Source organism: Niallia sp. 01092 (assembly GCF_052318935.1).
Lineage (GTDB): Bacteria > Bacillota > Bacilli > Bacillales > Cytobacillaceae > Niallia.
Genome location: NZ_JBQRKO010000028.1, coordinates 1 through 53,807 on the forward strand (window position 1 = coordinate 1; position 53,807 = coordinate 53,807).

At 37.3% G+C, this 53,807-nt stretch carries 50 protein-coding genes, 1 tRNA gene, 1 other RNA gene and 4 pseudogenes; 8 read left to right on the forward strand and 48 right to left on the reverse strand.

Annotated features, from left to right (window positions below; all coding sequences use genetic code 11):
- Window positions 1-387 precede the first annotated feature (387 nt).
- The 3 genes from ACTXGU_RS19775 to ACTXGU_RS19785 are packed head-to-tail and all read left to right on the forward strand — an operon-like array spanning window position 388 to window position 3,117.
- Window positions 388-1,434: an ABC transporter substrate-binding protein gene (locus ACTXGU_RS19775; protein ID WP_443483248.1), complete on the forward strand. Its 1,047-nt coding sequence runs from the start codon at window positions 388-390 to the stop codon at window positions 1,432-1,434.
- Window positions 1,435-1,448: 14 nt separating this feature from the next.
- Window positions 1,449-2,294, forward strand: coding sequence for an ABC transporter ATP-binding protein (locus tag ACTXGU_RS19780; protein WP_443483249.1), 846 nt, complete (start codon window positions 1,449-1,451; stop codon window positions 2,292-2,294).
- The gene (locus ACTXGU_RS19785; protein WP_443483250.1) at window positions 2,287-3,117 is read left to right on the forward strand and encodes an ABC transporter permease; all 831 of its coding nucleotides are present in this window, start codon (window positions 2,287-2,289) and stop codon (window positions 3,115-3,117) included. The genes ACTXGU_RS19780 and ACTXGU_RS19785 overlap by 8 nt, the downstream gene beginning before the upstream one ends.
- Before the next feature lie 79 nt (window positions 3,118-3,196).
- On the opposite strand, the gene ACTXGU_RS19790 is transcribed toward ACTXGU_RS19785, so the two are convergent.
- From ACTXGU_RS19790 to fabF, 7 genes and pseudogenes are all read right to left on the reverse strand, one after another.
- Complete coding sequence (locus ACTXGU_RS19790; protein WP_443483251.1) at window positions 3,197-4,132, reverse strand: aldo/keto reductase; 936 nt, start codon at window positions 4,130-4,132, stop codon at window positions 3,197-3,199.
- A 246-nt stretch (window positions 4,133-4,378) separates the two neighbouring features.
- Window positions 4,379-5,733, reverse strand: a pseudogene (locus ACTXGU_RS19795) (transposase).
- Window positions 5,734-5,737: 4 nt separating this feature from the next.
- The gene (locus ACTXGU_RS19800) at window positions 5,738-6,340 is read right to left on the reverse strand and encodes a hypothetical protein (protein WP_443483252.1); all 603 of its coding nucleotides are present in this window, start codon (window positions 6,338-6,340) and stop codon (window positions 5,738-5,740) included.
- A complete protein-coding gene (locus tag ACTXGU_RS19805; RefSeq protein ID WP_443483253.1) occupies window positions 6,321-6,584 on the reverse strand; it encodes a hypothetical protein in 264 nt (87 codons plus the stop codon). The genes ACTXGU_RS19800 and ACTXGU_RS19805 overlap by 20 nt, the downstream gene beginning before the upstream one ends.
- A 24-nt stretch (window positions 6,585-6,608) precedes the next feature.
- Window positions 6,609-7,349, reverse strand: coding sequence for a DUF4158 domain-containing protein (locus ACTXGU_RS19810; RefSeq protein WP_443483254.1), 741 nt, complete (start codon window positions 7,347-7,349; stop codon window positions 6,609-6,611).
- A 41-nt stretch (window positions 7,350-7,390) separates the two neighbouring features.
- A complete protein-coding gene (locus tag ACTXGU_RS19815; RefSeq protein WP_443483255.1) occupies window positions 7,391-7,945 on the reverse strand; it encodes a recombinase family protein in 555 nt (184 codons plus the stop codon).
- A gap of 390 nt (window positions 7,946-8,335) precedes the next feature.
- Entirely contained in the window at window positions 8,336-9,571 is a 1,236-nt protein-coding gene (gene fabF / locus ACTXGU_RS19820) for a beta-ketoacyl-ACP synthase II (RefSeq protein ID WP_443483256.1), read from the reverse strand.
- A gap of 249 nt (window positions 9,572-9,820) precedes the next feature.
- Between fabF and ACTXGU_RS19825 the strand changes: the two are divergent.
- Window positions 9,821-9,966 (forward strand): annotated as a pseudogene (locus ACTXGU_RS19825) (transposase); the annotation flags it as partial.
- Between the two features lie 180 nt (window positions 9,967-10,146).
- On the opposite strand, the gene ACTXGU_RS19830 reads toward ACTXGU_RS19825, so the two are convergent.
- The 10 genes and pseudogenes from ACTXGU_RS19830 to ACTXGU_RS19875 form a co-directional block, all read right to left on the reverse strand.
- Window positions 10,147-10,392 carry a PaaI family thioesterase gene (locus tag ACTXGU_RS19830; protein WP_443483257.1) on the reverse strand — a complete coding sequence of 82 codons (246 nt, stop codon included), beginning with the start codon at window positions 10,390-10,392 and terminating at the stop codon, window positions 10,147-10,149.
- 15 nt (window positions 10,393-10,407) lie between these two features.
- A complete protein-coding gene (locus ACTXGU_RS19835; RefSeq protein WP_443483258.1) occupies window positions 10,408-10,533 on the reverse strand; it encodes a hypothetical protein in 126 nt (41 codons plus the stop codon).
- 29 nt (window positions 10,534-10,562) lie between these two features.
- A complete protein-coding gene (locus ACTXGU_RS19840; protein ID WP_443483259.1) occupies window positions 10,563-11,786 on the reverse strand; it encodes an MFS transporter in 1,224 nt (407 codons plus the stop codon).
- Window positions 11,787-11,826: 40 nt separating this feature from the next.
- Window positions 11,827-12,195 carry a hypothetical protein gene (locus ACTXGU_RS19845; RefSeq protein WP_443483260.1) on the reverse strand — a complete coding sequence of 123 codons (369 nt, stop codon included), beginning with the start codon at window positions 12,193-12,195 and terminating at the stop codon, window positions 11,827-11,829.
- A 131-nt stretch (window positions 12,196-12,326) separates the two neighbouring features.
- Window positions 12,327-13,109: an SDR family oxidoreductase gene (locus ACTXGU_RS19850; RefSeq protein WP_443483261.1), complete on the reverse strand. Its 783-nt coding sequence runs from the start codon at window positions 13,107-13,109 to the stop codon at window positions 12,327-12,329.
- Between the two features lie 399 nt (window positions 13,110-13,508).
- The gene (locus ACTXGU_RS19855) at window positions 13,509-14,564 is read right to left on the reverse strand and encodes an Mrp/NBP35 family ATP-binding protein (protein ID WP_443483262.1); all 1,056 of its coding nucleotides are present in this window, start codon (window positions 14,562-14,564) and stop codon (window positions 13,509-13,511) included.
- 45 nt (window positions 14,565-14,609) lie between these two features.
- Window positions 14,610-15,602: pseudogene (locus tag ACTXGU_RS19860) on the reverse strand (NAD(P)/FAD-dependent oxidoreductase).
- A gap of 68 nt (window positions 15,603-15,670) precedes the next feature.
- Window positions 15,671-15,919, reverse strand: coding sequence for a ferredoxin (locus ACTXGU_RS19865; protein ID WP_443483263.1), 249 nt, complete (start codon window positions 15,917-15,919; stop codon window positions 15,671-15,673).
- Between the two features lie 212 nt (window positions 15,920-16,131).
- Complete coding sequence (locus ACTXGU_RS19870) at window positions 16,132-17,487, reverse strand: SCP2 sterol-binding domain-containing protein (RefSeq protein WP_443483264.1); 1,356 nt, start codon at window positions 17,485-17,487, stop codon at window positions 16,132-16,134.
- A 34-nt stretch (window positions 17,488-17,521) separates the two neighbouring features.
- Entirely contained in the window at window positions 17,522-17,986 is a 465-nt protein-coding gene (locus ACTXGU_RS19875) for a MarR family winged helix-turn-helix transcriptional regulator (RefSeq protein ID WP_443483265.1), read from the reverse strand.
- Between the two features lie 212 nt (window positions 17,987-18,198).
- Here ACTXGU_RS19875 and ACTXGU_RS19880 point away from each other — a divergent pair.
- Window positions 18,199-18,447: pseudogene (locus ACTXGU_RS19880) on the forward strand (winged helix-turn-helix transcriptional regulator); the annotation flags it as partial.
- A gap of 159 nt (window positions 18,448-18,606) precedes the next feature.
- Window positions 18,607-18,948, forward strand: coding sequence for a MarR family winged helix-turn-helix transcriptional regulator (locus ACTXGU_RS19885; RefSeq protein WP_443483266.1), 342 nt, complete (start codon window positions 18,607-18,609; stop codon window positions 18,946-18,948).
- Between the two features lie 965 nt (window positions 18,949-19,913).
- Here ACTXGU_RS19885 and ssrA read toward each other — a convergent pair.
- From ssrA to ACTXGU_RS19945, 12 genes are all read right to left on the reverse strand, one after another.
- Window positions 19,914-20,249: a transfer-messenger RNA gene (ssrA, locus tag ACTXGU_RS19890) on the reverse strand.
- 161 nt (window positions 20,250-20,410) lie between these two features.
- Window positions 20,411-20,878, reverse strand: a complete 468-nt coding sequence (gene smpB / locus ACTXGU_RS19895; RefSeq protein WP_443483267.1) for an SsrA-binding protein SmpB — start codon at window positions 20,876-20,878, stop codon at window positions 20,411-20,413.
- A 107-nt stretch (window positions 20,879-20,985) separates the two neighbouring features.
- Window positions 20,986-23,322: a ribonuclease R gene (rnr, locus tag ACTXGU_RS19900; RefSeq protein WP_443483268.1), complete on the reverse strand. Its 2,337-nt coding sequence runs from the start codon at window positions 23,320-23,322 to the stop codon at window positions 20,986-20,988.
- 22 nt (window positions 23,323-23,344) lie between these two features.
- Entirely contained in the window at window positions 23,345-24,088 is a 744-nt protein-coding gene (locus ACTXGU_RS19905; protein ID WP_443483269.1) for an alpha/beta hydrolase, read from the reverse strand.
- A 302-nt stretch (window positions 24,089-24,390) separates the two neighbouring features.
- Complete coding sequence (gene secG / locus ACTXGU_RS19910) at window positions 24,391-24,624, reverse strand: preprotein translocase subunit SecG (RefSeq protein WP_443483297.1); 234 nt, start codon at window positions 24,622-24,624, stop codon at window positions 24,391-24,393.
- A gap of 97 nt (window positions 24,625-24,721) precedes the next feature.
- Window positions 24,722-25,249, reverse strand: a complete 528-nt coding sequence (locus tag ACTXGU_RS19915; RefSeq protein ID WP_443483270.1) for an SRPBCC family protein — start codon at window positions 25,247-25,249, stop codon at window positions 24,722-24,724.
- A 539-nt stretch (window positions 25,250-25,788) separates the two neighbouring features.
- On the reverse strand, window positions 25,789-27,084 hold the full coding sequence (gene eno / locus ACTXGU_RS19920; RefSeq protein WP_443483271.1) for a phosphopyruvate hydratase: 1,296 nt from the start codon (window positions 27,082-27,084) through the stop codon (window positions 25,789-25,791).
- Window positions 27,085-27,111: 27 nt separating this feature from the next.
- Entirely contained in the window at window positions 27,112-28,647 is a 1,536-nt protein-coding gene (gpmI, locus tag ACTXGU_RS19925) for a 2,3-bisphosphoglycerate-independent phosphoglycerate mutase (protein WP_443483272.1), read from the reverse strand.
- Entirely contained in the window at window positions 28,644-29,402 is a 759-nt protein-coding gene (gene tpiA, locus ACTXGU_RS19930; protein ID WP_443483273.1) for a triose-phosphate isomerase, read from the reverse strand. The genes gpmI and tpiA overlap by 4 nt, the downstream gene beginning before the upstream one ends.
- Window positions 29,403-29,433: 31 nt before the next feature.
- Window positions 29,434-30,618 carry a phosphoglycerate kinase gene (locus tag ACTXGU_RS19935; RefSeq protein ID WP_443483274.1) on the reverse strand — a complete coding sequence of 395 codons (1,185 nt, stop codon included), beginning with the start codon at window positions 30,616-30,618 and terminating at the stop codon, window positions 29,434-29,436.
- Window positions 30,619-30,720: 102 nt separating this feature from the next.
- Window positions 30,721-31,728 (reverse strand): type I glyceraldehyde-3-phosphate dehydrogenase, encoded by a 1,008-nt coding sequence (gene gap, locus ACTXGU_RS19940; RefSeq protein ID WP_443483275.1) that lies wholly within the window; start codon window positions 31,726-31,728, stop codon window positions 30,721-30,723.
- A gap of 53 nt (window positions 31,729-31,781) precedes the next feature.
- Window positions 31,782-32,798, reverse strand: a complete 1,017-nt coding sequence (locus ACTXGU_RS19945) for a sugar-binding transcriptional regulator (RefSeq protein WP_443483276.1) — start codon at window positions 32,796-32,798, stop codon at window positions 31,782-31,784.
- Window positions 32,799-33,264: 466 nt separating this feature from the next.
- Between ACTXGU_RS19945 and ACTXGU_RS19950 the strand changes: the two genes are divergently transcribed.
- Window positions 33,265-33,882, forward strand: a complete 618-nt coding sequence (locus ACTXGU_RS19950) for a LysE family translocator (protein ID WP_443483277.1) — start codon at window positions 33,265-33,267, stop codon at window positions 33,880-33,882.
- A gap of 287 nt (window positions 33,883-34,169) precedes the next feature.
- On the opposite strand, the gene ACTXGU_RS19955 is transcribed toward ACTXGU_RS19950, so the two are convergent.
- A tRNA-Arg gene (locus ACTXGU_RS19955) sits at window positions 34,170-34,241 on the reverse strand.
- 326 nt (window positions 34,242-34,567) lie between these two features.
- Between ACTXGU_RS19955 and clpP the strand changes: the two genes are divergently transcribed.
- Window positions 34,568-35,170, forward strand: coding sequence for an ATP-dependent Clp endopeptidase proteolytic subunit ClpP (gene clpP, locus ACTXGU_RS19960; protein ID WP_443483278.1), 603 nt, complete (start codon window positions 34,568-34,570; stop codon window positions 35,168-35,170).
- Between the two features lie 292 nt (window positions 35,171-35,462).
- Here clpP and whiA read toward each other — a convergent pair whose 3' ends face one another.
- The 18 genes from whiA to hprK all read right to left on the reverse strand — a co-directional run bounded on the left by whiA (window position 35,463) and on the right by hprK (window position 53,274).
- Window positions 35,463-36,407 (reverse strand): DNA-binding protein WhiA, encoded by a 945-nt coding sequence (whiA, locus tag ACTXGU_RS19965; protein ID WP_443483279.1) that lies wholly within the window; start codon window positions 36,405-36,407, stop codon window positions 35,463-35,465.
- A gap of 394 nt (window positions 36,408-36,801) precedes the next feature.
- Window positions 36,802-37,767 carry a gluconeogenesis factor YvcK family protein gene (locus ACTXGU_RS19970; protein WP_443483280.1) on the reverse strand — a complete coding sequence of 322 codons (966 nt, stop codon included), beginning with the start codon at window positions 37,765-37,767 and terminating at the stop codon, window positions 36,802-36,804.
- Between the two features lie 2 nt (window positions 37,768-37,769).
- Entirely contained in the window at window positions 37,770-38,654 is an 885-nt protein-coding gene (gene rapZ, locus ACTXGU_RS19975; protein ID WP_443483281.1) for an RNase adapter RapZ, read from the reverse strand.
- A 14-nt stretch (window positions 38,655-38,668) separates the two neighbouring features.
- Complete coding sequence (locus ACTXGU_RS19980) at window positions 38,669-39,127, reverse strand: NUDIX hydrolase (RefSeq protein ID WP_443483282.1); 459 nt, start codon at window positions 39,125-39,127, stop codon at window positions 38,669-38,671.
- Window positions 39,128-39,633: 506 nt separating this feature from the next.
- A complete protein-coding gene (trxB, locus tag ACTXGU_RS19985; RefSeq protein ID WP_443483283.1) occupies window positions 39,634-40,584 on the reverse strand; it encodes a thioredoxin-disulfide reductase in 951 nt (316 codons plus the stop codon).
- Window positions 40,585-40,991: 407 nt separating this feature from the next.
- A complete protein-coding gene (locus ACTXGU_RS19990; protein ID WP_443483284.1) occupies window positions 40,992-42,497 on the reverse strand; it encodes a tetratricopeptide repeat protein in 1,506 nt (501 codons plus the stop codon).
- A 396-nt stretch (window positions 42,498-42,893) separates the two neighbouring features.
- The gene (hisIE, locus tag ACTXGU_RS19995) at window positions 42,894-43,529 is read right to left on the reverse strand and encodes a bifunctional phosphoribosyl-AMP cyclohydrolase/phosphoribosyl-ATP diphosphatase HisIE (protein WP_443483285.1); all 636 of its coding nucleotides are present in this window, start codon (window positions 43,527-43,529) and stop codon (window positions 42,894-42,896) included.
- The gene (gene hisF / locus ACTXGU_RS20000; protein WP_443483286.1) at window positions 43,526-44,284 is read right to left on the reverse strand and encodes an imidazole glycerol phosphate synthase subunit HisF; all 759 of its coding nucleotides are present in this window, start codon (window positions 44,282-44,284) and stop codon (window positions 43,526-43,528) included. The genes hisIE and hisF overlap by 4 nt, the downstream gene beginning before the upstream one ends.
- A complete protein-coding gene (hisA, locus tag ACTXGU_RS20005; RefSeq protein ID WP_443483287.1) occupies window positions 44,278-45,012 on the reverse strand; it encodes a 1-(5-phosphoribosyl)-5-[(5-phosphoribosylamino)methylideneamino]imidazole-4-carboxamide isomerase in 735 nt (244 codons plus the stop codon). Before hisA ends, hisF begins: the two co-directional genes overlap by 7 nt.
- A 5-nt stretch (window positions 45,013-45,017) precedes the next feature.
- A complete protein-coding gene (gene hisH / locus ACTXGU_RS20010) occupies window positions 45,018-45,641 on the reverse strand; it encodes an imidazole glycerol phosphate synthase subunit HisH (protein ID WP_443483288.1) in 624 nt (207 codons plus the stop codon).
- 1 nt (window position 45,642) lies between these two features.
- On the reverse strand, window positions 45,643-46,230 hold the full coding sequence (gene hisB / locus ACTXGU_RS20015; RefSeq protein ID WP_443483289.1) for an imidazoleglycerol-phosphate dehydratase HisB: 588 nt from the start codon (window positions 46,228-46,230) through the stop codon (window positions 45,643-45,645).
- 103 nt (window positions 46,231-46,333) lie between these two features.
- On the reverse strand, window positions 46,334-47,602 hold the full coding sequence (hisD, locus tag ACTXGU_RS20020; RefSeq protein WP_443483290.1) for a histidinol dehydrogenase: 1,269 nt from the start codon (window positions 47,600-47,602) through the stop codon (window positions 46,334-46,336).
- Window positions 47,603-47,631: 29 nt separating this feature from the next.
- Entirely contained in the window at window positions 47,632-48,276 is a 645-nt protein-coding gene (gene hisG / locus ACTXGU_RS20025; protein WP_443483291.1) for an ATP phosphoribosyltransferase, read from the reverse strand.
- Complete coding sequence (locus ACTXGU_RS20030; RefSeq protein ID WP_443483292.1) at window positions 48,273-49,457, reverse strand: ATP phosphoribosyltransferase regulatory subunit; 1,185 nt, start codon at window positions 49,455-49,457, stop codon at window positions 48,273-48,275. The genes hisG and ACTXGU_RS20030 overlap by 4 nt, the downstream gene beginning before the upstream one ends.
- 544 nt (window positions 49,458-50,001) lie before the next feature.
- Complete coding sequence (locus ACTXGU_RS20035) at window positions 50,002-50,535, reverse strand: acyltransferase (RefSeq protein ID WP_443483293.1); 534 nt, start codon at window positions 50,533-50,535, stop codon at window positions 50,002-50,004.
- The gene (gene ppaX, locus ACTXGU_RS20040) at window positions 50,532-51,185 is read right to left on the reverse strand and encodes a pyrophosphatase PpaX (protein ID WP_443483294.1); all 654 of its coding nucleotides are present in this window, start codon (window positions 51,183-51,185) and stop codon (window positions 50,532-50,534) included. Before ppaX ends, ACTXGU_RS20035 begins: the two co-directional genes overlap by 4 nt.
- Before the next feature lie 294 nt (window positions 51,186-51,479).
- The gene (gene lgt / locus ACTXGU_RS20045) at window positions 51,480-52,292 is read right to left on the reverse strand and encodes a prolipoprotein diacylglyceryl transferase (RefSeq protein ID WP_443483295.1); all 813 of its coding nucleotides are present in this window, start codon (window positions 52,290-52,292) and stop codon (window positions 51,480-51,482) included.
- A gap of 58 nt (window positions 52,293-52,350) precedes the next feature.
- Window positions 52,351-53,274 (reverse strand): HPr(Ser) kinase/phosphatase, encoded by a 924-nt coding sequence (gene hprK, locus ACTXGU_RS20050; protein ID WP_443483296.1) that lies wholly within the window; start codon window positions 53,272-53,274, stop codon window positions 52,351-52,353.
- Between the last annotated feature and the right edge of the window lie 533 nt (window positions 53,275-53,807).

Sequence of the window (53,807 nt, forward strand, 5' to 3'; positions counted from 1 at the left end):
CATTCATCTTTCTCTTCTCCTCTTCATTAAAATAAATCAATAGACTTTACTTTACAAAAAAATACTTTGGGTAAATTTGCAACTATTTAAAATCAATCACATTATTACATTATTCCGATTGGTAAGCAAGGTTTTATTTTTATATCATTTAAATTTTTTCACTTTAATAACGGGACAATAGTTGAAATAATAGGGATTAAGCAACAAACAAAAAATTTTCAAAAAATAAAACCTTGTATTTTAATCGGAATAATGCAATTATATAAAAATACATAAGATCTGATTGGACAACCAAAGGATCCTTTGCCTTACTTATGCATTTCAGTATAAATAAACGAAGGATGCTCTTTTTATTTTAGAAATTTGTTAATTAACGGAGGAACAAAAATGAATGTGGAAAAAAGAAAGTTGCTAAATACTTTCTATGTATTCTTAACTTTAGTCATGTTTACATCGATTTTTCTAACTGGATGCGAACAACAAAAGGCGAGTAAATCAGCGGATGGAAAATATGAAACAACAGAGCTGCGATACTATAGCAGCCCTGGAGCTGTAAGCTTCCCTGAACTAGCGGAGGATTTAGGCTATTTAGGACCTATCAAACTGAAAAATGTCGGCATCCCGCCAAGTGGCGGTCCGCAGGAAATACAAAATGTGGTGACTGACGATGTAGATTTCGGCAGTGCTTTTAACGGCGCCATTATTAAGTTAATTGCAGCGAAGGCTCCAATTAAATCAGTTATTGGGACTTACGGTATCGATAAAGATTCATGGGTGGGTCTGATGGTGTTAGACAATAGCCCTGTTAAAAATGCAAAAGATCTTATTGGAAAAAAAGTTGCATTAAATACGCTTGGCGCCCATGGAGAATACATGTTAAAAGAATACTTGCAACGAAATGGTTTAACGAAAAAAGAAATCAGCACCATCACTTTAGTTCCTGTCCCACTCGGAAATATCGAGATGGCTTTACGACACAAGCAAGTGGATGCTGCTCTATTCGGAGGAATATTCCGAGATAAAGCAATACAGCGCGGCGGCATCCATCCTTTAGTTACTGACTATGATATATTCGGCAACTTTACTGCTGGCAGCTACGTAATGAATAAGAAGTTTTTAAAAGAACATCCAAACACCGCAAAAAAATTCATTGAAGGAACAGCTAAAGCGATTGAATGGGCGCAAACAACGCCACGCGACCAAGTGATTAATCGATTCACAAAAATTGTAAAAGAGCGTGATGGAGTGAATGTAGATACTTCAGGTCTACAATTGTGGAAAAGTACGGGAATAGCAGGTAAAGGCGGTCTTCTTCATGATGAAGAATTTAGTATTTGGATCAACCAGCTTGTCAAATCGGGAAAATTAAAAGAAGGGCAGTTTACTCCGGAAGATATATATACAAATGATTATAATCCTTACAAAAATCAGTAAAAGGAGAACATATAATGACAGCAAAAATCAAATTCCAGAATGTTTTTAAAGAATTTAACGTGAAACAAAAAAATACAGTAACAAAATTTACTGCTCTTCATGACATCAATTTTGAAGTGAAAACCGGAGAGTTTATGGTGATTGTCGGGCCAAGTGGATGCGGTAAATCTACATTTCTTGATTTAGTCGGTGGACTGTCAAAACCAACGTCTGGTCAAATTTTGTTAGACGGGAAACCAATAAAAGGTCCTAGCCTTGACCGCGGCATTGTTTTTCAACAATATGCCTTATTCCCTTGGAAAACTGCACAGGGGAATATTGAATTCGGTTTAGAAGCAAAAGGCATTGCAAAAAAAGAGCGTACAGAGCAAGCGAGATATTATCTTTCACTTGTTGGTTTATCTGGGTTTGAAAATCGATATCCCCACGAGTTGTCTGGGGGAATGAAGCAGCGAGTAGCGATTGCTCGCAGCCTTGCTTATAACCCTGATGTATTATTAATGGATGAACCTTTTGCTGCATTAGATGCACAAACGAGAGAAACGTTGCAAGAAGAGCTGCTTCGAATTTGGGAACAAACAAAAAAAACAATTATCTTTATTACACACGGTATTGATGAAGCCGTTTATTTAGGGCAAAGAGTTGCTGTGATGACCTCTACTCCTGGTACTATAAAGAAAATTATTGATATTCCATTAATAGAAAGAACAGGTGAACAAGATTTACGTGCCAATCCGGAATTCACAAAGATTCGCCACAATATTTGGGAACTTTTACATGAAGAGGTTGCTAGAGCTCAGCAATTAGAAAGAGAAAAACAATTAGGAAGCATAGAAAGAAAGGAAGTTAAACATGGCTAGTTTAGAAGAAACAACAACATTAAGACAAAAAAACACGGAAAAGAAGCATATATTTCCAATAGTATTTTTTAAAATAGTTTTAAAAAGATCGTTGGCTATCTTATTATTGCTAGCTATTTGGGAACTAATACCTCGGATTGGTTTAGTAGAAATTGCATTTTTCCCACCTTTCTCAGAAGTCGTACGTGCATGGTTCCAATTACTGCTATCGGGTGAATTATTAAATCATGTAGGGTCAAGTTTATTTCGATCGTTTATCGGTTTTTCTTTCGCATTAATTGTAGCGATTCCACTTGGTTTATTAGTTGGCTGGTATAAACCTGTAGCTGAAACATTAACACCAGTATTAGAATTATTTCGAAACACTGCCGCATTAGCAATTTTACCAGTTTTTATTCTCATTTTAGGCATTGGTGAATCATCTAAAATTTCCATTGTTATGTATGCATGTTCATGGCCTATTTTATTAAATACAGTTAGTGCTGTAAAAGAAGTAGATCCCTTGCTTATTAAATCTGCAAAATCAATGGGACTTTCCTCATTTCGATTATTTCAAAAAGTAGTATTGCCTGCTTCAGTACCAACAATTTTCACTGGGATTCGTCTTGCAGGAGCAAGTTCTATTTTAGTATTAATTGCTGCTGAAATGGTAGGAGCTACCTCTGGATTAGGCTACTTAATTAATTATTCACAACTAAACTTTGAAATCCCAAATATGTATGCAGGAATTATCACTATCTCATTAGTAGGTTTAGGATTCAACTGGATATTAACATCGTTAGAACGCTATTTTTCTGCTTGGAAACATTCTCAAAAGGCCTAAAACCTTGATAGTAAATAATTAAAAATCTGAAAAAAACACTGAAACAATAAAAAATCGCTTCAGTGTTTTTTTATATTCATTAAGGCACCATATTACCTGCTGCTTTATAAATTTGGTACCATTCTTCTCTTGTTAATTTAATATTTGCCCCTTTGCATGCATCCTTCATTCTTTGCGGATTTGTCGTTCCAAGTACTACTTGAATATTGGCCGGATGAGTGGTAATCCAAGCAATCGCAATGGCTGTGTTTGTAACACCGTACTTATTTGCAATGTTGTCAACCACTTCGTTTAATTGTGGAAAACGTTCTAAATCACCTAAAAATGGCCCGTCGAAAAATCCTGTTTGGAAAGGAGACCATGCCTGCATCGTAATATCATGCAAACGACAATATTCTAAGACACTGCTATCACGATTAACTGATTGATCAATATTCATATTTAAAGAAATACCAGAATCAATAACAGGTGTATGTGCGATACTGAATTGAATTTGGTTGATTACTAGTTTTTGTGGTATGTATTTTTGCAATAATTCTATTTGGCCAGGATTATGATTTGATACACCAAAGTATCTTACCTTTCCACTTTGGTGAAGGACTTCAAACGCCTCTGCTACTTCTTCAGGTTCCATTAACGGATCAGGACGATGAAGCAATAGTGTATCTAAATATTCTGTTTTTAAACGTTTTAATATTCCATCTACAGATTCTAAGATATGTTCTTTTGAAAAATCATAATACCCTTCTTTCGGACGAATGCCGCATTTACTCTGTAAAATCATCTTTTCACGAATCGTAGCATTCATGTTAATCGCATCTGCAAAAAATGATTCACATTGACCAATATAATCAGGACCATAAATATCTGCATGGTCAAAGAAATTAATTCCTTCATCTATTGCAGTACGAATGATCTTTTCTGCTTCAGATAAAGAAAGCTGAGCTAAACGCATATTTCCCATAATAATATTAGAAACTTCTAAATTAGTGTGTTTAATTGTATTATATTTCACGTTTAATCCCCTTTCACACTCTTAATATTTACCCTTTTTACAATTTTTGTTCGCTTTAACTCTCTACCTAAAAACCTCATCAGTATATCATATCTTAAGAAATGTTTGAATACAATTTTTGATATGATGGAATTTTTTACCCATAAAGAAAAAGACCAGAAGTATACACGGGGTAAGTCCGAGATAAGTGCAAAAACGGCATGATAGATAGGAAAAAAATGTAAAAAGGGATCAAAGGCCCTTCATTTAAGCTGTTTTAAGTTCTAACCCCAACTTTCCATCTAAAGGTTGAGGTGGTTCTTCTAAATCAATGACGTAATCGCCAAATCGTTTGATATGTTCCATAAGATAGGGACTTAGTACACTTAGATCGTCTGGGTCTACGTAATGCCCTTCTTTCCTTAATTGACGAATTGCAGTGGTCATATCCACAACGTTTTGAAAAATAACTGCGTTTGCAACCAGGTCTCCATACTTAATGGACTTTTCCTGTTGCTCAGGATCATTGTCAGCAATAACGCCATGTCCACCAAAGAACAGCCATTTGGAAAATCCGTTGTAAGCCTCTACTTTGTTAGTGGTAGCAGTGATTGTCCTGCGCAAATCAATATCAGAAATGTACTGGAGTAAGAAAACCGTGCGCACGACATGTCCCAGCTCTCTGAATGCCTGATAGAGCTTGTTTTTTGACTGTAATTCCCCAGCTTTCTCAGCAACATAGCAGAAGAGATTTTCCCATGCTTAATGGATAAAACCACTCGTAAAAGATCCTTCCAATGTAATTCGATTATATCCCAGTCGATCGTATCACTAAAAAGAGAATCGATGTGATTATATTTCATGTCAGGGCTAGGTCGAAAGAAAGTGAGCTGCTTGAAATTCCGAATTCTAGGCATCAGTTTGATACCCAGCAGATGAGATAAGCCAAATACAGTCGTAGATTGACCTTGTGTGTCGGCATGAATAGTGTCTGGTTGCACATCCGACTCATTTTTCAGCAAACCATCAAGGATATAAACAGCTTCCCATACCCCGCAGGGGATGAAATGGCTGAAAAGAGCAATGTAGTTGTCAGATACATGATGGTACGCAATCCCACCATAACCTCCATATCGAATATGGTATTCGGCCAATAGATTTTCCTCATAAATATCGTATTTGGTTCCATCTGCTGCGGCAGATTCACCTTTTCCCCAAAGCTTAGGTAAATCAAACTCATAATGATAATGGTTTATGATATCCTTCAAAGCTTGGTCAATCTTTCTCGCCGTAATATGCCTTTGATTTGTATAGGATAGGACACTCCCGGTCACATTTGCTCGCATATGCCGAGCTGCCTGAACAGGTCCTAAATTGCAGCCATAAGCAAAAGTAGTCAAAATGTATCGCTCACGTGGATTCTTTAGCTTTGGATCGGACCCGGAAGATGGCCCGAAATGACGTGTCCAATTGATCCAGTGTTCCACATTGCACAAGATATCAATCAAATTTCTTTCGGGGAGACGCTCTTTAATCAACTCCTCTAATTCTTTCAATGACTTTTTGTATTCACGTTTCTTCACTTTTTTTAAAATTGGCTCACCGGCTTCGTTGATGCTCACATGCTCATTCAGGGAAGTTCCGGTCAATTTGTTTCGAGGCCTCAATCATCCATGATTTCAATCCTTTTACAAAGTCTACCTCATTCTCAGGGAAACCTAATTCACGACAGTATTCCGGTATTAAATGTTCACACTTTTCCCAAGGTAGCAATTGTTTTCGATAGTCAGCATACGACTCGGAACCCGGGACACAAATATCGCCAGATTTTAGTTCTGTTGCAATACAAGAGAAGACACAAGCTTCTAAGTGCCGGCGATGAATGAGCCAACCTCCAACCCTTTGTTTTACGCGAACCATTCTGCGCCATTGATCAGAGGCAAACGAGAGATCCACTTCGTCAGGTAGCCAATCCGTGCGCTTGTTCCTGTTTTCCATCACAAATTCAAGAGCATGCATTAAGGATTGATCTTGAGAGGTAGTTGTAAACTGTAACAGATCAGCAAGCCTGAAAAGAATAGACCGACTATTTTTATAATGTTTCTGAATGAAAGGGTAATAGTTATTTCCATTAGTTGAAGCCACTGCTTCACATTTATACAACAATGTCTGGACACTTCCATAAGAGGCGATGGTTTCTTTCACTTTTTCATGGAATAACTGCATCATTATTCTCACTAGCCATGATAAGCAAAACCTCGTTAAAGATTGAAATCAAATTCTCTAGTTCGTTTTGCTTCTGTTCCTTCATATCCTTGTGATCTTCTTTACTCGAGTTGTGTATGGTTCCAATCCGTTTTTGATACATTTCAGCCAAGTGATCTTTGGTTTTTACTTGGGCCTGATGAAGCAAACAAATGAGAAGAGTGATCCTCTTCGGTTCGGAATAATCTTTTAATTCGGCTGCATCCAATGATTTGGCTTCAGCTGCATAATATTAAATCTTAGATGGAGCAATTCCCTCCAAAAACGGTGTCATATCACCATAAGACTGAAGCCAAATAAAATAGTCGATATGATCTCTTAGATTTTTCAAAGTTGGCTTTTTTGGAAGAGTTTTAAACCGATTGTAGTCACTGTAATGCTGGTTTGTGCTTCTTATGAGTAATTCATTGAAAGAATGTATTTGTTCGCTGGACAGCCTACTGAATACCAGTTGGAACAGCTCTTCATTTACAGCCCTACGAATTTGCCCGGTTAACTCATCTAGGACACGAAAACTTGGTAGCTCGCATCGACTTTTAACGAGTTCTTCAATAGCGATATTAATTAGATCAGAGGGATGATCTTTCACCTTAGCTGCTTCGGTTAAGATGTTTATCATGATAGGACGTGTCTCTTTTCCGTTCGGTATGACATGAAAATACTCTCGGATCTTTTGTTGATATTTACGGGTAACTCGAGACGTTTGGATATCTAATGGAGTATCTAGAGATAAGCTTAACCAATCTCGAATATGTTCAATGATCCCTTTCGGGATGGAGTCACTCTTTGGAAAGTATCCTAATTTCTGAAATGTTTTCAGCAGCACCATGGCTTTCAGCAAAAATTCTGATCCCCGTGCAAAGGAATGAACAAATTGGGTTTCTTCTAATGTTGGAGTATAGATTTGATGTAGTTCTTTTTTTGTCAAGTTACGTTTAAATCGAGGATACGCTGTTCTCTCAATCGATGCCATAGCACAAACTCCCTTTATTTTTTCTAAGATGTTTGGAACGCTTACTTTTGTAAATAGCGATAGAGAGTGGCTCTGCTAATTCCAGTCATTTCAACAATTTCTTTTACACTATATTGCTCGGTATGATATAGATTGATTGCTTTTGTAATCTCTCTTGAATTAACTTTTGGTCGTCCTCCTTGCCTTCCACGTGCTCTGGCGCTTTTTAATCCCTCTTTGGTCCGTTCTACAATTAAGTCACGTTCAAATTGGCTAAACGCTTGAAACACTGTCATCATTAATCTTCCTTGTGGTGTTGACGTGTCAAAGTTTTCTTTTAAACTGATTAATTTAACATCGTGTTCTTCAAAATAATTGACTAAATCAATTAGATCTTTCGTACTTCTACCTAAACGCGAAAAACTCTCAACTACTACAGTATCACCCGGTCTTAATTTATCCTTCAGTCGATTTAATTCAGGGCGATTAGCCTTTATTCCTGTCATTTTTTCAGTTAGTATTTCATTGCAATTATAATTTTTCAATAAATCAAGTTGTCGAGCTAATTCTTGTTGTAGGGTGCTTACTCGAGCATAACCATAAACATATGAACTCATTTAAAATTTTCACCTCTAAGTAAAATTGTATCATAAACGGTAGTTATAGATATATAGATTTTAAGCAATGATTTGAAACATTAATAAAGTTATAAAATCGTTCAAAATTAGTTAAAAATAAAAAATCTCAAAAACAATCGTTTTTGAGATTCATAAATAAAATAAAAATGCCACCCTTCAGCCATACTGAAAGGTGGCATTTTATTTCGAGAACTGAATATTCCAGAAATGCGCCTGATTATTGAATATTGGAAAATGTGAAAAAGCTACAAAAATGGCACCTCAGGTATTTTACTAAAGCACCTTTAGTTGAATTTGACGTGGGTCGGTGAGCATTTAATCAATAGAATAATATATAACCTATCGATTATTCCTTTTCTTCAGTCCTATCTATATCGAAAATTTCTTAAATGCCAATACTGCATTATGTCCTCCAAAACCAAAACCATTAGAAATAGCATAGTTTATTTTCATGTTAACTGCATGGTTTGGAACATAATCTAAATCACACTCTTCATCCGGTATATCATAATTAATAGTTGGAGGAGCTATATCTTCCATGATACTTTTAAGGGTTATAACAGCCTCAATCCCACCTGCTGCTCCAAAAAGGTGCCCAGTCATCGATTTAGTGGAACTTACCTTTAAGTTATATGCATGAGCACCAAAAACACTTTTAATCGCTTTGGTCTCTGATTTATCTCCTTCAGGGGTACTTGTACCATGTGCATTTATATAATCCACATCAGTCAATCGAATCTTTCCCATATCTAAAGCCAATTTCATTGCATTTGCGGCCCCATTGTAATCAGGGGCAGTAATATGATAGGCATCTGTTGTGGAACCATAACCTACGATTTCTCCTAAAATTGTCGCTCCTCTTTCTCTCGCATGTTCATATTCTTCCAGGAATAAAACACCTGCTCCTTCAGACATGACAAAGCCATCACGCCCTCTGTCAAATGGGCGACTTGCCTTTTCTGGAAAATCATTAAAAGTAGACATTGCTCTCATTCTTGAGAATCCAGCAAAAGCTAGTGGATTAATAGGAGCTTCAGCCCCTCCAGCTAATATACCATCAGAATAACCTTGTCGAATATTTAAAAAAGCCTCCCCAATAGCTTGATTCCCTGTTGCACAAGCAGAGACAGGTGAAAAGCTAGGCCCCTTAAAACCCGTTTTTATAGATATTATTCCTGACGCCATATTACTGATCATCATTGGAACCATAAATGGAGAAACTTTTCTTGGTCCTCTTTCAAGCAAAGCTTTATGATTATCTAATGTAGTATTAATTCCTCCAATACCGGAACCAATATAAACCCCTAATCGCTCCTTATTAACATTTTGTAAATCAAGATTCGCCTGTTCCAAAGCTTGTTGAGCTGCGGCAACAGCATACTGTACGAATAAGTCAAATTTCTCCTTTTCTTTTTTATCAATAAATTGCTCAGCGTCAAAGTCGGTAATATAACCTGCAATTTTGGTGCTAATATTGTTATAGTCATCAGATTTAATTTTTTTTATGCCTGAGTTACCTTCTTTAATGTTCTTCCAGAACGCTTCAACTGTATTTCCTAACGGTGAAACGACTCCATATCCTGTCACTACAACTCTTCGTGTCATCAACAACACTCCCCTGTCATTCTTTTTCACATAATTACTTCAAAAGATCTTTAAGTTATTCCAATATTTTAGAAAAGAAATCATCTCTTAATACACGTTTATATTGTAATCCGCCTTTGGTGCTTGAGTTGAGATGAGAAAAACTGCTAATGCCCCCAGATCGTCAGTATTTTGAATACCTCCTTCCTTTTTGGCGTCATTAAGCAGTTCTGTTAGAAAATCTATTTCCATTTGACTTAGTCGTTGTACGGAACGCCTTTCTGCTCGATGGGATTTGCGCTGACGGCGATTATCTAAAGTTCCGATGTCATCACGCCACGAGCAAAGTCGATTGCCCATTTTGCATGTCCGCCTGCTCATCTTCCAGCTACGGCATGGTAGTTAAAGTAGACGTTTTTAATGCCGGATTTTTCCACTTAATATTATTCCAATTTTCACATTATTACCTAATTAGGATACGGTACCATAGCCTGTTATTACGACTCTGCATTGAATAGAAAACCTCTCCGTGATTAAAATTAACGATAGTTTAACTATCTATTTATTGCCTTTTCTCCGTTTAGTGTCATACAAGTTTAACTGGCTTTCGCTACCAATGACTCATTCTCATCAAAAATAGTGCATTCTATAAGGCCAATGGAACTTCCCTTTTTCACTACAATGGCATTAGCTTTTAAGGTCGTTTTCCATACGGGTTTCACATAGTTAATTTTCAACTCGATCGTTGTAAACGTTTGGCTTTCATCTAATAATGTAGCGTAAGCCACTCCCATTGCTGCATCTGCCAAATCACATAGAATACCACCATGTACGGTTCCCATCGGATTAAAATGTGTTTACCTTGTCTTTAATGTGAATACGGACTTTCCATTCTTAACTTCTACTAAATCAAACCCAATTAACTTCGCCACAGGTGGGACTGAAATTTCCTTGTGCGCATTTAGTTTAATCGTATTCTCCATCATCCATTCCCCTTTACGTTGTTTGCGTTTTATGTTTCCAATACAACTTTCTCCTTTTCACTTACAAAACAAGTGAGTATAAGGGCAGTAAAAAATATGAATATGGCAAAGACATATGCCTCTCGACCCCCCCCTAAATGCTCAATAATTGATCCTGCAAGAAAGGGTCCTACTAATTGACCAGTTGCAAAGAAAATGGTTATGAAGCCCAAAACGGCTGGTACTAGATAAGGAAGAGAGCGTTCTACTGCCATCGCTTGGACAAGAACCATGAGACCTCCAATGGAAAAACCAAATAAAATTGCCGAAGCCATAAAACTTATTATGTGATCATTGACGACTGGAATAATACCTCCCATGACACACAAAGCCAAAGCAACGAGTAAAGATTTTTTTCTTCCTACTTTATCTGAAACGATTCCCCAAATTGGACCTCCAATAATTGTAAATAAGCCAGAAATTGAAAATAAACTACCGGCCACTCTTTCGCTGATCCCAGAGTGTTTCATAAATGATGTTTGGAAAAGGATTGGGATAAGATAAGCCGATCCAATTAAAAAGTAAATAATACCTACCCTAAGGATTTTTCGGTTTTTGTAAGCATGAGCGACTCCTTGATTCCTATCATCTTTGTTAGTCACACTCTTTCCTGGTTCTTTCAATACGATCCATGAGAGTAGTGTGAATAAAATAGAGGTAATGGAAAAAATTAGCCAAATAGCCCTCCATTCCCATACCGGAAAATACCTAATCAAATAGGTGGTTATGAGACCACTAAGAAGCATTCCTGAACCCACCCCACTTAATAAGACACCGAGTACTAATCCCTTTTTCTTTTGGAATTGGATGACTAGTAAAGACATTATGGGGGAAAAGGCTAGAGCACTTCCTGCCCCGCAAAAAAACATAATAAGCATGTATAGATAAAAGGAGTTCGAGAATGAAAGAAAAAGGAAGCTAACTGTGACGAGAAAGCCACCTGCCATAATGACTTGTTTCATTCCAAACTTGAGTGCTAATAACCCAGCTAAGGGGGATATTGCAAGAAAGCCAAGCGAGATCGTTGTTGCTAATAATCCTGCCTGTGTGTAGTTCATATTTAAGTCGGCTTGCATAAAAGGCATTAACACACCATAAGCCAATCTTGCAAAGCCAGTAGTCGAAATAACCAACAAGAAACCCGCAATAAGTTGTGACCACATAGACCATTTTTTATGTGCTAGAATATAAATCCCCCCTGAATAAAATACCAATCGGTTTCTTTTTGTTCAAAAAAAAGAATAAAAAATAGAATTAGAAAAGAATAGCATTTATCTGCATGATGACCATGTTTAAATATCTCTTATCCTTATACAATCTGCTAAGGGCCAATGCACCCTCCATGGAAGAGAGAATGAATACAGTCATCTGTTCAGAATCAACATTCATGTTAATTTCATTTTGACCCTGACCAAAAAATTCAATCAAAATTTCTGAATCATCTACTTCAATGGCTGCATTCATTAAGGGACAGCCACCCACTAAGATATCATTGTTGTTCAAAGTCATAAAAATAGAAGAAAAAGCCTGAAATTGTTCGTTTGCTGTTTCCTTGGATTTGATAGCTTGTAAATAATTTTCTTTTAGAGTAATTAAAAAGTATGAAAACGAAGCTTTGGCCAATTCGTCCTTACTATCTAAATGTCTATATATTATATTCTTCCTTTTTTTAATCCTGTTACCTCCATTATTTTAGAGATAGAATTGGATATTTTTTAAACGCAATGAGTTTAATGTACCACTGTTCCGTATAGTTAACTCTTGGTTTGAGTCAGCATATTGTCAACAGTTTTACTTATCTGATTTAACATAAACTGAGGTGCAACACGACTCATGAACTTCAGCGCACTGCTCTGGCCCGGCAGGATCTCAAAGCGATCCTTTTTCAAACCCTTGATTGCGTACCTAACCATCTTACCAGCATCCATAGGTTTTACGGCTTTGATCTCGTCGGCATCAAAAACTTCAACTAAAGGTGTCTGAATAGCTGGAGGCGCCAATTCAAACACTTTAATATTAGTATTTTTTAGCTGTATTCGCAGTGATTGTGTATATGAATGAATACCGGCTTTCGTCGCACAATATACCGGCAATGCCGGATAAGGAACAAATGCAAGTGCAGATGAGACATTCATAATCGCAGCGGATTTCTTCGCCTTTAAATGCAATAAGAATTGGTTCACCATGCGGATCGAACCGCTGAGGTTAATTTCAATCTCGCTACTGAAATCCTCTAAATCAACCTCTTTGGTATGAAAGTTCAATTTACGCATAACCCCAGCGTTATTGATCAGAACATTCAGTTCTGGAAATTGACTGATTACTTTTTCAAAAAGGTCAGAAATGGCCTTTGGATCGCTTACATCACATTGAAATGTGTGAACGTTTGGCAGTTTCTTTTTGGCTAAGTCCAGTTTGGAATGATCCCGCCCAGTAATAATTACGGTGTTCCCAAGCTGAAGGAGCTGAGTAGCAAGCTCGAATCCAATCCCGGATGTTCCCCCCGTTATGAGAATTGTGTTGGAATCCATTTTCATAAAAATCAATCCTTTCTCTATAAATGATTTATATAGTGGCTTTTCTTGCTTTATTGAGCAATAAGATTCTTAAAGAGCATAAGCATGTTTTTGAGAACATTCATTCTAAATTATAAAAAAACTTCATTTGTTCAGTATTACTAAGGAAAAATCCGCTATACGATGTAACTTTTTTTGATAGCTGAGGTTCTTGCAAGTACCTGAATCCCAAGCAAAATATTGTGCAAGCTTTCTGCCAAAACTTTAGCATCATAATCACATGGAAATTCACCTGTTTGCTGTCCTTTGCGGATAAGATCCGCAAGAAGATGCTCTGTTTGAATAAATGCTGTACGTTTGCTAGTTGGCCGGCGAAAATATGTTAGTCGGTGGCTAGGGGGCAGACCCTCTGATTTTGAGTTACCCCCTTGTTTTTTCAATCACTCGTTTCGAAATTTGCTCGTAAATCTTCCCGATTGGGTGATCCTCACTGTAGATTGAACGTGCAAAATCTTCTTCATTTACCTCAGGATGCCCAAGTGGGATTTGTCCAAGCAAATCAGTTTTTAATTCCTCGGTCAGTCGCTTTCCTCCACCTTTTCCAAATACATATTCCTTCTCACCAGTCACACCGCTTTCAAAATAAGCCATATTTTCAACAACACCTAGGATTTCGTGATGTGTTTTTATCGCCATTGTACCGGCACGTGCTGCTACAAAGGCAGTAGTTGCATGCGGCGTTGTGACAAGGATTTCTTTTGAGTGCGGGAGCATAGTATGAACATCTAATGCAACATCTCCGGTTCCCGGTGGCAAATCAAGAACTAAGTAATCCAATTCTCCCCATTCTACTTCTGTTAAGAATTGATTTAATATTTTGCCAAGCATCGGCCCTCTCCAAATAACAGGTCCATTATCTTCAACAAAGATACCCATTGAAATTACCTTGACGCCGAAACGCTCGACTGGGTAAATTCGATTAGCAATTACTTTCGGTCTTTCTTCAATCCCCATCATATCGGGTACACTAAATCCATAAATATCAGCATCAATGATTCCGACATTTTTCCCTAAACGGGCAAGAGTTGTCGCAAGGTTAACAGAAACAGTTGATTTACCTACCCCGCCTTTTCCACTCATTACAGCGATGAAGATTGTTTTGCTATTAGGAGCAAGAATCTGCGGTCCGTTAAAAGCAAGCTCATTTAGGCCACCAAGTTTTTGAAGCTCCTCGTTCGTTAATTCCTCAAAGCGAAGACCTACTGAAGTTGCGCCTTCTCCTTTTATCACATTTACAATTTCTTGCTGCACTTCCATTTGCTCAGGTGTTCCCGTTTGTGCTAGTGCAATTTTCAAACTAACATTTCCTTCTTTTACTTTTAGCTCACGAAGGCCACCAGTATCAATAATGTTTTTATTTAAGTCACGATCCTTTACTCTTTTTAATGCCTCGATAACTATTGCTTCTGTTATCAATACGGACACCTCCCTTTTTCCAAATATTTGATTTGATATCTATCTCTAACTAAATAAAGAAGTACTATGTGACGGTTGAAGTTTCGCTTTAGGATCAATATAGGCTTTGGCATTATTGACTGCAGTAGGACCTTCGCCAAAACCTGATGCAATTAATTTAACCTTCCCGTCATACGTACAAATATCCCCAGCTGCATAAATGCCTGTAATATTTGTTTCTTGCTTAGAATTAACTACAATTGCATTTTTCTCAATTTTCAATCCCCATTCTTTAATTGGTCCGAGAGAAGAGACAAAGCCGAAATTAACAATTAAATCATCAACGTCAACTACTTGTTTATGTTTAGTCTTAGCATGTTCTAAAACGATTTGTTTGATATGATCTGCCCCTACCAACTCTACAGGGATATAGGGTGTTTTCACTTCAATTGAAGAATTCATCAATTGCTCTACGCTATGTTCATGCGCGCGAAATTTATCTTTTCTGTGTATCAATGTTACTTTTTCAGCGATTTGTTCTAACATTAAAGCCCAATCAATAGCAGAATCGCCACCACCTAGAATCCCTACTTTCCTACCATTAAATTGGTCCATATCGTTCACAAAATAATGAATATTGCTATTTTCAAAACGTACTGCATCCTCTAGTTCCAGTTTGCGAGGCTAGAAAGCTCCATTTCCTGCTGTAATAATAACTGATTTTGAATAATGAACATTACGATTTGTCGTTATCTTAAATGTATCATCTACTTGCTTTTCAATCTGTTCAACTGCTTCTTCAAGGCAAATTGTTGGTTCAAATACCTTCATTTGCTCTTTTAAATTTTCAACTAATTCCTGAGCACGTATTTTTGAAAAACCAGCTATATCATAAATGAATTTTTCTGGATAAAGAGCCGACAACTGTCCCCCTAGTTGAGGGAGGCTCTCCAAAATTTTCACCTTCGCTTGCCTCATTCCTCCATAAAAAGCTGTAAACAAGCCAACTGGTCCACCACCAATTATGGTTATATCATAAATCTTCTTTTCTTCTATCATGATCATCACCCTTAGTTAGAATAAACATAGAATTCTAGAGTTATTTCTTTCGTTTTTTGTTTTTACTTCTATTCAAGCTTTGATGAACTTCCTTCAAACGACTCTTCAGCTATTTTAATTGATTCAGTTGGACATCCTTCAAAAGCATCTAGTAAGTCATCTTCGTATTCATCAGGTACAATGGCTGTTCCTGCATTATTATCTAAAATAACAAAAGCGATCCCCTCATCATCGTAATCAAAAATAGTTGGTGCAGTAGCTCCACATGCTCCACACGCAATACAAGTTTCTTTATCTACAATTGTATATTTTTTCATTTTTACTTCCCTACCTTTATATTCAATTTACGGCTTTTGAGAGTTGCAATGATTTCTAAACATTCTAGTTCTAATACGTTCTAATACAATTTATAAAGCAATAAGATTTGTCATTGGCTTTTACCAACCTTTCCTACAACCAAGAAGATATACTCCAACTTTGCCATTATTCAAATCCCTCTTTGCATAAAAATAGTGTATATACACTATTTTTATGCAAAGCATTTCTCAAAGTTCATTAACAATTTGGGGTTCCCTTTGATCCGCAGTTTTCTTGTCAGCAATGCCGCCGCCACATTTTTTTCCTTCGCCACGATCTTAAGCCACGTTTTGCTATCCACCGTAATCCGAATATCCGGCTTGCCGTGAAAACCGTCCCGAATCTGGAGCTTATTGTCACGAATGTCGATTGTCGTTTGTCTCGTTTCATCTCCGGTGAATGCAAAATGATAGGTGCAGTTTAAACCCGACGCCTGCTTCGGCTGGAATGCATGAGGCATCAGGGTGATCAAAAGGCGAATCGTGTTCGGCCTGAGGCCATTCCCGACGCGTTTTACCGTTTTATGGGGAAAACGTTTCACGACATACGCTTCCGCATCAGAGCCAGGGGTTACATACACCGTCTCCTCTTTTGCCTGCAGCGGCTTTAATATATCATTCGTGAACCCTTTACGGTCTTTCAGAAACGGCCCGATCACATCTTCGCCCGCCGGACAAACCGACAAGCAATAAGCCGCTTTGTAGTTAGCCCCGAAACTCAAACTTTGCCACCAGGAAGTCGTTTCGGTTATCGGTACTTCATTCCGGTACTCTTTGACGTTCTTGCTGTCCACGATCGTTTCCACCAAGTCGCTGAAACCACCCATAAACTCACGATAATTGTGCGTAGCGCATGAAGAAAAATTAAATTGGCCGTCCGCACCGATCGCGCCCACAGGGCAGGCAGCTACGCAAAGTTTGCATTCCAGACACGGGTTGTAGTCAATCGGCCGGTCTTCCTGGTTGACTCTGGCATCGATCATAATGGCGCCAAGCAGAATGAAGTTTCCGAATTTCGGATGAATCACGTTACGGTGGATGCCCATATGGCCTAAGCCTGCCGCAACGGCAACAGGCTTGAGCGAAATGACCCAAGTCTTGCCTGGAAACTTATCCATCTCCATCGGGAAACCAACTGCTGAATTTAAAGCTCGTATCCCCCGCGCTTCCAATCTGGACACGATGTGATGGGATATCTCCGCTATCTTATCGCCGGTATGATGAAATTCAATATTTGCAAGGGATCGCGCTGGTGTGCGGATCGGTTCTCGATTCATTCTGGCAACGAAACTGATCACAGTCTTGGCATGCGGGAATGCGGATAACATGTCATCCCGTTGATCATCCAATTCCGAGCGTTCAATGGATACAACCCCTACATCGTCAGCTCCGGCCTCTAGGCATAATTCTCGTATCCACTCATAATCAACCGTTTCGTTGTCAAGAGTGGTGGATTGCTCAGAGGATTCGTAGTAACGCACAACTGTGGGATGTTTGTTGATTTTGGACACTTTCATCCATCCTTTCATATTAAGTGTATATACACCTTTTTGGTGAAAAAAATTAATCTCGCCTGTTCAGCTTAATGATATCAGACAATTGACCAAGCAAACCTTTATAACGGTCATTGCCCATATAGTCTCGAATACGGGTTTGCGCCTGTTCCCATAACGGCAGCGCACGCTTAAGAAGGTCCCGGCCGTCGGGTGTCAGAGCAATAAATCGTTTCCTGCGATCCTCCCCTTCCGTGATCGACACCCAGCCTTGTCTCTCAAGCGGCTTGAGATCCCGTGGCAATGTGGTCCGATCCATCAGAAGAATTTCGGAGAGTGATGTAATGGTGACAGACCCGGCCTGTTCAAGTGCCATCAGCAATGACAACTGTGTAGACCGAAGCCCGACTGGTCTTAAATATTCATCATATAAACTGGTAATGAACCGGGACGCCTTTCTTAAATTCAAGCTAGCGCACTCTGCTGCATAATCGGTCGTCCTTGAAAAATCTGCTGTTGAATTTTGCTCTTTCATAATTTTTACCAACCTTTCCTACAATCAAGAAGATATACTCTAACTGTTGAATTTTCTTCTCTCATAATTACGAGTATATACACGTATTTTGTCGATGTCAATCTTTATAATCATCTTAAACCTGGACGAATCCTTTTTTATTATTAAAAAGGAACTTCAACCTAAGATCTTTATGTGCTTGCTTATTAAATTAACGCAGGTTACTTAAATAAATAAAAGGAACTAAACGTCGTTATTCCGACATCAAAAATTTTCTATGGGACCTGTCACAAGGTTCACTCACTAAGTAACTAAGAGAATTAAAGAACGATGGTGTCATTAAACGTGAAGTGTTTCCTGTAGTTCCTCCTAAAGTAGAGTATTCGCTCACAGAAAAAGGAATGAAATTAATCCCTGTTCTAGATATGATGGAGGCTTTTGGTAAAGAGTATGGTGAAAAGGCAAATAGTACAAACGATTAGTTGGGCTTTGACCCATGAATTGACTTAAAATACACTCCAAGTTATAGTTAGGTCACTAATAATTTTAGACGGGGAGTTTTTATATGTTAAATGATGAAATAAGAGAGCTTTTAGACAAAATTTCGTCACAGACACGAAGAAATTACAATCATTTACTACATGATTCTTAACTTGCATGTTGGACAAGATAACCTTTTATGTAAACTATGGAGAGAAGATGGCTTAACTCAAGTTGAACTTTGTAACAAATTAAATTGCGAGGCTCCCACAGTTACTAATATGGTTAAAGCTCTTGAGAAGAAAGGGCTAATTATTCGACGAAAAGATTACAACGATAAAAGAATTATTAGGATATTCCTTACCGACGCTGGAAAAGACCTTGAAGCCCCTGTTAATGAAAAGTGGAGAAAACAACAAGATAGGCTATTGACAGATATTACTTTGGACGAGAGGATGCTTTTAAGAAGGTTGCTAAAACAAATGGAGGCAAATCTTTTCTAATAAAAGTTGCTACTTCTACATTGATACCCTCATCCTACTTACTCACTAATCCACCTCAATGAAAAAAGCAATGCCTGTTAAGGTATTGCTTTTTTTAACCTTTTTAGTATAAACATAGACATAAAAATACTGTCTATATCAAAGAAAATCATTAATATTATCCTTTGTTCTTCTTCAACTATGCATGCGTTAGTTTAAGTGAAAACATTCACAAAATATCTTTTTTACATAAACCACCAAGTGTTTTTCAAGAATATGACCCGATTGCTGAACTAATTGGTATTTTCCCAGGTGGCCCTTCAACCCTTCAATCGTTTCTAAACCCCTTTTTACATTTTTTTCTATCTACCATGCCGTTTTTTGGACTTATCTCGGACTTACCCCTACACCATCTAATCCGATATTAATTCTTAAAAATTAAGTCAAAATAGAACTAAAATAACATTTTAAAGCAAAAGTTTGTCACCTATACTTTTAAGACATAAAGATGTAATAGTGACATTTTTGTGCTTTAAGTTACACTCATAATGTATATATAAAACTTTAATTTACAATTATTATCTCAATTAAAAGTTCAAGCATAAGTTTTCATTAAGTATTTTCAAGCATAAGCTTTCATTTTACGAAAATTTATGGTTGAAGTCACAAATAGACAAATAAAAAACCACCAAATATGTATTTGGTGGAGACGGTGGGACATGCTGTTCCATGCTTTCGTCATGGCACTGACTATATCTTGAACCTAAAATTTAGGTCCCCCGGCGTATTATACGAAATATAAATTTGCTTTCTGCAGAATTTCGCATCCTAGTACTACCAACTATTTGGCAGCCTATAAGTCGATACACGGCTGTTGAATTGCTTCACATACCGCTCGGCATTGCCTTATCACATTTTAGTGACTTAGGTTTCACCGATAAAGCCGGATTTTCACTTGTATGTTGCCATACAAGGCGACTAAATGTTAATCGAACCCACGTCCAGAAACATCGCCACTTAAGCTTCTACGAGTGTAGTCAACATATTCGCATTTCGCTCATTCATCTGCCTGTTGACAGGCGTCCGATGAGCTAGTCTGATTGTTCTCTTCCTTCATCCTCAGACGGTGGAATCCGGCGTAGCCCACTTAAAGTGAGTCCCTGACCCTACCACATGGGCGATGGAGGGAGGAACCGCTAAGCGCTATTAAGCAGCTAAAGCGAAGTTGTTTTGTTTTTTGCCAGTTATAGGCTTTGACGTTTTAACGAGGCCGATCCCCTCGACTCGCAACTTAAGCTCGAACTATCCCTGTCGAATCCGTAACGTCCCCATTAGGATAAAATCATGTGATTGTTACATCACCTGATTCACGCATAAAGCGTTAACGTTAGGAAGCTCAAAAATAGGAGCTTTAGTTTGCTTGTCTTATCGACATAAATTATTATAACATACTTCATTTATATTTCAATTGTAAAGTTTTGGATTACATTTTTTGCCTTTCACGAAGAGCTCGCTCAATGTTTCGGTTCGCTTCTTTCTTTTTCAACGTCTCGCGCTTATCATAGTTTTTCTTACCTTTACCTAAACCAATTAAAACCTTCGCAAAACCATTTTTTAAATATAGCTTTAATGGTACAAGAGAGTAGCCGACCTCTTTCGTTTCACCAATTAATTTAGCTATTTGTTTATTATGAAGCAACAGCTTTCTTGTTCTTAATGGATCATGGTTGTATCTGTTTCCTTGCTCGTATGGGCTAACATGCATTCCATACAAAAATACTTCCCCATTTTGAATGCGAGCATAAGATTCTTTTAAATTGACTCTTCCGCCACGAATCGATTTTATCTCTGTACCTTGTAAAACAATTCCAGCTTCATATGTTTCTTCTATAAAATAATCATGATTTGCTTTTTTATTTTGTGCAATTACTTTGCCTTCACCCTTTGGCATATTACCTTCCCCCTAACAACTATAGCCACTATTGTATCAAATAATGGCTGTACAAACAATTTCACACAAAGATCGAGAGCAAAGGGGAATTCCTTCCCCCTCTCTGCTTAGCGCCGCTTTTTCTTTCTTTTTGCTTTCGGTGCATTTTCGAAAAACTTTCTTTCTTTTTTCCCTTTTCTTTTTCCTTCACCGTTGCCTCTTTTATTATCATTGTCTCGACTCGATTTTCCTTTTCGTGGTGCCCGTGAAGAGCTGCCAGTAGAAAAAACCTTCTTTTCCATTTTTGGATCTCTGCGGCGCGTTCCTTTCATGCCAACGATTTCAAAATCGATTGCCCGCTCGTCTTTATTAACATTAACAACGCGAACAGTAATTTCATCCCCGATTCGGAACACTTTACCCGTTCTTTCCCCGATCATGGCAAAATGACGCTCATCATAACGATAATAGTCATCTGTCATATAACTTACATGCACTAATCCTTCAATCGTGTTCGTCAATTCCACAAACATGCCGAAATTGGTTACAGAGCTGATGATGCCATCATATTCCTCGCCAATTTTATCTAACATATACTCCGATTTTTTCAATTCATCGGTTTCACGTTCTGCTTCCACCGATCTTCTTTCCATATTGGAAGAATGCTCCGCAATATCTGTTAGTTTGCTGTTCCATTTTTCTTGCGTAGAAGAACTGATATCTCCTTCAATTAAATATGTTCGAATTAATCGATGAACAATTAAATCAGGATAACGTCTAATTGGCGATGTAAAATGAGTATAAAATTCAGTTGATAAACCAAAATGGCCTAGGCTTTCTGGATAATATTTCGCCTGCTGCATCGAACGAAGCATCACAGTTGAAATAACCATTTCTTCTGGTTTCCCTTGCACTTCTTCAATTATTTCCTGCAGCGCGCGTGGATGAACCGAATTTGCTGTTCCTTTTACGATATAGCCAAAATTCGTAATAAACTCAAAAAATCTTCTTAATTTATCTTCTTTCGGATCTTCATGGATTCGATAAATAAAAGGAACCTGCATCCAGTGAAAATGCTCTGCAACTGTTTCGTTGGCAGCCAGCATAAATTCTTCAATTAATTTTTCCGCAACAGAACGTTCCCTTAACACAACATCATGCGGTTTTCCTTCTTCATCTACCAGCACTTTTGATTCTTTAAAATCAAAGTCAATCGCACCACGCGTCATTCTTTTTGTACGCAATATTTGAGCAAGCTCTTCCATCAGTTCAAACATCGGTACAAGCGATTCATATTTGCTTCTTAATTCTTCATCTTTGTCTTGCAAAATAGCATTAACATCTGCGTACGTCATGCGTTCCGTTGTTTTAATTACACTTTGAAAAATTTCGTGGGAAACAACTTCTCCAGTAGAACTGATCTCCATTTCGCAGGATAAAGTTAATCTATTTACTTTCGGATTTAAAGAGCATATTCCATTCGAAAGACGATGTGGAATCATTGGAATAACACGGTCTACTAAATAAACACTTGTTCCTCTGTCTTCTGCCTCCGCATCAATTGGAGAATTTTCTGTGACATAATAAGTAACGTCTGCAATATGGACTCCTAGCTTATAATTGCCGTTATCCAGCTTTGTTACGGTAACAGCATCATCTAGGTCTTTTGCATCTGCACCATCAATTGTGACAATTGTTTCGCTGCGCAAGTCCCGTCTATTTTCTATTTCTTTTTCATCGATTGTTTCAGGTGTTTCATTCGCTTGATCCAACACTTCTTTAGGGAAAGCCAATGGCAGTCCATGTTTATGTATAACCGATAAAATATCTACACCTGGATCATTTTTATGCCCTAAAATTTTTACAACGGCACCTTCAGCATTTTTTCGCCCTTCTGGATAAGCAGTTAATTTTACAACTACCTTATGACCTTCAACTGCACCTTTTGTACTTCCTTTTGGAATAAATATATCTGTTGCAATTTTTTTATCATCAGGAATAACAAATCCAAAATGTTTGCTTTCAGAATAAGTGCCGACAATTTGCTGTACGCCTCTTTCAATGATGCGGACAATCGTTCCTTCTCTTCGCTGACCTGAACTCTCTGATGTGACACGAGCTAGTACGACATCTCCGTTCATAGCGGTTTTCACTTCATTAGGAGGGATAAAAATATCATCTACCCCTTGTTCTTCAGGGATAACAAAAGCAAATCCTTTTGCATGCCCAGCAAGCTTTCCTCTTACTAAATTCATTTTTTCCGGCAATCCGTATCGATTGCTACGCGTACGAACTACTAACCCTTTTTCTTCCATTTGAACAAGCGCTTTAACAAAATCCTTAAACCCAAGGGAATCTTCAATACCAAACGCCTCTTCCAGTTCCTGAACCGTTAATGGCTTGTATGCTTCATCTTTCATATATGTTAATAGCTTATCTATATGGTTTTGTATAATATTTTCCAATTCATAACCTCCCTTATATGGATTATTCTTTCCAGTCTAAACGCTCTAAAAACGTATAAAAATCCTGAAAGACTGCTTCTTTTTCTTTATCATGTGTAATAACATGACCAGAATCTTCATACCATTTAATCTCTTTTACATCCGATTCTACTTCTTCATAAATAATATTTGCACTGTCTGTATTAATCATGTGGTCATGTCTTGCCTGAATCACAAAAGTTGGGGCATAAATAAGATCGACATTTTTGCGGACATCTGAAATTAATTGCTGCAACTCTTTTAACGTATTCATAGGAGCAAATTGAGCCATTTCTTGTTCAATCACTTCTTCTGATTTTCTTTCACGAATCTTATAGTTGCGCGCATATTCCAGAACGCCCTCATACATCACTTCTTCACTTTTTATATACATAGGGGCACACATTGTTACTATACCCTTTACAGGTACATTGTAACCTAATTTAAGAGAAAATACGCCTCCAAGGGATAAACCGCCCACTGCTATTTCTTCATACCCTTGATTTTTTAAAAATTCATATCCCTCCATTACATCCTGCCACCAATCTTTTGGACCATAATGTACTAATTCTTCTGGCGGAACTCCATGTCCTTTATATAAAGGGATATGACAAGTATATCCTTTTGTATTTAAAAAGCGTCCCAATAAACGTACATCAGAAGTGTTTCCAGTAAAACCGTGCAGCAATAACACTGCTCTATTACTATCTCCTTCAAACGTTAATGGTTTTTGTTCAACTACTTTCATACCTTAGACTCTCCTTTGACTCTATAATTATCATTCCCTACATTTATGTTACCTTGTTTTAATGGTAGTAGTAAAATGTTATAATCGAAACTCCTATAATGATATAGTATACTTCTTATTTTAGTCAGACATATTTAGAGCAATCCAGTATTATGTATTTTAATCATGCTTTTTTGAAAGAGTGTGAATGGACTTATAAAAGTACGGTTCTAATCACTCAATCTTTCACTAGCATTTTATCCTAATTCGAAAAAAACCTGACCTTCCACAGGCCAGGTTTTCTATCTATACCAGACTAAACTTTACAAATCAAAATAACTTACTCCAATTGTTAATACAAAGAACAGAATTGCCAACACAATTGTCGTATTGTGAAGAATTAAATCTAATCCTCTTGCTTTTTGTTTACCAAAAAGCTGTTCAGCTCCACCTGAAATCGCACCGGATAATCCAGAACTTTTCCCAGCTTGCAGAAGAACTACTACAATTAAAGCTAATGCAACAATAATTAATAACGTAATTAATACTGTGTGTATCATAATCACACCTCCATTAAGACGAACATTACATTAGTATTAATGTAACATATTTTAGATATAGGAACAATAGCAGGCAAAAAATAAGCTATTATTTTCAGCGTTCATTTTCCGCTAAAAATTCATCCAAACACTCAAATTGAGAGGACATTCCTTCTACTACCCCCATTTCCATCACTTGCTGCAGTGCTTCCGGTGAAGGAAAACAAGATCGAATATTTAGCAGCGTGTTTTCTCCTTGCTCAATAAAGTTTAGTGTAATTTGTATGCTCGGCATTTCAGCTATCGTATTTCCATCTTTATCTGAAAAACTATCTGTATAGACAATTTTATTCGGTACATCGATTTCCTTAAAAACTGCTTTCCCCCATGATTCCTGCCCAAAGAATTCTCCTTGTTTTTTATCCACACATTTCATGCAATAATGCCAAATACCGTTTTGTTCAAATTCAAATTTCTTATTTTCTGTTTTCCAGCCTTTCGGACCCCACCATCTTGCTAAACGATCTGATTCTGAAAAAGCTTGGAATAAAAAATCTTTAGGTGCCTTAAAAATTCTCTCTATCACAAGATCCTGTCCTTCAACACTTGTTTTTAAACGATTTATTCCTTTGCTTTCAGTCATTTAAATTCCTCCTGCGGGAAATTTTTCTTTTTTATTATTCATCGTAATATTCTAGGCAAAACATGAAATACCTTTTAATTTTTTTATTTTAAAGGCTACGCTGAAAAGAAGTTCCGCAGCGTGAATACACTACGCTTTCCGCGGGCGAGCGCCGAGCCGCTTCGTCGCTACGCTCCTGCAGGGTCTCGTCTGTCTCGCTTTCCCGCAGGAGTCTTCGTGTATTCACGCTGCTCTGCGCTATAAATGTGGAGACTGCTTCTTTTCATGCGCCATGGTGCGAATTTTTATTAGCATGGGTGGCTCTGTTAAAACTTGCCCGTTGATTGCAGAGAGAGGCATTCGCTGCAATCAACAATGTATCAAAATCAACAATTCGCTTTAACACAGCCATTTTAAAAGAGATATTTTTAAAGCTTATAAATCATTCTTATTAGAGTTCTAAATAATTCTCCAAAATAAAACACCCCTATTAATGGCAATTGCTCACTCATTAATAGGGGTGTTAGGTAAAGTTTAAAAGAGATATCTTCTAACTTTTATTATTTTTTAAGGTTGTAGAAAGATTTTAAACCATCGTATACTGCTAAATCGCCAAGCTCGTCTTCGATGCGAAGAAGTTGGTTGTATTTAGCAATACGATCTGTACGTGATAATGAACCAGTTTTGATTTGGCCAGCGTTTGTAGCAACAGCGATGTCAGCGATTGTAGCATCTTCTGTTTCACCAGAACGGTGAGAAACTACTGCTGTGTAGCCAGCACGTTTAGCCATTTCGATTGCTTCGAAAGTTTCTGTTAAAGTACCGATTTGGTTAACTTTGATAAGGATTGAGTTAGCAATTCCTTTTTCGATACCTTCAGCTAATTTTTTAGTGTTTGTAACGAATAAATCATCACCAACTAATTGTACTTTAGAACCGATGCGGTCTGTTAATAATTTATGACCTTCCCAGTCGTTTTCATCTAATCCGTCTTCGATAGAGATGATTGGGAATTCATTTACTAATTCTTCATAGAAAGTTACTAATTCTTCAGAAGTTAAACCAGTACGGCCTTCTCCTGCAAGATCGTATTTACCAGTTTCTTTGTTGTAGAATTCAGAAGAAGCAACGTCCATTCCTAAGAATACGTCTTTACCAGGCTCATAGCCAGCTTTTTTGATTGCTTCGATGATTACTTCTAATGCTTCACGGTTAGAACCAAGGTTTGGAGCGAATCCACCTTCGTCACCTACAGCAGTGTTTAAACCTTTTGCAGATAAAACTGATTTTAGTGCATGGAATACTTCAGCACCAGTACGTAAAGCTTCTTTGAAAGTTGGAGCACCTACTGGCAAGATCATGAATTCTTGGAAATCCACGTTGTTGTCAGCATGTGAACCACCATTGATGATGTTCATCATTGGAGTTGGCAATTGTTTTGCATTGAAACCACCAAGGTAACGGTATAATGGCAGACCTACTACTTCAGAAGCAGCATGTGCAGCAGCCATAGATACACCAAGGATTGCGTTAGCACCTAATTTACCTTTATTTTCTGTTCCATCAAGTTCGATCATCGTTTTGTCGATGCCAGCTTGATCTGTAACGTCCATACCGATAACTGCTTCTGCAATTACTTCATTTACGTTTTCTACTGCTTTTAAAACACCTTTGCCTAGGTAACGAGATTTGTCACCATCGCGTAATTCTACTGCTTCGTATTCACCAGTTGAAGCACCTGATGGTACAAGTGCACGGCCGAAGAAACCTGATTCTGTTAATACTTCTACTTCTACTGTTGGGTTACCGCGGGAGTCTAATACTTCACGAGCATATACATGTTGGATGTATGGCATAATAATTCTCTCCTTTTTTTTAAAAAATTATTTTTTGATAATTGATGTTCCAGTCATTTCAGCTGGTTTTTCCAGCCCTAATAAATCTAACATAGTTGGAGCTAAATCTCCAAGAATTCCATCTGTACGCAATTCTGCACCTTTTTCTGTAACGATTACAGGAACAGGGTTTGTTGTATGAGCAGTCATTGGTTTACCATCTAAAGTTACTACTTCATCTGAATTACCATGGTCTGCTGTAATAATGGCTTTTCCGCCTTTTTGTTCAATCAAAGTGATAATTTTTCCTAAGCATTCATCTACTGTTTCAATTGCTTTAATCGTTGGTTCAAGCATTCCGGAGTGCCCAACCATATCAGGATTTGCAAAGTTCAGGATGATTGCATCAAAATTATCTGCTTCTATTTCTTTTAATAAAGCTTCTGTAACTTCGTTAGCACTCATTTCCGGTTTTAAATCGTATGTTGCAACTTTAGGAGAGTTGATCAAAATACGTTTTTCACCAGGAAATTCAGCTTCACGTCCACCACTCATAAAGAAGGTAACGTGTGGATATTTTTCCGTTTCCGCAATGCGAAGTTGCTTTAAACCATTTTGTGAAAGAACTTCCCCTAATGTATTATCAAGGTTTGTTGGCTTAAATGCCACATATCCTTTTACTGTTTCACTAAAGTGAGTTAAGCATACAAAGTAAAGGTTCTTCGGATGGTTTGCACCACGATCAAATGAACGGAAGTCTTCATTTGTAAATGTGTTTGAAATTTGAATCGCACGATCTGGACGGAAATTATAGAATATTACTGCATCTTCATCTTGAATCGTTGCAACTGGCTCTCCGTTTTCTTTTGTGATAACGGAAGGCAGTACAAATTCATCATAAATTTCGTTTTTGTAATTATCTTCTACAACGTCAAGAGGATTGGAGTAGCTAGGTCCTTCCCCATATACCATTGCACGATACGATTTCTCTACACGATCCCAGCGTTGGTCTCTATCCATAGAGTAGTAGCGGCCTGAAATTGTAGCAATTTCTCCGACACCGTATTCTTTGATTTTTTCTTGCGTTTCTTTAATGTATTTTTCTGCAGTCTTTTGACCGACGTCTCGGCCATCAAGAATACCATGAATATATACATTTTTTACGCCTTCTTCTTTTGCAAGACGAAGTAGAGCAAACATATGTTCAATATGACTGTGCACTCCACCGTCAGACAATAAACCAAAAAGGTGAAGGTTTTTGCCTTTTTCTTTTACGTGTTTAATTGCATTAACAAAGGTTTCATTTTTTTCAAAATCGCCTTCTCTTATTGCAACATTTACTCTTGTTAAACTTTGGTATACAATACGCCCTGCTCCAATATTTAAGTGACCTACTTCTGAGTTCCCCATTTGTCCCTCAGGAAGACCTACCTCTTCACCGCTAGCCACTAAAGTCGCATGTGGGTATTCGTTCCAATATTTATCAAAGTTAGGCTTATTAGCTTGAGCAACCGCATTACCCATACGTTCGCTTCTTAAAGCAAAACCGTCTAATATGATTAATGCTACTGGTGATTTACTCATGCTTTACCTTCCTCCAATAATTGTAGGAAGCTCTGAGCTTCTAAGCTTGCTCCACCAACTAAAGCTCCATCAATATCAGATTGAGCCATGTATTCTTTAATATTTTCAGGTTTCACGCTGCCGCCGTATTGAATGCGGATGCTTTCAGCAACTTCTGCAGAGAACTGTTCACTGATTACTTTACGAATATGTGCACATACTTCGTTTGCATCAGCAGATGTAGATGATTTTCCAGTTCCGATCGCCCAAATTGGCTCATATGCAACAACTGTAGCTTTTGCTTGCTCGTCTGTTAAACCTTGAAGAGCTTTTTGAACTTGAGTTGCAACGAAATCATTTGTTTCGCCGTTTTCTCTTTGCTCTAATGTTTCACCACAGCATACAATTGGTGTTAAACCATTTTCAAATGCTGCGATTGTTTTTTGGTTTACTGCTTCATCTGTTTCGTTAAAGAATTCGCGGCGCTCAGAATGTCCAAGCACTACATATTTTGCACCGATGTTTTCAAGTGCAACTGGGCTGATTTCACCAGTGAATGCACCATTTTTTTCAAAGTGCATATTTTGAGCACCAATCTTTACATCTGTGCCCTTTGTTAGTTCTACTAATTGTCCTAAGAATAACGCAGGTGAACAAACTACTGTATCTACGTTTTCACTTGAAGGAACAGAACCTTTAATTTCTTCAATAAATGCAACTGCTTCAGGAAGCGTTTTATTCATTTTCCAGTTTCCTGCAATAATAGGTTTACGCATGTGTTGTACATCCTTTCATGCAAATGATTGCTTATTTATCGTTTAAAGCTACTACACCTGGAAGTTCTTTGCCTTCCATAAACTCTAATGATGCTCCACCGCCAGTAGAAATATGACTCATTTTGTCTGCTAAATCAAATTTCTCTACTGCTGCTGCAGAATCTCCACCACCAATTACAGAGTATGTATCTTGGGATTCAGCAAGAGCCTCTGCTACTGCTTTTGTACCTTTTGCGAATGTATCCATTTCAAATACACCCATAGGTCCATTCCAAATAACTAATTTAGAGTTTTTAATAACGTCTGCATAAATAGCAGCTGTTTTAGGACCAATATCAAGTGCTTCCCAATCTGCAGGGATTTCTTCAATAGCTACCGCTTTGATGTTTGCACTTTCAGAGAAGTCATCTGCAACCGTTGCATCTACAGGCATATAGAAGTTAACGCCTTTTGCTTTTGCTTTTTCCATATATGATTTAGCAAGCTCGATTTTATCTTCTTCTAAAAGAGATTTTCCGATTTCATGGCCTAAAGCTTTTACAAATGTATAAGCTAATCCACCGCCAATAATCAAGTTATCTACTTTATCTAGAAGATTATCAATTACGCCGATTTTATCTTTAACTTTTGCTCCACCAATAATAGCAGTGAACGGACGCTCAGGATTTGATAATGCTTTGCCTAGAACGTCAAGTTCTTTTTCCATTAACAAACCAGATACTGCTGGAATATGGTGTGCAATTCCTTCTGTAGAAGCATGTGCACGGTGTGCTGCTCCAAATGCATCGTTTACAAAAACATCTGCAAGTTCTGCATAAGCTTTCGCTAATTCTGCATCGTTTTTCTCTTCGCCAGCATTAAAACGAACGTTTTCTAAAAGAAGAACATCGCCTTCAGTAAGCTTGCTGATTTCAGCTATTACAGCCTCGCCATAAGACTCATCTGTTTTCACTACTTTTTTACCTAATACTTCAGATAAACGAGTAGCAACAGGAGTTAAACGCAATTCTTCAACCACTTGGCCTTTTGGACGGCCTAAATGGCTTGCTAAAATCACGATTGCACCTTTTTCAACTAATTGGTTAATTGTAGGAATTGCAGCTTGAATTCTTGTTTCATCCGTAATTTGTTGATCTTTCATCGGTACGTTAAAATCAACACGGACAAATACTTTTTTGCCTTTTAAATCGATATCGCGGATTGTTTTCTTATTCACTTTAAAGACCCCCACTACATTTTTTTTAAAATAGCGGAAACAAGAAGTTTCCGCTGTTTGATTAAGGGTGTACAATCACTCTTATTTTAGTTAATACTAAAATTATTTAGCTAGTTGTGCGAAGTGTTTTACAGTTCTAACAAGTTGGTTAGTGTAAGACATTTCGTTATCGTACCAAGCAACTGTTTTAACAAGTTGTTTGTCGCCAACAGTTAATACTTTAGTTTGAGTTGCATCAAATAATGAACCGTAGCTGATTCCGATAATATCAGAAGAAACGATTTCATCTTCAGTGTAACCGAAAGATTCGTTAGCTGCTTCTTTCATTGCTGCATTAATTTGTTCAACAGTTACGTTTTCATCAAGAACAGTAACAAGTTCAGTTAATGAACCAGTTTTTACAGGAACACGTTGTGCAGCTCCATCAAGTTTACCTTGTAATTCAGGTAATACTAAACCGATTGCTTTAGCAGCACCAGTTGAGTTAGGAATAATGTTTTCAGCTGCTGCACGAGCACGGCGGAAATCACCTTTTGGATGTGGAGCATCTAAAGTATTTTGGTCACCAGTGTAAGCATGGATTGTAGTCATTAATCCTTCTACGATACCAAATTTGTTTTGTAAAACTTGTGCCATTGGAGCAAGACAGTTAGTAGTACAAGAAGCACCAGAAATAACTGTTTCAGATCCATCAAGAATTTCATGGTTTACGTTATAAACAACTGTTTTCATTTCGCCAGTTGCAGGTGCAGAGATAACAACGTTTTTAGCACCAGCAGTGATGTGAGCTTCTGCTTTTTCTTTTGAAGTAAAGAAACCAGTACATTCAAGAACTGTGTCTACTCCAAGCTCGCCCCATTTAAGGTCTGCAGGATTTCTTTCAGCAGTTGTTACTACTTTTTTACCGTTTACTAAGAAATAACCTTCGTGAACTTCTACTTCACCTTGGAAAGTACCTTGAGATGAATCATATTTTAAAAGATGTGCTAACATTTTAGTGTCAGTTAAATCATTGATTGCTACTACTTCTAATTCTGGGTTTTCGATAATTTTTCTAAACGCTAAGCGTCCGATACGTCCAAATCCGTTAATACCAACTTTTACTGTCATTATAATTTCCTCCTCTAAATTTTAAGGATATTTATATATAAAGGGAAATCCCGTTATATCAAGTTCTTCGCAGCACCTTCATCGGTAATTAATATTGTGGAAGGTGGTGCTTTTTTTAAGTATGCACTAATTGCTTTTGATTTTGAGGAACCGCCAGCAACAGCTATTACATTTGGTACGGCCGTTAAGTTCTCCAGTCGAATCCCAATCGTTTCTACTTTATAGACAACTTCTCCAGCTTCATTAAAATAGTATCCAAACGCTTCACCAACTGCTTTTGCTTCTTCAATTTTTTCCATATTACTAGCATTAGTATTTCGGCGTTGTGCCATTGTAACGGCTTCGCCAATTCCGTGTACTAACATATCCGCAGATTTTATCAGGTTAAGCACCTCGCTGATGTGAGGATCTTTTATAATGCTTTTATACATTTCTTTGCTTACCTCATCTGGAACATATAAAACACGATGCTTGCTTGCCGTATGATCTGCCATCATGGCGCAAATGGTATTCGCTTGATTTTTTACATCTTCACCAATACCTCCACGAGCAGGAACAAACAATAATTCACCATCTGCAACATCTGGGGTTAACATCTCGGCTACAGAAGCCATAGTGGTACCTCCAGTAACTGCGATGATATTATTTCCTCCGAGAAGCGATTTCATGCAATTTGCTGCAGCAAGACCTAGCTCTTTTTTTACCCACGGGGAATGATCACTGTCACCGGCAACAATAATTACTTTACTGACATTGAGTTTCTTATGTAGTAGCTTCTCCATTTCATTAATACCTGTTACTTCCCTCATTACATTAGAAAGACTTCTCAACGTTTCTTGTCCGATCGAAGTGAGTGACATCCCGATATTAGAGATGAAGATTAGTTTTTGCTCTTTTAAAAATTCTACTTCACTTCGCAGCACTCTTTCCGTCAGTCCTAAGCTTCCTGCTAAGCTTCTTCTGCCAACAGGCTGCATACTACTAATGTATTGAAGAATATAATATCTTTTTTGCATAACTGTAAGTAAATCAGGTAATAATCTTTTCTGAATCTCAATAAATGAATACATGTTGTTGCTCCTTCACTTACAGTGGTCGTTAAAAGTCCCGCATAGACAATTTATGTCCCAGAGGCTTCAAAAAAAATGCTTTCCTGCTACAAAATTATTCTAACACCAGTACTAAATGAATTCAACTTATATGAGCCTATTTTTTATGAATTTTGACGAAAAAGTGAAGTTTTTTTAGACATTTATATGTGAAAATATTCACCTAACGTTTTAGAATGATGTAGATGTGATTCTTATTCTTATTTTATGGTTAGTAAATAGTTATTTATAAAAAAATACTTACATTTTATCAATAGTTTTAATGTTATAGTGGAAGATACAGATTTTTTTAAATATATGAAAAAAACAGAGACTAGTAGATAAAAAAGCTCAAGGGATTTTAAAATAAGATGGACTATTTATATTCATAACGAAATTTAATTAAAAACAGGATATTCTACCAATCTTATTTATTTGGAGGTTAATCATGCCAATCGAATTGTGGGTTTCGTTTATCATTGCTTCTATATTAATAATATCTGCGCCTGGACCAGCAGTAACATTTCTTATTACTACAAGTATAAATGACGGAAAAAGAAATGCTTTATCTATTATTCCAGGAGTTTTTTTAGGAGATTTAGTTGCAATGATTTTATCTTTTGCTGGCGTAGGAGCAATCATAGTTTCCTCCCCTACTGCTTTTCTAACTTTAAAAATTATTGGTGCGCTTTATTTAATTTATTTAGGAGTTAAGATTTGGATTGAATCAAAAGGAAAATCAAAAAGATTAGACCATAACAATAATACACACGAACAAAAAAAGTCATTTATAAAGGGCTTTTGGATATCTGTTTTAAATCCTAAAAGCATTATATTTTTCGCCGCTTTTATCCCTCAATTTATCAGTAATGAATATTCATATATTCATCAAATAACAATACTAGGTGCAACATATTTGTTCATAGGTGTCCTAAATGATGTAGCTTATACAGTTTTGGCTCACAAAATTTCAAAATTTTTAAAAGAGAGAATAGTTATGTGGGTTATTCGAATTGGCGCATTGAATCTAATTATCACTGGTTTCATTTTAACATTTTTAAAATAAGGCTGTGTTAAAGCTAATTGTTGATTTTGATACTTTGTTGATTGGAACGGAAGGCGTGAGACTCCTGCGGGATTTGCGAGACAGGCGAGACCCTGCAGGAGCGTAGCGACGAAGCGGCTCGGCGCTCGCCTCGCGGAAAGCGTGTGGTAAGCCTCGGAAAACCGAACGAAAACCTCTGCATTGCTTGGAGTGAAAGCTTGGTTAGGGAAAATAAAATAAGAGTTTTTTGGAGTATCGGACAAAAAAATGAAAACCTCCAAAAAACCCTTATTTATCAATAGTTTTAGCGCCCTCGGAGGGAATCGAACCCCCATTTCAAGAACCGGAATCTTACGTGCTATCCGTTACACCACGAGGGCAAATTAAGATACTGTAAATAAACAAATCTACAAAAGTTTCGCTTTCATATTATATGCTAAGTTTTCTATTTATGCAAGGCAATTATTGTTTAAAAAAAGCCTTATTGGATATGATGGTATAGATAACATAATAGAAATTCATTAGAAATTCATTCGTTATTTAACCGGTGTCGAATGATTATTTACAACATCTAATAGTAATCGTTTGACCTTAATTGACCATCCGTGTATCATTAAGGTTACATACAGTATTGATCATATCATTACTGAAGAAACACATACTTAAAGACTCAAAAATGACTTTATCTTAAAAAGGAGGATTTGCAATGAATTTAATTCCTACAGTTATTGAGCAAACAAATAGAGGAGAACGTGCTTACGATATTTATTCTCGTCTATTAAAGGATCGTATTATTATGTTAGGAAGCGCAATTGATGATAATGTAGCAAATTCCATTGTATCTCAATTATTGTTTTTAGATGCAGAAAATCCAGAAAAAGATGTTTCCATCTACATCAATAGCCCTGGCGGAAGTATTACTGCGGGAATGGCAATCTATGATACAATGCAATTCATTAAACCAAAAGTGCAAACTATTTGCATCGGTATGGCTGCTTCAATGGGAGCTTTCTTACTTGCAGCAGGTGAAAAAGGAAAACGTTACTGCCTTCCAAACAGTGAAGTAATGATCCATCAGCCACTTGGTGGAGCTCAAGGTCAAGCAACAGAAATTGAAATTGCTGCAAAAAGAATTCTTTTCTTACGTGATAAGTTAAATGGCATCTTATCTGAGCGCACTGGTCAACCTATCGATGTTATTGCACGTGATACAGAACGTGATAACTTCATGACTGCTGATAGAGCAAAAGAATATGGTTTAGTAGATCATATCATTACACGTAATTCTTTAACGGATGACAAAAAATAAAACATTTTAAAACACCTCGCTTCTATGGCGAGGTGTTTCAGCGTGTAGACAAACCCACTTTTTGCAGAAACTTCAGGCTGATCGAAAACGTTTGTCTTTCGAGGCGTGAAGCCTTGGGAGGAGCGGCGACCAACAGGATGTTGGTCAGAACGACGTTGTCACAGGACGTGACGTACTTAGTCGTTCATCCTTTTGAGCATCCGAGTAAGGCGAACAACGAAGAAAGCGAGCGTTTGTCGATAACCTGAAACACCTCGTTTCTATAACGAGGTGTTTGTTTATATTATCAAATTCAGTTTACTTGCTCTCCTCGACGAAGGGCTTCTGCAATTTCATCTATCTTTCTTAAGCGATGGTTGATTCCAGACTTGCTGATATTTCCGGAAGATACCATTTCTCCTAATTCCTTTAATGTTACATCCTGATACGCTACTCTCAGTTCAGCAATTTCCCGTAATTTATCTGGAAGCACTTGTAATCCAACTGTCCTATCTATAAAACGGATATTTTCGACTTGTCTTAAAGCAGCTCCAATCGTCTTATTTAAGTTTGCTGTTTCACAATTTACAAGCCTATTGACGGAATTTCTCATATCACGTACTATCCGGATATCTTCAAAACGAAGCAAGGCCCCATGAGCGCCAATTATATTTAAAAACTCAGTAATCTTTTCTGCTTCTTTTAAATAGGTGATAAAGCCTTTTTTTCTCTCAAGAATTTTACTATTTAAACCGAATGAATTCATTAATTCACTAAGTGCCGTTATATGCTCTTTATACAAAGAGAATATTTCTAAATGATAAGAAGATGTTTCCGGGTTATTAACAGAGCCGCCTGCAAGAAATGCTCCTCGCAAATAGGATCGTTTACAACATTTTTTCTTGACAAGTTCTTTTGAAATTTCATGCGTAAACATAAATCCCTCAGTTAATATTTGAAGCTCTTCTAAAATTTCTTTTCCTTTTGTAGAAAGTCTTACAATATACACATTATTCTTTTTTAAGCGCATTTTCTTTCGAACGAGCAGTTCTACCGGTATGTCAAAATATTTTTTTATTAATGTATAAATTCTTCTAGCGATTGCTGCATTTTCTGTTTGAATGTTTACTACTAATTTTTGATTAGAAAATGATAAAGTGCCATTCATTTGAATAAGTGCAGATAGCTCTGCTTTTCCACAGCAATGTTTAACTTCAATTGTGGTTAATTCCTTTTTTGTCTCTGAAGCGAAAGACATTTCCTTCACCTCCAATCAGAAAAGCGCAGGCCGCCTTGCTCAGCCCCGAAGAAAAATGTTCTCTTGACTCAAAAAGTACTCTTTACTTTTAGAGTCAAGAGGTTATATTTCACAGGGGCTAGGCGCCGGAGCTAGACATCCATTTAACTTCAAAAACTTTATACTTTCTTACTTTGTAAGAAAAGCGCAGGCGCCTTGGTCCACTCCGATAAGCAAAAGATGAGCTGAGATAGAGTTGTATTTAACTACCATCTCAGCTTAGCTTTTGACCTCGGATAATATTACTTTGTGATTACACGACTTTTAGACCTATTATCCAACTGCCTCTTCCCTAGTATCCTAATGTAGTAAACATTATATACCCAAAAATATGGTTTGATATATTCGTTTAGCTTTAAGCCTGTTCATTGATTAAGGAGTACAGTATCTTCGCTACTTCTACAGTGTTATGGCGAATCACACCATCTTCCAAGCTTATGATATCTCCTGCAATGACTTTTAATTCCAGTTTTTCTAACCTATCTGTATCAAAGTTTACCGGTTTCGCTTTTTCCTCATTGTATCTTTCTTGTATATTGTCCGGAATATTTTCTCTATTTACAAGTATCGTATCAATAAACGGCTGTTTCATATGTTCATAGATAGCCTTTACATGATCACTTGCCGTATAGTCCAATGTTTCGCCTGCTTGTGTCATTATATTGCATATATACACTTTTTTAGCAGAAGCCTTAAGGATTTCTTCTCCTATTCTTGGTACGATCAAGTTCGGTAAAATACTTGTATATAAACTGCCTGGACCAATTACAATTAAATCTGCATGACGAATGGCCTGAAGCGCTTCTGGTAAAGGGGTAGAATTTTTCGGTTCTAAATAAACTTCTTTTATCTTCTTTTCACTTTGAGGAATGCTCGATTCTCCTGTTACGACTGAACCATCTTCCATTAAAGCTTTTAGAACTACACTATGATTTGTCGCGGGTAATACTTTTCCCCTTACATTTAACACTTTACTCATTTCTTGAATGGCATACGTAAAATTTCCGGTTATTGATGTCATTGCGGCAATAATTAAATTTCCTAATGAATGACCAGAAAGTTCCTTGCTATTAGAAAAACGGTGCTGAAACATCTCCTCAATTAACGGCTCTACATCAGACATTGCAGCTAATACATTTCGAATGTCTCCTGGAGCAGGAATATCAAGATCGTCTCTTAATCTGCCAGAGCTTCCTCCATCATCAGCGACTGTTACAATTGCTGTAATGTCAACAGGATATTTTTTTAAGCCTCTTAGTAAAACGGATAGACCGGTACCTCCACCGATGATTACTATTCTTGGCTGCTCGCTTTCACTCATGTTTACAGGTCCTTTCTCCTCTTCATATCACGATGAGTAAATTCTACATGATACTCTTTTTCGAAATGGCGTCCAATGTATTCCGATAAAGCAACAGAACGATGCTGCCCACCTGTGCATCCGATTGCGACAACAAGCTGGGATTTCCCTTCTCTTTTATATTGGGGAAGCATAAAAGTTAATAAATCGATTACTTTTTCAAGAAATTGATTTGTTTCTGTCCACTTTAATACATAACCAGATACATCGGCATCCAGGCCGGTTTTTGGTCTCATATGTTCAACGTAATGAGGATTTGGTAAAAAACGCACATCAAATACTAAGTCTGCATCAATAGGAATGCCATGCTTAAACCCGAAACTCATCACATTTACTGTGAAGATTGTTTTTTTATTTGTAGCGAACTCTGTTAAAATTTTTTCCCGCAATTCTCTTGGTGAGCTTTGTGATGTATTGTAAATAACCTGTGCCCGACCTTTTAATTCTTCTAATAGTTCCCTCTCCATTTTAATCCCTTCAAGAGGAAGTCCTGAAGGTGCAAGAGGGTGAGATCTTCTTGTTTCTTTATATCGTCTAACTAATGTACTGTCTTCTGCATCTAAAAATAATATTCGAGGAGTTGCCCAGGATTTTGCCAAGTTATCTAGTGCACTAAATAAATGTTCGAAGAATTCTCTTCCCCTTAAATCCATTACCAACGCTACTTTATTCATCTTATTCTCAGATTCCTTTATAAGTTCAAGAAACTTTGGTAAAAGAGTTGGAGGTAAATTATCTACACAGAAAAAACCTAAATCTTCAAAGCTTTGAACGGCAACCGTTTTTCCTGCACCCGACATTCCTGTAATAATGACAAATTGTGTCTCATTCACCGCACTCATGTTCATTCCCCCTATTAAGTTCAGCTTGGATCAAGACGGTAGCTAATTAATTCAAAATCTGGCGTGTACGTAAAGGTTCCGTAAATAAGTCCGTTACCATGAACCATATAATCTAATATATGATAATCACCCTCGGCCATTGGCAGATTTCGTATCTCATTTAGATCATGCCATACAATTTTTCCTTCTTCCGATTCATCTACATGTATTCCATCAGAGTCGGTTGAAAAAAAGGTGAACATCATCCATTCCGATATTATTTTATCGCCATCTTTTATAATAAAGGTAAAAATCCCTTTAATATTTGGATTTCGTAAATAGATGCCTGTTTCTTCTCTAAATTCACGAATACATGAGTCTCTTACTGATTCTCCTGGTTCCATTTTCCCTCCAGGAGCTACCCACCAACCTCTTCTTGGTTTTTGTAAAAGCAATACTTTATTCCCTTTAAGCAACAAACAATTCGTCACACGCTGCATGATAAATCACCTCAATTATTTTGTAGAATACTTATGTAAAAACGCAGTAATTTATTGTTATTATTATACTATTATTAAGAAACACCCACAATAAAATGCGCTTTGGAATTCAAAAAGCCTAAACAAAGCGCTGGTCGATTTAAGACGCAAAAAATGCAAATCGACTAACTACGCAAGGTTGATTAACTCGCATCTTCGAGCATGTTAAGACATCGGCACTAGAACATTCTTAAGTCAAAGCTTAATAAAAAAGCAGAGCATCTGCATAACGAAGTATACTCGCCCCTTGATTTACACGTCTTAAAAATATTCAAATTGAGCATAAAAAAAAGAGGGTGCCCTAATAAAGGTTCACAGTACCAGCTACAATGGCAGTCTGACCTTTCTTTAGAGCATCCTCGGAAAAGATATATATCTTAAAAGGGGGTCAATTTCTATTATAATTATACGCGAAATATATTTCACTATTGTTACAGTAAAATTAAAAGGTTTTAACACTTTTATTATTACGCTTTTTGTTTTAAAGACTCCATCAGCTCTTCTACATAATGTTGTGCACTTTGGGCTGCAATACTTCCATCCCCTGTTGCTGTTACAATTTGGCGAAGAGTTTTCTCACGAATATCTCCAGCAGCAAAAATTCCTGGAACTTTCGTTTCCATACTCTCATTGGTTTCAATATAGCCATTTTCATTCGTAATACCTAAAGCTTCAAAAGGTTTCGATAAAGGCACCATTCCGATATAAATAAACACTCCGTCTGCTTCTAATTCTTGTTCTGTATTGTCAACAGTAGAAACAAGTGTTACACTGCCAACTTTGCCGTCTTTTTCGTTAATTTCTTTCACTGTATGATTCCAGATAAAATCGACTTTGTCATTATCAAAAGCTCTCTGCTGTAAGATTTTTTGTGCACGAAGCTCTTCACGACGATGAACAATCGTAACTTGTGAGGCAAAACGTGTTAAATACACACCTTCTTCAACAGCAGAATCTCCGCCGCCAATGACAAATAATCGTTTATTTTTAAAGAAAGCGCCATCACATACTGCACAATAGGAAACACCACGGCCTCCAAGTTCTTTTTCACCTGGCACACCAACCTTTTTATACTCTGCACCTGTTGAAAGAATAACAGCTCTTGCTTTATACTCTTTTGAGCCAGCTTTTACTGTTTTGTATTCTGTTCCGTCCACTATTTCTTTAATGTCACCATATGCATATTCTGCGCCGAATTTCTTCGCGTGATTAAACATTTTATTCGACAAATCTGGTCCTAAAATACTTTCAAATCCAGGGAAATTTTCGACATCTTCCGTATTGGCCATTTGACCTCCTGGGATACCCCTTTCGATCATTAAGGTAGATAAATTAGCACGAGATGTATAAACAGCGGCTGTCATTCCCGCAGGTCCAGCACCTATAATTATAACGTCATAAATTTTTTCTTCTGTCACAACAATCAACTCCTTTTTCAAAATAACAACTAACCTCTATTGTTTTACTATTAAAAACTGCTTATACCTATACGTTTTCATGTAAATGTTAAGCTGTTTTATTTTGCATTTATAGTATGACCATCTACTTCTATCCTATATAACAAGGTGATAATAGTCCAAAAATCTGCTCATTAAAAAACAGCAGAAGGTTTTTATTTTAAGCTGTTTTCATATAGATTGTTGCTTTTAAACTCGCAGCCTGAATACACTTCGCTTTCCGTGGGCGAGCGTCGAGCCTCCTCGTCGCATACGCTCCTGTGGGGTCTCGTCTTTCTCGCATTCCCACAGGAGTTTACGTGTATTCAGTCTGCTGAGTTTTACGTAAAAAACAACAAACTTTGAGAAAACAGCATTATTTAAGCGTATTAACTTAAATGTTGTTTAATTAGTTTGATGTATCTTTGCAAAGTTGATGGTGATAAGCCGTATGAATCAGCTGTTTCTTGTTGTGATATTTTTTCATCTCTGTATTTATGCCATATATAATCCATCGCTGCTGCCCAAGCGCTGCTATTTTTCATTGTTACCCCCGCTTTATGAAGTTCAATAAAGACAGAAAACCACATTAAATATAAGCCCGCTTCAACGGTTCCTATTGGCTGGTGTTTTTTATACATCATTTCAGCCGTGCTATGCGCACTTAATAATAGTGGATCTTCTATTTTATATCCTGTTTTAACAAAGGAAAGATACTGTACCTCTAATGGGGAAAGAACCTGATTTTCCTGTATGTTTTTTGCTGAAAGGATTTTTTCTTTATAGGAAGAAATACTTGTTAAAAACAAAGCAAATAATCTTTCTTCTAAATGATTGCTTTCCAATCTTTTTATAATAGACGTAAGATTATCTTCAAAACCATTTACTTTATCTTCACGTTTATTCCAAGGTTCATATCCTTTTTTCTCTGGATTTTCTGCCACTACTTTTTCCCATAATATTGCGGCAAGATTTTCCCTGCCTGTATAGTAGGCTGCATACGAAAACCAATAATAAAAAGAAGCGTCTCCAGCAAATCCTTGTTTATGAAGTTTTTTTAACCAAAAGAAAGCTGAACCATATTCCCCTACTAAAGCAAATGTAGTTCCAAGCTTAAATTGATGATCAGTTGATATCGGTTTAATTTTTTGCAGTATGTCGGTTAATTGTTTAACATTTGACTGCTCATTTTCATAGTATGCAAATACCAATTTATTGCATAGTGCATGTAAATTCCCTACATTTTTTTCGAAAACTTCATCAAGAATGTTGTTTGCTTTTTCTACTTCCCCTAAGTAAAAATAAGCTAATGCGAGGTTATTATACGCAGACCAATATTCAGGATAATCTTGAATAACTTTCGTTAACATCTCAACCGCTTTTGGGAAATGTCCAGATTCAAGCAATTGTCTCGCTTCTTCTTGCCTGTTAATCAAGTCATCTTCCTCATATGGTTCTTCTTCATGAAGTTCATCTGTTTCTAATGTCAACACTTCTAATAAATCCTCTGTTTCTTCAACAAATTCTCCATTTTTATCTAATTTTAAATATAGGTTTGCGTGATAATAAGCATCCTTAAAAAATCCTAAATGGGCATAATTATTTGCAAGGAAATAATAACATTCCACCATTTCTTCATCTAGTTCTTCCAGGACAAGATGAAGAAGCTTATTTGATTTTTGATATTCTCCAATATCTGCATATAGAATAGCTAGCTGGCAAACAATCATTGGTTCCCCCGGCTCTAATTGCATCGCTCTTTGCAAATATTTTAATGATTTATAATAATCTTTACGATGATATGCTTTAATACCTTTTGAAAAATAATATTCGCCAGTAGGATTAAATGTAATAAGTTGACCCATCGGTTTTACTATTTTTGAGTTTTTATTCATAAAATCCTCCATCTATATATTGCAGTTCCCCTTACTTAAGAAACTTACTGTAAATAGTTCAACTAATGTAGTATAACATATGTTAAAGCTTTCAGAGAAGACTCATTGATGGAAGTTTCAACTCTATTTAATCCTTTATTATAATGGTTCCGGGATTTTTCGTATAGATTGTTGCTTTTAAACGCGCAGCTTGCATACACTTCGTCCGTTTAGCGAGCGTCGAGCCTCCTCGTTTTTCTCGCATTCCCAAAGGAGTCTACGTGTATGCAGGCTGCTAAAACGCTTTTCCAAATATATTATGTAAAAAACAACAAACTTTGAGAAAACAGCCTAAACAAAAAAGGACCTCCTATAAGTCGGATGATGAATGACTTATAGGACAGCCCCCTAAAATGCTTATTTTTCTTTATGACGAGTTTCTAATACGTTTAAAATTTCTGCAAACGGCAAGTTTTGCTCTCTTAATAAAACGAATAGATGATACAATAAATCAGCCGCTTCCCATTTTAACTCTTCTGTATCTCGGTTTTTAGCGGCAATAATAACCTCAGCGGCTTCTTCTCCCACTTTTTTGAGAATTTTATCGACGCCTTTTTCAAATAAATACGTTGTATAGGCACCTTCTGGGCGATTTTGTTCTCTTTCTTTTATCACCTGTTCAAGATTATGTAAGATTTGATAATTGGAAACTTCGAAGTCCGATGTAAGTTTATTTTGATAGATACTTTCTGTAAAACAACTTGTTGTACCGTTATGACAAGCTGGTCCTGCTGGACTTACAAACACAACTAATGCATCTTTATCACAGTCAAATTTCATTTCGACAATTTTCTGTGTATTTCCACTAGTTACCCCTTTATGCCAAAGTTCCTGTCTTGATCTACTATAAAACCATGTTTCACCTGAATCTAAAGATTTTAACAACGATTCTTTATTCATATAAGCTAATGTTAATACTTCTTTTGTGTTAACATCTTGCACGATAGCCGGGATCAACCCTTTTTCGTCAAATGCCAAGTCTTCGATATTCATCTAACAAGCACTCCTCTTTCTTTCAGAAATTCCTTCACTTCATGCACCGAAGTTTCTTTATAGTGGAAAATGGACGCAGCAAGCGCAGCATCTGCTTTTCCTTCTTGAAAAACCGTTTGAAAATGCTCGGCATTTCCTGCTCCCCCAGAAGCAATAACAGGTACAGTAACTGCTTCACTAACCGCTTTTGTTAAAGCTAAGTCAAACCCTTTTTTCTCTCCATCTGAATCCATGCTTGTTAAGAGAATTTCTCCTGCTCCAAGCTCTACTACTTCTTTCGCCCACGAGATAACATCCTTATCAACCGCGTTTCTGCCTCCATGCGTATAAACACGCCATGTGCCTAACTCTTGATCAAATTTTGCGTCAATTGCTACGACTATACATTGCGATCCGAAGAAGTTTGCTCCTTCCGTAATGAGTCCAGGGTTGGTAACAGCTGCTGTGTTTAAAGACACTTTATCTGCACCTGCACGCAAAATTCTTTTCATATCCTCTAAAGAATTGATTCCACCACCAACTGTAAAAGGAATCGCAAGCTCTGAGGCAACCTCTTTTACTACTTCTACCATTGTTTTTCTGCCTTCATGTGATGCTGATATATCAAGGAACACTAATTCATCTGCACCTTGTTCATCATAAAATCTGGCTAGTTCCACCGGATCACCAGCATCTCTTAACTGAACAAATTGAACTCCTTTAACAACTCGTCCATCTTTGACATCTAAACATGGAATAATCCTGCTTGTTAACATGAAACATTCACCCCTAATGCTTCCTGTACAGAAAAACGACCCTCATACAACGCCTTTCCAACAATAGCGCCACGAACACCCACATCGCTTGCTTCTTTTAATATTTTCAAATCGTTCAGATTGCTTACTCCACCTGAAGCAATCACTTCTTTTCCAGTCTCTATTGCCATTTCTTTAACTGCCTCTACATTTGGACCACTAAGCATGCCATCTGTTGCTATATCAGTAAAAATAAACGTTTCAGCACCAGCGTCAGCAAATCTTTTTCCAAGATCGACAGCACGGCTTTCTGATGTCGTGATCCAACCATGTGTTGCTACATAGCCGTTTTTTGCATCAATGCCCACTGCTATTTTATTTCCATATTTACGGATCATTTCGATTGCAAAGTCAGGATTAGATACAGCAATACTTCCAATGATGACACGAGTAATCCCATTATCTAAATAATGGACGATATCGTTTTCTGTACGAATGCCTCCACCGATTTGTACATTAACGCCTAATTTCTGGGCAGCATCAATAACAAAAGCATCATTTACTCTTTTCCCATCTTTTGCACCATCAAGGTCAACCATATGTATCCAATTAGCCCCTTGATCTGCAAAGCTTTTTGCCATTGCAAAAGGAGAATCTCCATAAACGGTTTCCTGATCATAATCTCCTTGCAGCAGGCGAACACATTTACCGCCGCGCATATCAATTGCAGGATATATTGTAAAACTCATTTTTTTCATCCTTTCTTCATAAGCTTTGTGAAGTTATTTAATAATTGCATTCCTAACTTACTACTTTTTTCAGGATGAAATTGCATCCCATAAACATTTTCTTTGCCGACAACTGCAGGTACTTCTTTATCATACGTACTTTTTGCAATGATTACTTCTTCCTTTGTTGCTGCATAATACGAATGAACAAAATAAGCATAATCATCTTGAATATTTTCTGTTAAGGCACATGTTTCGTTAAAGGCTAATAAATTCCAGCCCATATGCGGTACTTTATACGAATTTCCTTCTTCTGTCACTCCTGGAAAACGAATCACTTTCCCTGGCAATAGTTTCAATCCTTCTGTTTGTCCATGTTCTTCACTTTCTTCAAAAAGAAGCTGCATGCCAAGACAAATGCCAAGCAATGGACGTCCGCTTGCAACATACTCGTGAATCATTTCTGTTAATCCAGATTCATTTAGACGAGTCATCGCATCTTTAAATGCCCCAACTCCTGGTAGAATTAACGCGTCTGCTTGCATAAGCTTTTCCTTATCTTCAGAAATAAAATATGGAACATCTAATCTCTCAAGGGCTTTACTTACACTAAATAAATTCCCCATTCCGTAATCAATAATGCCTAGCATCTTACAGCATTCCTTTCGTAGAAGGTACCCCTTTTATTCTTGGATCAATAGTTGTTGCTTCATCAAGAGCTCGAGCTAATGCTTTAAAAATCGCTTCTATCATGTGATGCGTATTTTGTCCGTAATGAAGGATTACATGTAAATTCATTCTTGCTTCCAACGCTAGCTTCCATAAAAATTCATGGACTAATTCTGTATCAAATGTACCTACCTTTTGGCTTGGAAATTCTGCACGGAACTCCAAATGCGGACGGTTGCTTAAATCAACGACTACTTGTGCTAATGTTTCATCCATTGGCACAAAACTGTTTCCGTATCTTTTTATGCCTTTTTTATCACCAACGGCGTCTTTAAGAGCCTGTCCAAGGCAAATACCAATATCTTCTGTTGTATGATGGTCATCTACTTCGATATCCCCAGTTGCTTGAACTGTTAAATTGAACTGACCGTGCTTTGTAAACAGATCAAGCATATGATTCATAAAAGGTACACCAGTATCAATTTCTGCTACACCTTCTCCATCTACATTAAAAGATAATTGAATATTTGTTTCACCAGTTTTTCTGCTAATTGCAGCCGTTCTTCCCATGATAATCCCTCCAAAAACTTCAAACTAATCTAATCAGGCTGTCGACAAATTTCTTCAATCAACCTGAAGTTTCTGCTAAAACCACTTTGTCTACATTTTGAATCTAATTCTTGTTTCTTGACTCTATTGCTCTTGCATGTGCTTCTAAGCCTTCAAGACGTGCAAATGCCGCTATTTTCCCCGCATTTTCGTCATATGCTTGTTTACTGTAATAAATAACACTGGATTTTTTCTGATAATCGTCTACATTCAACGGGCTCGAAAACCTTGCAGTACCATTTGTCGGCAATACGTGATTAGTTCCGGCAAAATAATCTCCAACAGGTTCTGAGCTGTATCTCCCTACAAAAATGGCACCTGCGTGGCGAATAGTTCCTAATAGTTCAAATGGATTTTCCGTTATTATTTCCAAATGCTCAGGAGCAAGTGTATTAATCGTATCAACAGCATCGTCCATTGTTTCTGTTATAATAATTAATCCAAAATCTTCAATAGATTGTTGCGCAATCTCTTTTCGCGGCAATGTACTTAACTGCTCCTCTACTTCTAACGCAACCTGTTCTGCAAGCTTTGCAGATGTTGTAACAAGGACCGAACTTGCTCTTGTATCATGTTCTGCCTGTGATAACAGATCTGCTGCCACTTCATTTGCATGTGCAGTATCATCTGCAAGTATTGCAATCTCACTTGGACCTGCGATCATATCAATATCCACATCTCCGAATACTTCCCTTTTGGCAAGGGCAACAAAGATATTTCCAGGGCCGACAATTTTATCTACCTCTTTAATAGATTCCGTTCCATATGCCAAAGCTGCAACCGCTTGAGCGCCGCCAACTTTATAAATTTCCTTTACACCTGCAACTGATGCTGCTACTAATACCGCACTTGGAAGCTTTCCATCTTCATTTGGCGGAGAAACCATCACGATTCGTTTTACACCAGCAACATGAGCTGGAATAACATTCATCAGCACAGAAGAAGGATACGCTGCCGTTCCTCCTGGTACATAAACGCCGACCGAATCTAAAGGCGTAACCTGCTGCCCTAAAATGGAACCATTCTCTTTTGTTACCATCCAAGAAGGCTTCAACTGATTTGTATGATAACTGCGAATATTTTCTGCTGCTTCTTTTATAATCGAAACCATTTCATCATCTACATCGTTAAACGCAGCTTCCATTTCTTCTGCGGATACAAGAAACTGTGTAATATTCGCTCGGTCAAACTTTTCTGTATATTCTTTTAATGCTGCATCTCCATTGGTTCTTACATTTTCAATAATTTGTTTAACAATTGTTCTTTGTTCTTCTGTTCCTGAATCTACAGAACGTTTTATGAAGATTCCCTCTCCACCATTTACTATTTTCATATGGCGACTCCCCTTAAACTTTTCCGTTACTATCTAGTTAATGAGTTTCCTTTTACCACATTATTTAATCGTTCTACTAAATCGCTGATTCGATTGTCTTTCATTCGATAACTTGCTGGATTAACAATTAATCGCGACGTTATATCCACGATTCTTTCATATTCTACCAAGCCGTTTTCGAGTAATGTTTTACCTGTTGAAACAATATCGACAATTCGATCGGACAGACCAATGATTGGTGCAAGTTCTATTGATCCGTTTAGCTTGATAATTTCCACTTGTGAACCTTGTTCGCGGAAATAAGCTGCAGCGACATTCGGATACTTTGTTGCAACTCTTGGTGCAAAATCATTTAATTCTGTGTTTGGCAATCCGGCAACGGCTAAGTAGCAAGCACTAATATTTAAATCGAGCAGCTCGTATACATCTCTTTCTTCTTCAAGCATAACATCTTTTCCGGCGATGCCTAAATCGGCTACACCATGTTCTACATATGTTGGTACATCCATTGGTTTTGCTAAAATAAACCGGAAATTCTCTTCTTCTACATCAATAATTAATTTACGAGAATCATCAAATTCAGGAGGCAGCTTATACCCTGCTTCACGCAAGAGGTTAGCAGCCTCTTCAAAAATACGTCCTTTAGGCATGGCAATTGTTAATATATCTCTCATTTCACAACCTCCATTCCTGCTTTCCCAACTAATAACGTAATTTCATCATATTGTTTCGTACATGCATCCACATTTTTTACCCCATTTATATCTTGCGTAATGACTTTAATTCCTGCTGCTCTCTTTTCTTTTGCTAGTTCAAACGCTTCTTTTCTGCGGTCGCCGCTAAATAAAATGCAATGAATATTGTTTGTTCTTTCAAACTTTCCAAGTGCTTCTAATAAATGGTCGATGCGGATGGCAAAACCAGTTGCACCTGTTGATTTTCCAAACTTCCCGAGAAGCAGATCGTATCTTCCGCCGCTTCCAATTGGAAAACCTACTCCCTCTGCATATACCTCATATAAAATTCCTGTGTAATAGCTCATATGACTTACTAGCGTTAAATCAAATTTCACAAACCCTTTTTCTTCATAATCCAATAAAATATCCCATAGCTGTTTTAATTCATCGATTGCTTTTTTGCCGATTCCATCTTCAATCAGCTCATAAGCAAGTTCAATTACTTCTTCGCCGCCTCTTAGTTTTAAGAATTGATACAATCTTTGTTTATCAATACTCGATAAAGACAGATTATCAACATGCTGGCGGTAGCCTACATAATTTTTTTCGTACAAATATTTTGTTAAGGCATCTGCTCTTTCTTTTGTTCCTAAAATTTGCAAAAAGAAGTCTTGCACAAAGCCGATATGTCCGATGGATAGTTGAAAGTTTTTCACTCCTGCTTCTTGTAAAGAGGAGATCATTAACGCAATCCCTTCACCATCCGCACTAATTGTTTTATCACCAATATATTCAACGCCTATTTGCTCAAACTCTGCTGGGCGTCCACCTTCACGCTGCTGTGCGCGAAATACGGACGCATTATAGGCAAGACGTAAAGGAAGTTCTTCACTTAATAGCTTAGATGCCGCAACACGGGCAATTGGCGCTGTCATATCCGGGCGAAGAACTAATGTGTGGCCTTGTTGATCTAACAACTTAAATAGCTGCTGATCTAAAATGGCTGAAGAAGATCCAACCGTTTCATAATATTCTAATGTAGGCGTTTCAATAAATTGATATCCCCATTTTTTAATATCTTCTTCCATTTTTCTTTTCACATTATTTTTTATTTCATATGTTTTTGGTAATGTATCTCTCATGCCTAAAGGCTTTTCAAACATAAATAAACTGCTCATATTCACACCTCATAAAGAATTTTCCGAATACTTTAGTTCGCTAATATGCTAACAAATTAAAGAGTTATCTGTAGTTTACTCTTCCTTCTTCTTTTGGTCAAGTAAAAAAAGACCATTTTTTACTGCTTTTCATTCTGGATTCTTTATTTTTTATCATGTGCAATTTTTTAATAAAGGCTACCCTGAAAAGTGTGGTGTTCTTGTGAGTAGTCCGCAGCCGGCATACACTTCGCTTTCCATGGGGCGGGCGTCGAGCCTCCTCGTCGCTAGCGCTCCTGCGGTCTCGCTTTCCCGCAGGAGTCTTCGTGTATTCACGCTGCTCTGCGCTATAAATGTGGAGACTGCTTCTTTCCATGCGCCATGGTGCAAATTTTGTTGCATGGATCTCTCTGTTAAACTTGCCTGTTGATTTGTAGCGGGCGGTTCGGGAGCTCCCTCTAACTTGCATTCCCTGCAGGAGTCTCATGCCTGGAACGAAAATCAACAATGAGCTTTAACATAGCCTAACAAAAAAGGCAACTCTATAAAAAGTCACCTTATTGTTTTATTCTTCTACGATATAAGCTGGAGCATGTTTTTTCCGTTCTTTCATCTCTTCTGCTGAATAGATGATTGTCATCGGGTTGCCGCCAACAAAACTTCCTGAGGGCACATCTTTATGAACAAGAGTCCCTGCTGAAACAATCGCTCCATCTCCAATTTTTACGCCTGGCAAAATGGTCGAATTTGCACCAATCATTACTTCATCGCCAATTTCTATCTCACCTAATCTATATTCCTCAATTAAATATTCATGGGCAAGAATAGTCGTATTATAGCCAATAACTGTGTTTCTACCGACTTTAATCTTTTCTGGAAACATGATATCGAGCATTACCATTAAAGCAAAGGATGTTTGTTCCCCAATTTTCATTCGCAAAAAAGTACGATACAGCCAATTCTTGCAACGTAAAAATGGCATATATCTTGCTAGTTGAATAATGATAAAATTTTTTATTACCTTTAAAAAAGGTACGGTTTTATACACATGCCATAAGGAATTGGCCCCACTTACAGGGTAACGGGTTGTTCTTCTCATTCAGCCTTCACTTCAGGAATAGATAGTAGATCTTGCATTTCATCAAAAATATAATCTGGATTATATCCTTGTAAAAATTCTCTTCCTTTTAATGACCAAGCTACTCCCGCTGTTAACGTTCCCGCATTTTGACCGGCTTGGATATCATGATAATTATCTCCAATCATGATTGCTTCTTCTGGTTTTGCCTGCAATTTATCTAACGCTAAATGAATAGGTTCTGGATCTGGTTTTGCCTTTTTCACATGATCAATAGCGACAATAACCTCAAAAAACTCATGTAGTTTTGTCAGTTTTAGCCCCATATCGACTACATCTGATAACTTGGTTGTAACAATTCCTAATTTAAAACCTTGTTCTTTTAAAGCTTTAACGGTTTCATACACCCCGTCAAAAATAGTGACAACCTTATCATGATTAGCAAGGTTATAAGTTCGGTAGACCTTTATCATTTCTTCTGCTCGATCTTTATCAAGGGAGCTAAACACTTCCTTTAATGACGGGCCCATAAAAGGCAAAACATCTTCTCTTGTATATTTTCCAGGGTAATATTGTTCTAATGTATGAAGATAGGATGAAATAATTAATTCATTTGTATTAATTAACGTTCCATCCAAATCAAACAAAGCTGTATTTATCTTTGCAGCCATTTCACTCTTCCTTTCTTAATGGCTCTGTTAAACTTGCCTGTTGATTTCCGCTTCAGGCGCTCGATTTCCGCGGGCGGTCCGGGAGCCTCCTCGGCGCTGTGCGCCTGTGGGGTCTCCCTCTGACTCGCTTTTCCCGCAGGAGTCTCACACCTTCCACTCCAATCAACATAGTGCTAAAATCAACAAGGAGCTTTAACATAGCCTTCTTAATAAAACCTCCAAAGAAACTCGTGCCTCGTCTCCCGCTATCTTACAAATTGGCGTAGCTCCGTCCCCTTTTCCATCTAAAAATCATTAATAATTTGTATCCAAATAGCGATGATTCGCCAAGCCGCTTTTTCTTCTGAACACGATTGTTACAATGGCAAAAACGATTAAACACAGCGAAATTAATTGCGCCATTCTAAAATCTCCAACCATTAAGCTGTCTGTTCTCAACCCTTCAATAAAGAAGCGACCAATCGAATACCAAATAACATACGACAAAAAGATTTCTCCTGAGCGCAAATTAACTTTTCGTAAAACAAGCAACAAGACAAATCCAATAATATTCCATAATGATTCATATAAAAACGTTGGGTGATAATAAACGCCATTAATATTCATTTGATTGATAATAAATTCTGGCAAGTACAAATTCTCTAAAAACGTACGACTTACTTCTCCGCCATGGGCTTCTTGGTTAATAAAGTTGCCCCAGCGGCCAATTGCTTGACCTAAGATGATGCTTGGCGCAGCGATATCTGCCATTTTCCAGAACGAAATATTTTTTCTCTTCGTAAATATGTATGTTGTGATAACAGCACCAATTAAGGCACCATGAATCGCAATGCCACCAAGCCATATTTTCGGAATATCACTCATATGCTGGCTATAATAATCCCACTCGAATATTACATAATAGACTCTAGCTGAAATAATAGCAATTGGAATGGCCCATAGCATTAAATCCGGAAAATCATCTTTATGCAACCCTCTTCTATTGCCTTCCCTGATCGCTAATAAAAGTGCAAGAATTAATCCTGTTCCGATTATCACTCCATACCAGCGAACATCAATTCCACCAAGTGAAAAAGCAATAGGATCTATTGGCTGTATTTCTTTCACGTTCTTTCCTCCTTAAACATATACGTCCTTCTACCATTTCTAGGTTTATAGGCAAAATCTACTCTTTATCTGAAATAACATTAGCCAGTTTATTTGTAAATTGCTCGGCTGCATTTACGCCCATTCTTTTTAATCGGAAATTCATGGCAGCAACCTCAATAATAACCGCTAAATTTCGCCCAGGACGTACTGGTATTGTTATTTTTGTTACTTCTGTATCGATTATTTTCATTTTCTCTTCTTCTAGACCTAATCGATCATATTGTTTATTTTGTTCCCAAAGCTCCAATGACATAACAATGGAAATCTTTTTATAACTGCGCACTGCTCCTGCACCAAATAATGTCATCACATTTATGATGCCTAATCCGCGGATTTCTAATAAGTGTTCGATTAATTCTGGCGAGTTGCCGACAATGGTATTTTCATCTTCTTGACGAATTTCAACACAGTCATCTGCTACTAATCGGTGCCCACGCTTTACTAATTCCAGTGCCGTTTCACTTTTCCCTACGCCACTTTTTCCCGTAATCAAAACACCCACGCCATAAATATCTACTAATACACCATGCACAGCAGTTGTCGGTGCTAATTTTCTTTCTAAAAAGTTCGTTAATCTACTGGAAAATAACGATGTTTTTTGTTTAGAACGCATAACAGGAACAGAATATTGCTCCGATGCCTCGATTAATTCAGCTGGTACCTTTTTATTTCTTGTAATAATGATTCCTGGTGTAATATCACTGCAAAGTCGACCTAATCTCGACTTTTTTTCATCATCGCTTAATTTACTTGCAAAAGAAAGCTCCGTTTTCCCTAATAATTGAATACGCTCTGCTGGATAATAGTCAAAATAACCCGCCATTTCTAAGCCAGGTCTAGATATATCACTGACCGTAATTGGTCTATTAATCCCTTCTTCTCCACTTACTAATTCTAAATCAAATTCCTTAATAACGTCTTTTATTAATACTTTCGCCAATGGAGTTCCTCCTTAAAAAGGTTCAATGCTGTTTAGACTCCCTATACATTCTAGTTCATTTAAACATTCACTTTATTTTAGCATTATTCACCAAATTTATGCTAGATTCCTTATCTAAAATCAGAATAAACGTAGTAAATCCATGCTATTCACTGCTTAAAGTAATGGCTCTGTTAAACTTGCCTGTTGATTTCCGTTCCAGGCGTTCGCTTTCCACGGGCAGTTCGGGAGCCTCCTCGTCGCTGTGCGAGTCAAAGTAAAAAAGAAATGGATGTTTTAAAAAGGCTGTTTTCGTATAGATTGTTGCTTTTAAACCCTCAGCCTGAATACACTTCGTCCGTTTAGCGAGCGTCGAGCCTCCTCGTCGCATACGCTGAGGCTACTGAAAAACTTTCGTTTTTTTGCTTATGTTTGAATGTAGACATATAAAAGGCAACTTGTCCCCAAAATTAAGACATCAAGTTGCCTTTTTCCTTGTCTATTTTTCCTCTTTTTCTTGAAGAAGTTTTAGAATCCTCTTGAGATTGACGGCG

Coding starts and splice junctions, on each gene's coding strand:
- ACTXGU_RS19945 (WP_443483276.1), bottom strand. CDS start 32,798: ATGTATTCATTTATTGAGATTCAGAAAAGATTATTACCTGATTTACTT.
- tpiA (WP_443483273.1), bottom strand. CDS start 29,402: ATGCGTAAACCTATTATTGCAGGAAACTGGAAAATGAATAAAACGCTT.
- ACTXGU_RS19990 (WP_443483284.1), bottom strand. CDS start 42,497: ATGAATAAAAACTCAAAAATAGTAAAACCGATGGGTCAACTTATTACA.
- ACTXGU_RS19815 (WP_443483255.1), bottom strand. CDS start 7,945: ATGAGTTCATATGTTTATGGTTATGCTCGAGTAAGCACCCTACAACAA.
- ACTXGU_RS19780 (WP_443483249.1), top strand. CDS start 1,449: ATGACAGCAAAAATCAAATTCCAGAATGTTTTTAAAGAATTTAACGTG.
- hisG (WP_443483291.1), bottom strand. CDS start 48,276: ATGAGAGATATATTAACAATTGCCATGCCTAAAGGACGTATTTTTGAA.
- ACTXGU_RS19915 (WP_443483270.1), bottom strand. CDS start 25,249: ATGACTGAAAGCAAAGGAATAAATCGTTTAAAAACAAGTGTTGAAGGA.
- smpB (WP_443483267.1), bottom strand. CDS start 20,878: ATGCCAAAGGGTGAAGGCAAAGTAATTGCACAAAATAAAAAAGCAAAT.
- ACTXGU_RS19980 (WP_443483282.1), bottom strand. CDS start 39,127: ATGCAGCGTGTGACGAATTGTTTGTTGCTTAAAGGGAATAAAGTATTG.
- ACTXGU_RS19970 (WP_443483280.1), bottom strand. CDS start 37,767: ATGAGTGAAAGCGAGCAGCCAAGAATAGTAATCATCGGTGGAGGTACC.
- eno (WP_443483271.1), bottom strand. CDS start 27,084: ATGCCATACATCCAACATGTATATGCTCGTGAAGTATTAGACTCCCGC.
- ACTXGU_RS19905 (WP_443483269.1), bottom strand. CDS start 24,088: ATGAAAGTAGTTGAACAAAAACCATTAACGTTTGAAGGAGATAGTAAT.
- ACTXGU_RS19875 (WP_443483265.1), bottom strand. CDS start 17,986: ATGAAAGAGCAAAATTCAACAGCAGATTTTTCAAGGACGACCGATTAT.
- whiA (WP_443483279.1), bottom strand. CDS start 36,407: ATGTCTTTCGCTTCAGAGACAAAAAAGGAATTAACCACAATTGAAGTT.
- ACTXGU_RS19950 (WP_443483277.1), top strand. CDS start 33,265: ATGCCAATCGAATTGTGGGTTTCGTTTATCATTGCTTCTATATTAATA.
- ACTXGU_RS19775 (WP_443483248.1), top strand. CDS start 388: ATGAATGTGGAAAAAAGAAAGTTGCTAAATACTTTCTATGTATTCTTA.
- hisH (WP_443483288.1), bottom strand. CDS start 45,641: ATGCTAGGCATTATTGATTACGGAATGGGGAATTTATTTAGTGTAAGT.
- ACTXGU_RS20030 (WP_443483292.1), bottom strand. CDS start 49,457: ATGAGCAGTTTATTTATGTTTGAAAAGCCTTTAGGCATGAGAGATACA.
- ACTXGU_RS19830 (WP_443483257.1), bottom strand. CDS start 10,392: ATGGGAACCGTACATGGTGGTATTCTATGTGATTTGGCAGATGCAGCA.
- ACTXGU_RS19810 (WP_443483254.1), bottom strand. CDS start 7,349: ATGGCATCGATTGAGAGAACAGCGTATCCTCGATTTAAACGTAACTTG.
- ppaX (WP_443483294.1), bottom strand. CDS start 51,185: ATGGCTGCAAAGATAAATACAGCTTTGTTTGATTTGGATGGAACGTTA.
- ACTXGU_RS19870 (WP_443483264.1), bottom strand. CDS start 17,487: ATGAAAGGATGGATGAAAGTGTCCAAAATCAACAAACATCCCACAGTT.
- gap (WP_443483275.1), bottom strand. CDS start 31,728: ATGACAGTAAAAGTTGGTATTAACGGATTTGGACGTATCGGACGCTTA.
- ACTXGU_RS19865 (WP_443483263.1), bottom strand. CDS start 15,919: ATGAAAAAATATACAATTGTAGATAAAGAAACTTGTATTGCGTGTGGA.
- hisF (WP_443483286.1), bottom strand. CDS start 44,284: ATGTTAACAAGCAGGATTATTCCATGTTTAGATGTCAAAGATGGACGA.
- rapZ (WP_443483281.1), bottom strand. CDS start 38,654: ATGAACATGAGTGCGGTGAATGAGACACAATTTGTCATTATTACAGGA.
- ACTXGU_RS19785 (WP_443483250.1), top strand. CDS start 2,287: ATGGCTAGTTTAGAAGAAACAACAACATTAAGACAAAAAAACACGGAA.
- hisA (WP_443483287.1), bottom strand. CDS start 45,012: ATGAGTTTTACAATATATCCTGCAATTGATATGCGCGGCGGTAAATGT.
- ACTXGU_RS19885 (WP_443483266.1), top strand. CDS start 18,607: ATGATTCTTAACTTGCATGTTGGACAAGATAACCTTTTATGTAAACTA.
- clpP (WP_443483278.1), top strand. CDS start 34,568: ATGAATTTAATTCCTACAGTTATTGAGCAAACAAATAGAGGAGAACGT.
- ACTXGU_RS19835 (WP_443483258.1), bottom strand. CDS start 10,533: ATGGAGAATACGATTAAACTAAATGCGCACAAGGAAATTTCAGTCCCA.
- hisB (WP_443483289.1), bottom strand. CDS start 46,230: ATGGGAAGAACGGCTGCAATTAGCAGAAAAACTGGTGAAACAAATATT.
- gpmI (WP_443483272.1), bottom strand. CDS start 28,647: ATGAGTAAATCACCAGTAGCATTAATCATATTAGACGGTTTTGCTTTA.
- ACTXGU_RS19800 (WP_443483252.1), bottom strand. CDS start 6,340: ATGATGCAGTTATTCCATGAAAAAGTGAAAGAAACCATCGCCTCTTAT.
- hisIE (WP_443483285.1), bottom strand. CDS start 43,529: ATGAATATCGAAGACTTGGCATTTGACGAAAAAGGGTTGATCCCGGCT.
- ACTXGU_RS20035 (WP_443483293.1), bottom strand. CDS start 50,535: ATGAGAAGAACAACCCGTTACCCTGTAAGTGGGGCCAATTCCTTATGG.
- fabF (WP_443483256.1), bottom strand. CDS start 9,571: ATGACACGAAGAGTTGTAGTGACAGGATATGGAGTCGTTTCACCGTTA.
- ACTXGU_RS19850 (WP_443483261.1), bottom strand. CDS start 13,109: ATGAAAATGGATTCCAACACAATTCTCATAACGGGGGGAACATCCGGG.
- hisD (WP_443483290.1), bottom strand. CDS start 47,602: ATGAAAATAGTAAATGGTGGAGAGGGAATCTTCATAAAACGTTCTGTA.